The sequence below is a fragment of the Hallella bergensis DSM 17361 genome (genome assembly GCF_000160535.1).
Lineage (GTDB): Bacteria > Bacteroidota > Bacteroidia > Bacteroidales > Bacteroidaceae > Prevotella > Prevotella bergensis.
In genome coordinates, this window is sequence record NZ_GG704787.1 from 1 (window position 1) to 42,688 (window position 42,688).

The 42,688-nt window shown below is 52.4% G+C and carries 42 protein-coding genes and 1 pseudogene; 9 read left to right on the forward strand and 34 right to left on the reverse strand.

The window, feature by feature from the left end:
- Positions 1–138 precede the first annotated feature (138 nt).
- From HMPREF0645_RS12555 to HMPREF0645_RS12655, 21 genes and pseudogenes are all read right to left on the reverse strand, one after another.
- Complete coding sequence (locus tag HMPREF0645_RS12555; protein ID WP_007175434.1) at positions 139–777, reverse strand: thymidylate synthase; 639 nt, start codon at positions 775–777, stop codon at positions 139–141.
- 35 nt (positions 778–812) lie between these two features.
- A complete protein-coding gene (locus tag HMPREF0645_RS12560; RefSeq protein WP_007175435.1) occupies positions 813–1,646 on the reverse strand; it encodes a DNA adenine methylase in 834 nt (277 codons plus the stop codon).
- A gap of 53 nt (positions 1,647–1,699) precedes the next feature.
- The gene (locus tag HMPREF0645_RS12565; protein ID WP_044123702.1) at positions 1,700–1,942 is read right to left on the reverse strand and encodes a hypothetical protein; all 243 of its coding nucleotides are present in this window, start codon (positions 1,940–1,942) and stop codon (positions 1,700–1,702) included.
- Between the two features lie 186 nt (positions 1,943–2,128).
- Positions 2,129–2,413 (reverse strand): hypothetical protein, encoded by a 285-nt coding sequence (locus HMPREF0645_RS12570; protein WP_007175437.1) that lies wholly within the window; start codon positions 2,411–2,413, stop codon positions 2,129–2,131.
- On the reverse strand, positions 2,406–2,903 hold the full coding sequence (locus HMPREF0645_RS12575; protein ID WP_044123697.1) for a hypothetical protein: 498 nt from the start codon (positions 2,901–2,903) through the stop codon (positions 2,406–2,408). Before HMPREF0645_RS12575 ends, HMPREF0645_RS12570 begins: the two co-directional genes overlap by 8 nt.
- Positions 2,900–4,201, reverse strand: a complete 1,302-nt coding sequence (locus HMPREF0645_RS12580; protein WP_007175439.1) for a reverse transcriptase domain-containing protein — start codon at positions 4,199–4,201, stop codon at positions 2,900–2,902. The genes HMPREF0645_RS12575 and HMPREF0645_RS12580 overlap by 4 nt, the downstream gene beginning before the upstream one ends.
- Before the next feature lie 27 nt (positions 4,202–4,228).
- Positions 4,229–4,570: a hypothetical protein gene (locus HMPREF0645_RS12585; RefSeq protein ID WP_007175440.1), complete on the reverse strand. Its 342-nt coding sequence runs from the start codon at positions 4,568–4,570 to the stop codon at positions 4,229–4,231.
- Positions 4,571–4,693: 123 nt separating this feature from the next.
- The gene (locus HMPREF0645_RS12590) at positions 4,694–11,578 is read right to left on the reverse strand and encodes a LamG-like jellyroll fold domain-containing protein (RefSeq protein ID WP_007175441.1); all 6,885 of its coding nucleotides are present in this window, start codon (positions 11,576–11,578) and stop codon (positions 4,694–4,696) included.
- 4 nt (positions 11,579–11,582) lie between these two features.
- A complete protein-coding gene (locus tag HMPREF0645_RS12595) occupies positions 11,583–11,813 on the reverse strand; it encodes a hypothetical protein (RefSeq protein WP_007175442.1) in 231 nt (76 codons plus the stop codon).
- 98 nt (positions 11,814–11,911) lie between these two features.
- Complete coding sequence (locus tag HMPREF0645_RS14030) at positions 11,912–16,000, reverse strand: hypothetical protein (protein WP_007175443.1); 4,089 nt, start codon at positions 15,998–16,000, stop codon at positions 11,912–11,914.
- 100 nt (positions 16,001–16,100) lie between these two features.
- Entirely contained in the window at positions 16,101–16,565 is a 465-nt protein-coding gene (locus tag HMPREF0645_RS12605; RefSeq protein ID WP_007175444.1) for a hypothetical protein, read from the reverse strand.
- A 1-nt stretch (position 16,566) separates the two neighbouring features.
- Positions 16,567–20,949: a hypothetical protein gene (locus HMPREF0645_RS12610; RefSeq protein ID WP_007175445.1), complete on the reverse strand. Its 4,383-nt coding sequence runs from the start codon at positions 20,947–20,949 to the stop codon at positions 16,567–16,569.
- A 3-nt stretch (positions 20,950–20,952) separates the two neighbouring features.
- A complete protein-coding gene (locus tag HMPREF0645_RS12615) occupies positions 20,953–21,147 on the reverse strand; it encodes a hypothetical protein (RefSeq protein ID WP_044123704.1) in 195 nt (64 codons plus the stop codon).
- A 38-nt stretch (positions 21,148–21,185) separates the two neighbouring features.
- Positions 21,186–21,665: a hypothetical protein gene (locus tag HMPREF0645_RS12620; protein ID WP_007175447.1), complete on the reverse strand. Its 480-nt coding sequence runs from the start codon at positions 21,663–21,665 to the stop codon at positions 21,186–21,188.
- Entirely contained in the window at positions 21,665–22,171 is a 507-nt protein-coding gene (locus tag HMPREF0645_RS12625) for a hypothetical protein (RefSeq protein WP_007175448.1), read from the reverse strand. Before HMPREF0645_RS12625 ends, HMPREF0645_RS12620 begins: the two co-directional genes overlap by 1 nt.
- Positions 22,168–22,446: a hypothetical protein gene (locus tag HMPREF0645_RS12630; protein WP_245544038.1), complete on the reverse strand. Its 279-nt coding sequence runs from the start codon at positions 22,444–22,446 to the stop codon at positions 22,168–22,170. The genes HMPREF0645_RS12625 and HMPREF0645_RS12630 overlap by 4 nt, the downstream gene beginning before the upstream one ends.
- On the reverse strand, positions 22,415–22,972 hold the full coding sequence (locus HMPREF0645_RS12635) for a hypothetical protein (protein WP_007175450.1): 558 nt from the start codon (positions 22,970–22,972) through the stop codon (positions 22,415–22,417). The genes HMPREF0645_RS12630 and HMPREF0645_RS12635 overlap by 32 nt, the downstream gene beginning before the upstream one ends.
- 24 nt (positions 22,973–22,996) lie before the next feature.
- A complete protein-coding gene (locus HMPREF0645_RS12640) occupies positions 22,997–23,467 on the reverse strand; it encodes an N-acetylmuramoyl-L-alanine amidase (RefSeq protein ID WP_007175451.1) in 471 nt (156 codons plus the stop codon).
- A complete protein-coding gene (locus HMPREF0645_RS12645) occupies positions 23,467–23,652 on the reverse strand; it encodes a hypothetical protein (RefSeq protein ID WP_007175452.1) in 186 nt (61 codons plus the stop codon). Before HMPREF0645_RS12645 ends, HMPREF0645_RS12640 begins: the two co-directional genes overlap by 1 nt.
- A gap of 62 nt (positions 23,653–23,714) precedes the next feature.
- Positions 23,715–24,647 (reverse strand): annotated as a pseudogene (locus HMPREF0645_RS12650) (hypothetical protein); the annotation flags it as partial.
- A 27-nt stretch (positions 24,648–24,674) separates the two neighbouring features.
- Positions 24,675–25,715 (reverse strand): head maturation protease, ClpP-related, encoded by a 1,041-nt coding sequence (locus HMPREF0645_RS12655; protein WP_007175454.1) that lies wholly within the window; start codon positions 25,713–25,715, stop codon positions 24,675–24,677.
- Positions 25,716–25,978: 263 nt separating this feature from the next.
- Here HMPREF0645_RS12655 and HMPREF0645_RS12660 point away from each other — a divergent pair, with 263 nt between their 5' ends.
- From HMPREF0645_RS12660 to HMPREF0645_RS12690, 7 genes are all read left to right on the forward strand, one after another.
- Positions 25,979–26,425, forward strand: coding sequence for a helix-turn-helix domain-containing protein (locus HMPREF0645_RS12660; protein ID WP_007175455.1), 447 nt, complete (start codon positions 25,979–25,981; stop codon positions 26,423–26,425).
- Between the two features lie 27 nt (positions 26,426–26,452).
- Positions 26,453–27,985, forward strand: a complete 1,533-nt coding sequence (locus HMPREF0645_RS12665) for a hypothetical protein (protein WP_007175456.1) — start codon at positions 26,453–26,455, stop codon at positions 27,983–27,985.
- The gene (locus HMPREF0645_RS12670; RefSeq protein WP_007175457.1) at positions 27,982–28,407 is read left to right on the forward strand and encodes a phage protein Gp36 family protein; all 426 of its coding nucleotides are present in this window, start codon (positions 27,982–27,984) and stop codon (positions 28,405–28,407) included. Before HMPREF0645_RS12665 ends, HMPREF0645_RS12670 begins: the two co-directional genes overlap by 4 nt.
- Before the next feature lies 1 nt (position 28,408).
- Entirely contained in the window at positions 28,409–29,767 is a 1,359-nt protein-coding gene (locus tag HMPREF0645_RS12675; protein ID WP_007175458.1) for a phage portal protein family protein, read from the forward strand.
- Positions 29,761–31,236 carry a phage minor head protein gene (locus HMPREF0645_RS13050; RefSeq protein WP_211205386.1) on the forward strand — a complete coding sequence of 492 codons (1,476 nt, stop codon included), beginning with the start codon at positions 29,761–29,763 and terminating at the stop codon, positions 31,234–31,236. The genes HMPREF0645_RS12675 and HMPREF0645_RS13050 overlap by 7 nt, the downstream gene beginning before the upstream one ends.
- Positions 31,237–31,343: 107 nt before the next feature.
- Complete coding sequence (locus HMPREF0645_RS12685) at positions 31,344–31,946, forward strand: phage virion morphogenesis family protein (RefSeq protein WP_007175460.1); 603 nt, start codon at positions 31,344–31,346, stop codon at positions 31,944–31,946.
- 2 nt (positions 31,947–31,948) lie between these two features.
- Complete coding sequence (locus tag HMPREF0645_RS12690; RefSeq protein ID WP_007175461.1) at positions 31,949–32,392, forward strand: hypothetical protein; 444 nt, start codon at positions 31,949–31,951, stop codon at positions 32,390–32,392.
- Here HMPREF0645_RS12690 and HMPREF0645_RS12695 read toward each other — a convergent pair.
- The 12 genes from HMPREF0645_RS12695 to HMPREF0645_RS12750 all read right to left on the reverse strand — a co-directional run bounded on the left by HMPREF0645_RS12695 (position 32,389) and on the right by HMPREF0645_RS12750 (position 39,822).
- Positions 32,389–32,664 (reverse strand): hypothetical protein, encoded by a 276-nt coding sequence (locus HMPREF0645_RS12695; protein WP_007175462.1) that lies wholly within the window; start codon positions 32,662–32,664, stop codon positions 32,389–32,391. The genes HMPREF0645_RS12690 and HMPREF0645_RS12695 overlap by 4 nt on opposite strands.
- Before the next feature lie 116 nt (positions 32,665–32,780).
- The gene (locus HMPREF0645_RS12700) at positions 32,781–33,434 is read right to left on the reverse strand and encodes a DUF3164 family protein (RefSeq protein WP_007175463.1); all 654 of its coding nucleotides are present in this window, start codon (positions 33,432–33,434) and stop codon (positions 32,781–32,783) included.
- An 11-nt stretch (positions 33,435–33,445) separates the two neighbouring features.
- Entirely contained in the window at positions 33,446–33,844 is a 399-nt protein-coding gene (locus tag HMPREF0645_RS12705; protein WP_044123700.1) for a hypothetical protein, read from the reverse strand.
- The gene (locus HMPREF0645_RS12710; protein WP_044123706.1) at positions 33,802–34,101 is read right to left on the reverse strand and encodes a hypothetical protein; all 300 of its coding nucleotides are present in this window, start codon (positions 34,099–34,101) and stop codon (positions 33,802–33,804) included. The genes HMPREF0645_RS12705 and HMPREF0645_RS12710 overlap by 43 nt, the downstream gene beginning before the upstream one ends.
- Before the next feature lie 11 nt (positions 34,102–34,112).
- On the reverse strand, positions 34,113–34,706 hold the full coding sequence (locus tag HMPREF0645_RS12715) for an RpiR family transcriptional regulator (protein WP_007175466.1): 594 nt from the start codon (positions 34,704–34,706) through the stop codon (positions 34,113–34,115).
- A 2-nt stretch (positions 34,707–34,708) separates the two neighbouring features.
- Positions 34,709–34,939 carry a hypothetical protein gene (locus HMPREF0645_RS12720; protein ID WP_044123701.1) on the reverse strand — a complete coding sequence of 77 codons (231 nt, stop codon included), beginning with the start codon at positions 34,937–34,939 and terminating at the stop codon, positions 34,709–34,711.
- Positions 34,914–35,384, reverse strand: coding sequence for a DUF4406 domain-containing protein (locus tag HMPREF0645_RS13515; protein ID WP_007175468.1), 471 nt, complete (start codon positions 35,382–35,384; stop codon positions 34,914–34,916). The genes HMPREF0645_RS12720 and HMPREF0645_RS13515 overlap by 26 nt, the downstream gene beginning before the upstream one ends.
- Positions 35,377–35,625 carry a hypothetical protein gene (locus tag HMPREF0645_RS12730; RefSeq protein WP_007175469.1) on the reverse strand — a complete coding sequence of 83 codons (249 nt, stop codon included), beginning with the start codon at positions 35,623–35,625 and terminating at the stop codon, positions 35,377–35,379. The genes HMPREF0645_RS13515 and HMPREF0645_RS12730 overlap by 8 nt, the downstream gene beginning before the upstream one ends.
- 190 nt (positions 35,626–35,815) lie before the next feature.
- The gene (locus HMPREF0645_RS12735) at positions 35,816–36,436 is read right to left on the reverse strand and encodes an ATP-binding protein (protein ID WP_007175470.1); all 621 of its coding nucleotides are present in this window, start codon (positions 36,434–36,436) and stop codon (positions 35,816–35,818) included.
- Positions 36,433–37,350 (reverse strand): AAA family ATPase, encoded by a 918-nt coding sequence (locus HMPREF0645_RS12740; protein WP_007175471.1) that lies wholly within the window; start codon positions 37,348–37,350, stop codon positions 36,433–36,435. Before HMPREF0645_RS12740 ends, HMPREF0645_RS12735 begins: the two co-directional genes overlap by 4 nt.
- Positions 37,351–37,377: 27 nt before the next feature.
- Entirely contained in the window at positions 37,378–39,432 is a 2,055-nt protein-coding gene (locus HMPREF0645_RS12745) for a DDE-type integrase/transposase/recombinase (RefSeq protein WP_044123709.1), read from the reverse strand.
- Positions 39,433–39,444: 12 nt separating this feature from the next.
- Positions 39,445–39,822: a hypothetical protein gene (locus tag HMPREF0645_RS12750; protein WP_007175473.1), complete on the reverse strand. Its 378-nt coding sequence runs from the start codon at positions 39,820–39,822 to the stop codon at positions 39,445–39,447.
- Between the two features lie 559 nt (positions 39,823–40,381).
- Between HMPREF0645_RS12750 and HMPREF0645_RS12760 the strand changes: the two genes are divergently transcribed.
- Entirely contained in the window at positions 40,382–40,948 is a 567-nt protein-coding gene (locus HMPREF0645_RS12760) for a S24 family peptidase (RefSeq protein ID WP_156777943.1), read from the forward strand.
- Between the two features lie 23 nt (positions 40,949–40,971).
- Positions 40,972–41,532 (forward strand): lipoprotein, encoded by a 561-nt coding sequence (locus tag HMPREF0645_RS12765; protein WP_007175476.1) that lies wholly within the window; start codon positions 40,972–40,974, stop codon positions 41,530–41,532.
- Between the two features lie 474 nt (positions 41,533–42,006).
- Here the strand turns inward: HMPREF0645_RS12765 and HMPREF0645_RS14280 are convergent, their stop codons facing one another.
- Complete coding sequence (locus HMPREF0645_RS14280) at positions 42,007–42,225, reverse strand: hypothetical protein (RefSeq protein WP_007175477.1); 219 nt, start codon at positions 42,223–42,225, stop codon at positions 42,007–42,009.
- Positions 42,226–42,688: the final 463 nt, after the last annotated feature.

Below are 42,688 nucleotides of genomic sequence, written 5' to 3' on the forward strand. Positions count from 1 at the left end.
TAAATCCGGCAAAACGAAATGTGATGCTCTGATAAAACGAAATGTGATTTTTTCAAGCAAAACGAAATGTAATAAAATAAAAACGCACACAGCACAAAAGAGGTCGATTTGAATCCAATCATCAAATCGACCTTTTCTCTATACATTAAGTTCAAACTTCACATTCTCATTTCCGTCAAGTAGTTCTTGTGTTCGTTCTAAATTGCTCTCATAAATGTGTACATTAGCAAGGTTGAGCGTTATAGACTTCAAAGGAAGCTCGATTTGCCGAGACATCAAATAAAGGTGATAGATGTCAGCAGGGAGCCCTAAATTGGCATCAGAACTGCGTTGATAGGCTGAAATAACTAACTCGCCTTCGTCTATTTGGAACTGCACAAGACTCAGACACGGGGCTTGATTGCTCTCGGCATTGGTTTCTCCAAGAAACAGCACATAATTTTTGCTATTTCGTTTCTCGTTGTTTATCTTCGCAATAAGTGGTGGAAGTTTCTCGAAATAAGTTGGGTAACTATTGACGAGAACGGAACCGCAATAGTCCCACCAGTTAATGCCTGCCTCGCGGTATTTTTCTACCTGTCGCTCTCCTTGCATGAATAGTTGCAGTTCGTTCTTCAGCTTTTTTCTGGCAATGCCGTGGCTTTCAAATATATCAAGCAAGTCGGCAGGTGTAAGCGTGAGTTGCTCGTTAAGGCAGTATTTAATATTGCCTTTTTTGTTATGCTGCATCTTTCCTGTGCGCATAATCTTTTCTAAGATGTCGTGATACTTGTTCATAGTCTGATAGTGTTTAATTGGTTTTTGAACGGTGTTTAACCAGCCTTTTTATAGAGCATCATGTCTGTGTAGGTGGCATTATAGTTCATGTGGGCATTGAATTCCACTTTCGTACATTTCTCAAATGGATTACCCACGGTTTTGTTTCTGCCTACCCAATCGCACAATTCCAATATGGATGACTTGTTGCTCGTGAAATATACAAACGAGTGTCCTGCGAGCACGGTCAGCACATCAAGGTAGTCGGCAAGTCTCCAATACATCTTATAAGTACCGACTTCCGTACTCAGATATGGAGGGTCTACAAAAAACACCACACCTGGTGTATTTTTGTACAGATTGAACACTTGTTTATAGTCTGACGACACAATTGTCAACCCGTCCAGATAGTCACAGCACAAAGGATAATCTGTTGAGCGCACATTATTGTACAAAGCCTCTTTGCGCATCTCATCTATACTCAGACGATACTTCATGGAGAACATAATGGAGGAAGATATTGTAATAAAGTCCAGATACCCATAACACTCCTGATGTTCTCTCAAGCACTCAAATACCTGTTCTCGTGCTTCTCCCGTGATAGGCTTATGTTTTGGTATTTTACGCACAATCTCTCTTAGTTTCGCAAGCAGCTCGTTTGTCTGCGGTATATGTTCCAGCCTTAGCCTGTACCCGTCAAAATCGTTATACACTACCTTTGAATGGGGTTTCTCGCATTTGGTAATATGCGACAGCAAGCCGCTACCGCCAAACAAATCCACGAATGTCGTTCCGTCGGGGAACTGCTCCAACACTTTTCTAAATTCCTTGGCAAACATCCGCTTTTGACCGACGAATGGAAGCGGTGCCGAATTATATTGCTTTCTCATAACGAGAGCAAAGGTCGTGAGTTTCTGCTACAAACAAGAATATCCGTAATCAATCATACTGCAAACAATTTGCAGTCGCTTTGAAAGTGCTTGATAAGGCCATACACCTTCCGTTCGCTCACGGCATATTTGTCAGAGAGCACAGCCACGATGTAGGAAACTTTCTCGCCCTCATCAAGCAATTTCCGATAGTCCGCATACAAATCTATATATTCAGCATCCTCTATCCTGACACCTGCCGTATGCAGGTTTTTCAGGAGTTCCCTGTTAATTTTTACAATCTCGACTATCTTCATATCCAATAATTTTAGTATATTTGCATCGCCAATCATTTTTAACAACAATAAGAAACCCATAGGGTGTGGCAGAGGGTATTGGCCCCCGGTCAGCATCCTATGGGTGTGTTGTTAAAATGATTGGCGTCGTATTAACAGGCCGGGGGCTTTTTTTTTAATATCCCTCCCCCGAAGGGACTCTCCTAACTATCCACTATACTTGAAATAGTTGCTTCCAAGCATTCGGACGCTCCAATAGTAGCACAAGGCCACCAAGGCGCACCACATCGCCTTTGCAGGTGCGAAGCCGCTCTTGGCAATCTTCCTGAAGCAGTTCACGAACAGGCGGAGATCAGCCGCCTTCCGGTCGTGCTCGCTGCCTCCACGGTCGTAATCATCGTCGTGTATGCAGCACGCCGCATAGAACAGTTTGGAATACGGTGGAGTGAACCAGCGGAATATGCCGCTCTGGCAACCACAGCCCTTACTCATGGCCCGCCTCCTCTCCGTATGCCGACCAGTCGATGGCATCTTTCTCCTTCCATCCTGTAGCGAGGGTAGTCTGGATATAGGTCATCGCCTTGACATAGAAGTCCGTCAATTCGTCGAGCATTTCAAACTTGCGGTACTGCGGCTGCCCGTCCGTCCCGAACTTGAACGTTACCGGCAAGATTGCCCCTGCAGTCTGCACGGCAAGGTCGTATGCCGACTTGTAGTTGAACTGGTTCTCCGCTGAAAGCCACACGGGCATGTCCTCGTAGGTGAAGCCCGACAATATCGCCTCGTCCACCTTTGCGTTGTACCATGCAAGGATGAGGCCCTTCATCTCCTCCAGCGTAGGACGGTGCCCGAACTCTTGCTCCATATAGTCCGCCGAGCCGTCCTCATGTTTCCGCACGTCCCAGCGGACGCGCCACTTTCCTTTCACGGGGTTAGTGCATTCCAGCAACTCCACCTCCGCACTTCCTTGTACTCTCATCAGCTAAAAACATATTTGGTCCTACCTTTGCCGAAGGTTTCCGTGCGGATTGTCGTCTCGAACGGGAAGCCGTCCGGCAGTTCACTAATCTGCGCGAGGATGTTCTTCATCTCCTCGCTGTTGGTAAAGAACTTCTTTGGCTCGCCGTTCTGCTCGATACTGACGATGCAGCGGTCCTCGCCCTGCTCCGTGTGGATTCCCGTCTCGTAGTCCTTGACCACGATGGGGAGATTTACCAACTCCCTGATGCTCACCACAGCACCAGGGAAACGCTTCTTGCCGTCCTCCGGCTTGTAAGCGATTTTCAAATCCTTAAAAGATTTCATTTGTTTGCCTGTTAATTTATGAAACATATTATTACAGTCGGCATGCTTGGCCATCCCATAGAGGGAGGCTATGATTTCATGCCGTCTCTTTCTTGATTTCACTTCATTAAGTTTCGAAGCAGCCTTTTTTTTGATACGCTTACGCAAACGGATATAGTCAGGACGTATCACATAGCCGAGGAAGTCTATGCCCTCTGTTATGGGGAATATGCGCTCATTGGTCTTCACTTTCAGGCCGATGCCCTCCATCTGGCGGTGCACGACCTCACGTACTTCCCAGAGTTCTCTCTTGGAAGCGGCAAGTACCACACCGTCATCGCAGTAGCGGTAGAAGTGCCGCACACCACATTCGTCCTTCAGTACATGGTCAAGGTGGACAGACAGCAGCAAGTTACCCAGCCCCTGCGAGGAGCGCAGTCCGATACTCAGTCCCCTCGGCATCATACGCACGAAGCCGTCGAGCAGGGTAATGAGCCGCCTGTCCTTGAAGACCCTCCTCACGCAGTCCATAACCGTGTCCTGGTCGATGCTCTCGTAGAACTTGCTGATGTCGAACTTGTAGCAGTAGCGTGTCGTGTCAGGCTGTTCCAGCATATCCCTGTGGATATACGCCAGCAGGTCGTGCATGCCGCGCTCCTTGATACTCGCCGAGGTAGTGCGGATAAAGTGCTTCTTCAGGTGCCTGTCCACCACGGCCATGATGGCATGTACCGCTATACGGTCCTTCATCGTCAGGATCTGGATGCGGCGTATCTTGCCGTTTTCGTTGATTTCACGCTCGCGGTAGTCCCTGACGGTGTAGGTGCCGGCCTTGATACGGTCGCTGAGTTCACGGATGACCTCCTCACGGTGCGCCAGCAGCCATTGTCCCTGCCGGCTCTCCTTCCGCCTGGTACCGCGGAGTACCTGGTCGAACGAGTCCGACATATTGGAGTATTCGACTACCTCCTCGATGATGTAACCTTCCCTGCGCATCTTTTCGTTTTACTTATTTGTTGTTTATCACTTGAAGGCGAGCCTTCCTTTCTCCGGGCCTGAGTTCTTCGAGCCTTGGTGCGGCCTACCAAACTCTACCCGACACTTGATGTTTCGGCTTTCCACTTTATATGTGCTTTTGCCGTGGCTTGTCCCCCTCGGTGCGATATCGAGGGACACGTCCCTCATCATCGTAGAACCGATTGTACAGTTTGCCAGACGCGAACCGACGTCCGCATCCGAGTTCGAAGCATCGTTATTCGCATTCGAACACGAGATACCGTTGTGCGGGTACGCATTGTTGCCACCACGAAAAACAACGCGGAACATGGGGAACTCCACCATAATGCCAGGTGCAAAGGTACTCATTTTCAATGAGGCGGCGTAATTTTACAACCAACATCGACGGGCTTACGCCCGTATCCCGATGTCCTCGTTCCTCGGACATGACGCTTTGTCGCTTCGCTCCCGCTTTCGCGCTTTCGCTTATGCCTACGCAACCTCGCTGGCCGCCTTGTACGCCCCCACGCTCTGCGCCCTCACGATCCGGCCGCGGAAGGCCAGACGCGAACCGACGCCCGCATCCGAGTACGAAGCATCGCTATACGCATTCGAACACGAGATACCGTAGAGCGGGTACGCATAGTTGCCACCACGAAAAACAACGCGGAACTGAGCACCGCTGATATAATACACGTCGGTGTAGTAAGTGGATGATGAGCCGTTTACATTGCCCACTGGGATAACATCCATGTATCTGCCGTGTGCCACGGCTGTTGTCCACCAGCCGTTGTTCGTGCTGCTTTTGACCATGCGGACAGTACCGTCAGGCATCCAGATTCGCCATTTGCAGTAATTACTGCTATCATTGGGCAGATCAACGCCGTCCATCATGTCCCACTTGTGCCCGTAGATGTCCTCATACCCCATGCAGCAGATACTGTTCACCTGCATGACGGCGGCACCTCCATATTCGTCAAGGCTGCGATACCACGCAAATTGGTGTACGCGGTTGTCAATAAGGCTGTTCGTTACACCGTTGTTCACGCTGCTCGCCTCCGTATAGCCGATGGTGTCCCGCATACCGTAACCTGCGGTAATTCCCGTAGTGCGTGTATAGGTATGCTCCCCAGCTCCGCACTGTTCCTGGGCATCTCTGCGTCCGTACCGTGCATAGAATAGGTTGGCAATGCGGGAGTGCATTAGCGCGTCTATCTGCTGCATGCCACGCTGAACACTGTAATAATGGAAGTCCGTCCACGTCATACCACCCGTCGTGCTGCCGCCGGTAACGGCCGCACGTAGTTTGGAACCGATGACCGTAGAGCCGACTACGGCACAGAGATGCTCGTCGTTCGCCACCCATTCCGGCTCCATGTCCTCTATCCGCATGCTGTTACTTAGGACTACGCAGTCGAACTCCGCCGTGTTCAGGATGGTGAAGTGCAGGTTCACGGCCGTCGCCGGCACGTCGGCAATCAGGTACATGCCCGCCTCGAACTTGTTGCCGATGGTCGGAACGACAACCGACTTCACGACCTTGCCCTCCGCGTCCACAAACACCGAGCCGATGAGGTTCGTGCCGGGAACGCTTGGGAAGCGGACACGCTTGAAACCTTCCACACCTACCTTGCACACGCTGTAAGTTGTATCGTTCGTATAGGAGTTCTGCAGCGTCTCCTTGCCGCTCGTGATTTTCTTGCCCGGCAATACGCCGCCCTGCGTCCTCCTGATGTCCTCCAGCGTCAGCACGGTTGCCTTGGGACTGTCCGGCTTGTGTGCGGCATCGTTGCTGCTGTAGCAGCTGTAGTGCTTTCCCTTCAGATAGTCGTTGATACCCTTGCTCCAGAAAAACGGCTCGTACATCATCCAGTCGCCTTCCGTACCGTCCAGCTTCGCCTCCGTGCCGTCTGCGTACTTGTTACTGTTGGCATCGTCAAGGGGGTAGTAAGTCATCTCGCCGTCGAGATTGTTCACCGTCGTATCCTGCCCGGCCATGTTCACGTTGCGCGTGGTGGCTTTCTTGGTGACCTTTGCCAGCACGCGGTGCCGTTGTTTCAGAATGGCCGTAACATGGCCGCTGGGTATGTAGGCCGTTCCGTTTCTGTAGCCCGTGCCGTTGTCAAGGTTCGTCACGTTGGCGTCGTCGGCCACTGCGTCGTCGAACTCTATCACCGTGTAGTCCGGCTGTCTGATGTTGAGCTCCGGGAATTTTTCGTGCATGGCAGCGTATTCACCGTCTTCCATATATGCCGTAAGGTGCACGGTACCCACAAGTGCGCAGTAGTCCACGGCATTACCTTCCGCATCCACGCCCTTGAGTGCCTTGTACTTGGCGAGCAGCGTACCGTCATCTTTCATGTCAATGCCCTCGATGCGTACGCGCTCCACATTTATACACCTGCCGATGATGGTTTGCCAGTCCAGATTCGGACAGACGGCAAAGCGCAGCGTCTTCACCGTGCGCCAGTTCTGCAGTGTCAGTCCGCTGTCCTTCAGTTCCGGCAGATACTCCAGCCGGAGCGTCTGTATGTTGCCACCCAGCTTGAGTGTCTGTGCCGGTGCGCCCGGTGCAATCAGCACGGCCTGTACGTCCACGCCCCGTGCGTCCAGCGTCTTCAGTCTTGTCTGCGGCGTGAAGTCCAATTCCTGGCTTGACAGCGTACCCGTCCTGGCGTTCGTCTGTCCGTAGAGATTGATGTCCGTCAGCTGGCGGCACTGGTCAATTACCATGCACCAGCCCGTCGAGCCGCTGCCGGCCGTCTGCATGTTGAGTTTCCTGAGAGCCTTGCACTTGTTCAGGTTCACGTCGCCCGTCAGGTTGTCCGCAGCCCCGCGCATGTCCAGCTCCGCAATGCGGCTTGCGCCATAGATGCGGATAGGGTCGTTTACGGTAAAGGCATTCGCAAAGGTCAGCGTCACCTTGCCGCCTTTCTCCGCACGACGGCTTGCCTGCAGGTGCGGGGCATTGTTCGTGCCGTAGCCGAAGTAGTATAGGTCGCCGGCCGTCACCGTTATGGTGTTGGCCGGAGCGTCAGCCTTACGGCTCATATACATATCGATGTTGTCAGAAAGGAAGTTGCCCGTCTCGTATTTCGCGTCGAGCAGGGAAAAACGGTTCTTGATGAACCAGTGCCGGAACGCCTGCTTGTCGCCCTTGAGCGCATAGATGTAGGGGTACTTCACCAGCTGTCCTTTCACGATCACGCCTTCCGTCTGCGGCTTGATGTACTTCAGTGCGCCGCTCTTGTTGTAGGCACGGCCACACCAGTTGCCCTGCTGCTCCTTATCAAACACCTCACTCGCACGCTCCTCCGTCAGGTAGGTTCGCATCTTTCCCGACATCCTGACTATATCGTCCTTCAGGTTGGCCAGTACCAGGCACCACAGCCAGGAGTCGTATCCCTCGAAGGCATACTTCGACTTCTCCGCGTCCCAGGTCTCACGCATCACGTCATAGAGGTATGCCAGCATGGAGTCGTTGCGGTCACCCTGCTGCGTGTCGCCGTCGTAGTAGAGGATATACCACTTCAGCAGGTCCCATGTCGCCCATATCATGTTCTTTGCCCGCTGGTCCACATTGGCGAAGAAGTCCGTGAAGAGCCACCAGCACAGCAGGAAGTCCTTGTTGATGTACTGTCCAAGCTCGCTTTTGAACTTCTGCGAGACGAAGGTGCTGATGTCATCCGGTGTCGCGCCGGACGGCACGCAGTCCCTTATCCAGCCCCACAGACGCTTGAAGGCACCCTTCTGCGCCTCCGTTGCGGTTGCCCATGTTATGTCTTTCGGGTAGTTGAACTCCAGCGCATTGTCGAACTCTGCGACCGCCTGCGCATCAAGGTCTGCCTTCCCCTGGAACAGGCACAGGGGCTGCGTATTGTTCAGGAACTCGAAGGCGACCGCTTTCTTCGGGTCAAGCCCCTCGACGCCCTTCATCCCGATGATCTCCTGCCAGTCGCTCTTGTCATGGTTGAGGTTGTACTGTCCGTAATAGGCAGGCGTGTCTTCCATGCTCTCCGCGGAGAACACGTCGATGGGGAAGCCGTCAATGGCCGTGCGCACGCTGCTGTCCGTCTGCTGCGCCGGCGTGAGGAAGCCCAGTGCCTTCATCATGTCGTTCCACAGCTTCGCACCGCCGGTGTTCTCTACCATCGAACTGTCAGAGTAGTCCGCCTTGGCGCACAGCACCTTCACTTTCTTCTGTCCGGGTCGCAGGGCTACTTTCAGTTCCTCCTGCTTCACGCCGTCCACATACATCTCCGGAGTCTCGCCCTTGGCACAGTAGATGCGGTAGTTCTTCGTCGGGTACTTCGTCGAACTCGTGCCCTGAATGCGGACATAGACATTCTTCAGGTAGACATGCCGACCGTCGGGCAGCCATAGGTGCACATCGGAGAGGAAGTCCGCCTTCTTGTTGTTCTCGGCGTTCACAGGGTCAAGTCCTCCCTTGCGCACCACCAGCATGATGCCCTTGCCCTTTTTGCGCAGTTTCTCGAACTCGATGCTCCGGCCATCATCGCCCAGCACGTCATTCTCCTCGAAGAGTGCGGCCATCTCGTCCAGTGTCCGGCGGTCTATGATATGGTTGTCCATCTCCTCATCGTCGGTCAGAGCACGGTCATAGACCCTGACGGTGCGTACCTCCACGTCCGCGCCGGAACTGTCGATGGTGATGCCCTCCGGGCTGTCCTGCATGAAGTTGTCGCTCTCACCGTAGATGTCCGCCGCGCTCCGCGTGCCGTTCACATACAGTTCCATCAGCCTGCCCTCGGAGCGTTTGCCGATGACGAAGGCTATCTTCACCCACATGTCTGATCCGTACTGTCTGCCCACGCCGACCTGCTGGGTGGTCTTCCCGCCGTCCTCGTCGGCTACTTCCTTGGTGGAACCCGTGTACATCATCGCCTTGTCGGCCGTTATCCGGAAGCCTTTCGTGCCGCTCATGCACGACACCACACCCGCGTCCTTGTCCGTGATGTTGGACACTTTCATTTCCACCTCCACCGTGCAGCCTGCGGTGGCCGCATCGGAGGTGAACGGCATAAAGGCTATCTCTGCCTTCGCGCCATTGAGCAGCTTCAGCGCATCGCCCGTCCAGCCGCTCGTGTTCCAGTCCACGCCGTCGAATGCCGTCTTCACGCTGCCGTATTCCCAGTGTGCCGGATCTGCCTCGCCGTTGCTGCGTCCTGCCGCGCTGAGCTTCAGCTTCAGCCCAAGCGTCGCTTCGCCGATGTCGATACCACTCTTCTCCACCTCGATGTCAAGGGGATATTCCGTCGCACCGCATACGAGCCTCATTTTCTGTGTGCCCTGTGCCGTGAAGCGGTTGGTGTAGGTCTGCACCGTCCTCGGAACGCTCACGTTCTGTGTGGGAGTACCGTTCATAAAAACGGTCATGCCGGCAGGTGTGCCGCCTGCATCATAGACGGCATACTCGAAAGAGAGCTGCTCGTACTGCCCGGTCTTCAGCAGCGGGGTCAGGTGGTTGTCAGTAAGGATGCGGCCGTCCCGGAAGACATGTTTCGTGCCGATCAGCGGCCGACTGCTCCCAGCCTTGAAAATATCCATGTAGATACTCTCGCTGCGCAGCGTCAGACCGCCCCCGGCTTCCATCTCCGCCACCAGCTGCACAGTATGGCGGCCTACCGCCAGAGGGCGCATCGGAATGGAGAAGCTGCCGTTGGTGGTACCGCTGCGCGTTACCGTGCGGTTCTCGTGCTGCTTGCCGTCCACGTAGAGGAATACGGTCTTCGTGCCTGTTCCCTGCACGGTATAGGGTATCACCGCACTGTCGCCTGTATCATAGCCGCCTCCGGCTGTTCCGTCCGAGAGGGCATAGTCGCTTCTCAGCGTCAGGCTCACTGCCTTCACGTTCACATAGGCCTGCTTCGCCTGAGGCTTTCCCGTGTCGGGGTCTGTCGCCGTGGCTTTTACATAGATGTCGGTCGTACCCGCCTGAAGGTATTTGCTAACATTTAAGGTGTAGGTACCCCGGCTTACATTCTCAATGGTCTGTCCGTACACAAGGATAGAGCCGCGCAGGACGCGTATCTCGATGGTAGCTTTCTGTCCGGTGGTCTGCCCGGCATCCTCGCCTCCCACATACAGGTGGTCGTAGCTGTAGGTCAGCACGCAGTCACCGCCTTCCTTGATGACATTGTGGTCTACGCCGGCACCCAGCACGATCTTGGCGGAAGACGTTTCCCCACCGCCACCTCCTCCGGCGGCCAGCGTGAACTGGGTAATGGCCACGCCGCTCTTGTTCTTCAGTGTAACGGTCTGCTTCCCGTCTTCCTCGGTCACATCGCTGTCGAAGAGGGTGCCGGCTTCTATCTCGCCGATTTTGCCGGTAATGGCACGGTTCTGCACGGGGTTCGTGCTGCCGGCATCGAGCGTCTCGTCCACCTCGGTCTCGTTGACCGTGAGACTGATGTTGCCCTGGCTGTCGGGAGTGCCCTTTTGCCCGTTCAGCGTTACGCTCTTCACTGTTCCGCCACCGCCGAAGTCGTCCCAGCTGCTCTCGCTCTCCCAGGTCGCCAGGTTGGTTCCGGCAAACTGCTTGGTTTGGTATTTCCCTTGAGACACTTCAAAGGTAACGCACCGCCCCTTGGCGCGCAGTTTGTCCTCAACAGTCTTGATAGCCGTAGCCAAAGTGTAGTAACCCTCTGCCAGCGGGTATTTCTCACTCACATTGATGGTGTTGCCGCCACCCGTTCCACAGGCTTCGGCAAGCGTTCCGTCCTGTTCGTTCCATGCGTAGAGCACGGAGCCAAGCAGGTAGAGTTTATCCTTCTGTATCTCCTTTCTGTCCTCGGTGAGGTAGAGGTCAGCGCCCTGCCAGTTGCCGTAATACTTCCCCTCGCGCTTTCCGGCAAACACCCCCTTGGAGGCTATGAAGTACACACCGGCTACCGCCGAGGCACTCTGCTGCTCAATGGTGGCGTCTGCCAGTATGCCGTCAAAGCGCGCCGTGGCTCCGTTCAGGGCTTGTACTGCCACATCTTCGTACCGGTCGATGACCTGCTGGGCGGAGTCTTTTACCGCAGCAAGGTCTTTCGCAGCCTTGTTTGCAACCTGCGCGGCCGCCTGTGCTTCCTGTGCCTTCGTGTCGGCATTGGTGGCAGCCTGTGCTGCTTTTTCCGCCGCGGTATCTGCCGCCTTCTTGGCGGCCTGCGCCTGTGCTGCCGCATCGGTTGCAGGCTTGCCCAGCAGACTTATCGGAGCGGTCACCAGTTCCTCGCCGCGCATCGCCGGCAGGGTCTTCACCCCGTCGAGGCTCTGCACCTCCTGCAGCTCGGTTACACTCTGGCTCTCGCTCTTGATTTGCGAGAGTATGTCCTGCTTCAAATCCTGTCTTTCCTGTTCTGTCAGTGCCATGTCGTTATGATTTATATTGGTTGAACTTCTTTCTTGTCTTCAGATAATCTGGCTCCGCCTGATGAGCGTATGCCTCGCACTCAAAACTGATATGTCTGTAAGCCTCGTGCCGCTTCGGGTATCTTGGCAGAAGCCACAGCCATTCCAGCACATACAGCACATAGAACGGCACATACAGCAGCTCGCGCATCTGTGCCGTGTGGATAGCCTCGTGGTTCAGGTCAGTGTCCGTCATACGGTACCCTTGACCATCACCACGCCGAAAAGATTGATGGCCTTGAACCCCTTCGGGGGCAGCAGCCGGTTGTAAACAGTCTTCATGCTTATATCTTTTTAATTTTGCCTGTTGATGATTCTCGCCGTATATTGGGTGGTGAAACCGTCTATCTGCACAGTGCGCTCCGGATCATACACCAGCAGCAACTCCACAGTGTCTCCTTGTCCCATTGTCATATCTCCCCACTGTTCGCCATTCCAAGTGGTAAGCAGCGGATAGTCCTCTTTGTTCCAGGGTGTCTCCTGCTTGCTGTTCTTGGTCTTGTTCCGGCCGAATATCACGAAGTCTCCTGCTCCCAAGTCAGAAGAAACAGTCAGTCGGAAGGCAAACGGCGTGTTCGGGCCTATGCCCAGAGTAGAACGCATTGCAGGAAGACGAGGAAGTGCTATGCCGGAGTTGCCTGCTGTACACGCCACAATCAGGCGGTTGCTGTCCTTTATCTCCACATCATAGATGGTATTGGCTTTGTCCACCTTCACCTTATCAAAGCGGAATCCGTCCACGAAGCCATTCAGTGCACCGCTTCCTTTCCCTGCGAAGGCGAAGTTGCCGCTCATGGAATTCTCTATGTCGAAGATGATGCCATATTTAGGTAGAAAACCCCATTTCTTGCCGTTGCTGTCAGTATAGTCTGTTGCCGTGTCAACAAGCCTTGCGAGCATAGGCTGTCCAAGACTATGCCACGTTCCGAAAATCGCCTGTCGGTCTTTGGCGTTGAAGCCTATCATCGTGTCATACAGGAACAAACCATACCTGTCATCCACAACTTTGTAGCTACCGTCCGGCTGCAATACACGGCTTGACACACCGATATGGTTCCCGCTGATGGCAAAGCCGCCAATGTATCCTGTCTCAGCATTGACCTCGCCGCCGAACTTTCCGTTCTTTGCCTCAATACTGCCATCGGGGAGTATCCTGAAGTTCCCATTCGCAGTTACCAGTCCTTCCAACTTGATATTGTCGGCAAGCAGCTTGATGACGGTCCTCGTGTGTCCTTCGGCATCGGTCTCTTCCACCGCTACACCGATGAGCGCCAGTTTCCCGTCGGGACCTTGTGCATAGACACCGCTACCTTCAGCCTTTACCATGATGCCACTCTCGGCAAGCACACGACCGTCCTTATCGAAGTTCTGTGCTGCGATTTTCACAAGTTTCTCGCTCTGTTCAAAGAGCGTCCGGTACTTGTAGGTCAGGCTCTCAATCTTATCCGTGCTCAAGATGAGCATGTAGAGGTAGATGTCGCCTGTGAAGCTCAGTTTGAAATCTCCCGTACCGTTCCAAAGCCCGTTGCAGGTGTACTGCTTGTAGCCGTTGGTAGGTGCAAGCACTTCTTCGACCTCCAGCGAGTTGAAGTTCTCAAAGCCGGTCTTATCGACATTCTCGAATCTCACTTTCAATGTGCCCTCGCTGGCGCAGCGGTAGAAGAAGCTCAGGTATACGGGCAGGGCTTCTTTCTTACCGTTGCTATTCGTGTTCATAGGTGGCACGCTCTTCAGGCTCGCGTTCTTCTGTGTGATGTACTTGTTCCTGATACGCACCACGACACGCCCGTCATCTTTCGTAACGCTGGCACCGTCGCCTTTCTTCGTGAGCACCTTGTCGTTGGCCCATATCCATTTATTGCCCACCAGCCAGAACACCGTCTCGTTCTCGGTCAGCCACTTGGACAGCCCCTCATCAAAGCTCGGATTGTTCAGATAGCCCTTGTCGGTGGCAAAGTCCTGACGCAGCGCGCTCACGCTGCTTGCTATCTTGCCCTCGGTTATCTCGAACTTTGTCTTGATGTCCTCACCCGTAACAAGCAGGAAGGTTCCGCGCAGATAGGCATTGTCGCTGTACAGACCGTTTCCATGGGGTTGGTTGTCTGATGGAAACATGTCATCCTTTATACCGTCCAGATTGCCCAGTCTTGCACGCAGGCTTCCCTTGAAGTTCTTGCCCTTCACGCCGTCCATCACATCCACCCTCGGCTGGCCGTCCTCGGTCGCCGATATGAGTATCAGGTTTTGGCGCAGCGCGTTCTCGGTGTTGCCCATCTGCACGCACTCGTCGGCAGCCTCCGGCAAAGAAGCGTCGAACTCGCTTTCCTCCACCAGTACGGAGTTTCCTTCCACGGCAGCCACCTCCACCCAGTAGCTTTTCAGCCGCCCTCCGGTAAAGGTCGCACAGCGCATCAGGTCATGAGCCTCGAAGGTATTCTCCTGCTCGAAGGTGATACGCCAGTAGCCGTCCGTCTTCTCCACGCTTTTTATCTTGCCGTTGGCGGCACTTACCACCAACTGTCCGCCTACGCTGCGCACGCGTTCTATCAGCATTTCAAGGACAACCATTATCTGACGCACGGTCAGCTTGTCGAGCGTCAGGTTCGCCAACCCGTCCTTGTCTATCCACAGCTGCCAGCCCTCACCGGCCATACCGTCCCTGAACCTGGCACTGCGCAGCAGCTCGCGCACCACCAGTGTCAACAGCTCCGCATTACCCTTGCCGTCAAGGCGGCCGCCCTGGGTTCCGGACTCGAAGTCCCCAAGGTCCAGTCCCTCGTCAAAGATGATTTTCTTCTTGGCGCGGTCCTCGCTGTTCTTGCTCAGGAACTCCTTGTGCGTCCGCCTGGCACTGTACAGGTTGGTATCTGTCGGCTGTGTCGTATCCCAGCTGCGGATAACGTCGGGGACATTGATACCGCCGACAAGCGTTCCAGCATAGTTCTTCGCGTCTGCGATGGCACTGTCCACCCTGGCCATCGTACCCGTCGAGAGGGCATCGCTTATCTCGAGGTCCATCTGCCCCGGCTCATTGACCTTCCGAATGATTTTCGTAATACGGCTCGACCGGTAGCCTTGCCCGGGGAAATACTCGCTGCTCTCCAGCCGTATGCGCCGCCCTATGAAGAGTTCCGTGCCGGTCTCCTCAATCCAGACATGATCCGTCGGCGCCTTGTACCGGCTCACATCCAGGGCGTGCTTAATGTTGTACTCGTCAACCGCGGTACGGAATTCTTTCTCCGCCAATCCGTAGTACTCGTCCGGCATGCGGATGTTCCACAGGATATACTTGTCCCCAGGTTTCGGAACCAGCGTGCCGCCGGGCAGCTGCGTATCGTCGTTGTAAGGCCATATTGTGATGATTTCAAACTCCTGCGTCTTGCTGTCATAGTTCACCTCGAAGTAATGGTCATTGTCGGCGCCCACCCCGGCAAGCTCGCTGCCCTCCTGAAAGGATACATGTTTCACCAGTCCCCCAATCTCATAGTCGTTGGGGTCGAAGTTCAGGTCGTTGTCTCTGAAGTAGTAAATCGTAAAGGGCTTGCCGTCCTTGTCCTTGACCTCTTTCGAGCGCACGCCGGCCACGACGCCGACACGCCGGGGATAGATGTCCGCAAAGGCTTTCTGCTCGTAGTGGTGGATAATGCCATACCGCTCCACGTTGACATCAACGTACTTAACACCATCGGGCAGCATCAGCCGGCTGTGTCCGTATTTCGCCGCATCAATGTTGCGCGAGCTGCCTATGGGGAACAGGCGTGTATAGAACTTCGCATTGTCGGCCTTGTCGCGGTCAAGGGCCGTCAGTCCCTTGTCATACCCGAGCGTGATTTCCTCACCGTGCTCGCAGCGGCACAGGTTTACAGTCTCTCCCTCTATCCACCATTCCACGCCTACGGCTTCCGCCAGCTCCTTCAGCCCGTCATTGCAGTACTTGCCGGTATAGTCAATGGTCACGTTGTCTGTGCCCTCCACGGTGCCGGCCTTGAAGTTGGTCGTGCCGTCCATGCCGTCATTGATGTTCTTCACGATCAGACGCACATGGTCTATGGGACGGGCAGTCAGCGTGAACACGGCCTCGTTTCCGCCATCGGTATTGTTCAGGATGAGGAAACGCTTGATAAGGCTCTCAATCCCGTACAGGCGGAGGCTGTATTCCCACTCGACGGTACTCTTCTCTGCGGGTACGTACTTCTCCACCGCCCGGTAACGCTCGCCGCCATAGTCGATGTAGTCGTTAACATCGACGGGAATGAACTCGTACAGCGTGAAGGAGAGATTCAGCAGATTGTCCCCCTGTATCTCCTTTTCCTGTGTGCTGCTGCCATCGGGCTCTATGCGCGCCTTTACATTGCCGTAGCTGTCATATAGCGTCAGTATCATTTTTATATCGTTTGAATGGTGTTTGAACAATCGTGCAAATGAGCGCAAACAAGCTCGCTTGATTTGCCGAATGCAGCCGATTATCAGTTTACTAATGATGTTATATTATCGGTTCAGGTTCACGAAACTTGACCTTGTAGCGGCCGGCCTGTACGCCCTCCTTCCACAGGTAGGTCAGCGACCTGTATGAACTGCAGTCCAAATAGAAGACCCTGAGCGTAAGGTTCAGTTCCGTAAAGGTTATCGTCAGCCAGCCGTCCTTGCCTGTTTTCAGGAAGCGGATAAAGGCCATGTAGCTGGCCAGCCACTGCTCCCGTGTCCGGGCATACTGGGCGAAATGAAGCGTCACGTCGCGCTCGGCATTGGCGGGCAACAGTGTCCGGGAGTATTTCTTTCCGTCATGCTCCCGTATGTCCACGCCCACATGTTCCTTTGCCTTACTCGGTGTCAGAATGGCGTTCAGGTTTTCCCTGCCGCCTTTCTTCTCCTCGGTGAGGAACACGCCGTACTCCTTCCAGATGTCCGTGCCGTTGATCAGTACAAGTCCGCCTAATATCTTATCCATACTATTTCACTTTTACGCCATCGCGAGTTATTTTTTTCATTTCTTCCTTTATATCTTTCAGAGATTGGGCACTGCTGCCCGTATTGTCCTCGATTTTCTTCAGGTGTCCCTGGGCGTCACTCATCCTGACGGCTATGTCCTCCACGCGGTCATCGATGCTTGCCCAGTGCATCTGGCCGCTGACGAACAGTCCCTCCAGCTTTGTTCCCTGGTCCTGGCTCATCGTCATGAAGGCACCGCTTTTGCCTGACTGTGTCGTGCCTCCGGTCTTGTCGGTCTCCTTGATGATACCTTCGTTCCTCAGCTGCTCGATGTCGTTCCTGGCACTCTTCACATAGTCCTCGTACTCCTGCTTCAGTATGTCAAGCCATTTCCGGTACTCGGCATCGGTTATCTCACCGCTTGTCTTCGCCTTGTTCAGTTTGGCAAGATTTTCGTACCATGTTTCCAGATTCTTCTGGAACTTCGCGCCGACGAGGTTGTTCACCGCCATCTTGTTAACCATCTCCTGCCAATTCTCGGCTATTTCATCAAAGACCTTCTCTGAGCCGTTGGCAAGTCCATAGAGGGAATTTAAGAAGCTGTCAAAGACATTGTCCTTGGTCGTGGTGGTCAGGTTCTCATAGAGGGCGTCCGTAATCTCCTTCAGCTTGCCGGCCTGCTCGATATACTTGTCCAGCTTCTCGGCCACCCGACCGCCGTAGCCGCCCTTGCCGGTATCCTGCAGCAGCTTCCACATGTCCACATTGGAGCGCAGCATCTTCATCTCCTCCGGGCTGAGGTTCCAGATGTCCCCGTTCCACTTCCTGCCCATCTGGGCACTCAGGCGGTCTATCTGTTCCTGGCTGTAACCGCGCCAGTAGTAGTTGAAACTGTGGTGCGCGGAATGGTAACCGGCCTGCGCCTGGGCAATGCCCTTGTAGTTGTCGATTGTCTCGCGTTGCAGCTTCTCCGCATCATCAGATATGCGGATGGCGATGGCTCCCCGGGCAGTCTTCATCTCATCAGTCAGGTCTTCGATGGCCTGCTCCAGCAGCTCGTTCCGCTTGGTCAGCCGGTCGATGGCCTCCGCGACTTCCTCCTCGTTGGAATTGGTGAACCAGTCGCTCGGCCCCTTGATACTCAAGGCTCCAAAGGACAGGATATTGCCGATACGCCCCAGTACAGTGTCAAGCAGACCGCCTATGCCGTTCACTACAATGCTTTCCAATACCTTGAACAGATTCTCCGGCAGGTCGAAAATGGCATCTATCAGGTTGCCGATGGCGTCCAGTATGCCCACCACGAGGTCATCAATCCATCTGAGGGAGATAATTTCCTTAATGGCGTCAAGGATGCCCGTCACGAAGTTCTTGATGCCGTGTACCAGGTCGAGTATCAGTTTGGGTATCTGGGCCACGATACCGATGATACCGCCAAGCCCGCTTGACAATACGCCCGACAGGCTTCCGCCGATACTCCCCAGCGCACTGCCCATCGTGCCCGACAGCGTGGTGCCTATCGTCTTCGCCATGCCTTCCCCCATCTGCGGAAGTATGGAATCCAGCGTACCTTTCAGCTGGTCTATCTGCCCCACGGACTGCTGAATGCCGCCAAAGCCCTCCACGCCCTGCCAGCCCTTGGCATTGCTTAATGCTGTTGTCAGTCCGCTCGTGAAATTCGCCACCTCATCGGAGGTCCGGTTCAGGGCCGCACCGAAATCCTCCATACTCTCATGTGCCTTGGCTGTGGCATCGCCCAGTTCCTGCGCCTTGGTCTCAAGTTCCCTGTACTGCTCTTCAGTAATCTCTCCAGAGGCGAGTTTCTTCTTGCCTTCGTCTCTTGTCTTCACGGCGGCTTCCTCAGCCTTCACGGCGCGGTCGTAGGCGGCCACGCTGTCCGTGAACTGCTTGATGGCCTCGTCCAGCTTCTGCCATGTCACGCTCTGGTCTGTACCGACATACCGGCGCATCTCCTGTATCAGGTCCGTCACCTTCTGCTGGGTCTCCGCATCGGCGTTCCTGTAGTCGTCCGTTTCGACGTACGCGCGCAGCTGCTCCATCATCGGCGTCATCATCTCCTTGGTCAGGTTGCCCACGCCGCTGAAGAGAGCGCTCCAGTCTATGCCACGGCTGATCTCCTCGAACGACATGCCGGCCTCGCGTTGCTGCTGTTCCTTGCGGAGTTGGGCTTTCTTCCACTTCTTCGTACTGTCGCTCACTTCGGAAGCGTCCACCTCGGCTATCTTCTGCGCTGTCTCCTTGGCGATGGCCAGCTTCTTCTGCTGGAACGAACCGTATTCCCTCAGGTATTCGCTCATCGCCTGAATCTCGTCCCTGCGCTGTTCCAGCTGTTTCTTCGCCTCTTCCTTGGCAATCTCTTTCTCGCCGTCCTTTTTCTTCATGGAGGCAAGGGCACGGGCTGAGGCAAGTGCTTCGGTCTGTTCACCGGTGAGATGTCCCTTTTGTGCATCGCGCCATTTCTTTTCCTGGGCGGCGAGTTCCTCCATTTCCTTCTTATAGTTTTCCTGGATTTGTCGGCGTTTCTTTTCAGAGCCTTCCTTGAGCAGGTCTATCTCTGTCTGGCGGTTCTTCTGCTGCAGGGCAAGGAGTTCCTTTACGTTACGCTCTTCCTCGTTCCTGGTGTCCTTCGCGGTCTTGGTCTTGCCTGTGGTTTTCTTCGGTTTGTCTGGGGCGGAGTGCCCACCGATATTTGCACTCTTGCCAATGGATGCAGCCTGTTTTTCCAAATCGGCAGCCTGTTTGAGATAGCTGTCGCGTTCTGCCTCCAGTTCCTTGGTTCGCTTGTTGTATGCTTCCTTGTTGTACCGCTCTACGGCCGCATGACCATCGTACATGCCGTTGCTCTCTGACTGCATCAAGTAATGTCCCATACGGGCAAACCAGCCCATATCGCTTTCCGCATTGCCCGGTTTGGTCGCCTTGTGCTTGGCAACCTTCTCGTCGGCTTCCACGGCCTTGTTCACGAGTGCCTGCGCCTTGGCCTGTAGGAAAAGCATCTGTATGTACTGCTCGGCTTTCTGGGTAAGTACATCGTACCATTGGGCCACGGTGTCATAATAGCCGAAAGCCTCGCCGTACTTGCGGTTCATCTCCTCACACTTCTTCTTCTCCTCTTCCTTGGAGCCGGTGAAGTTCTTCAGGCTCTCCCGGGTGGTGTCTATCTCAAAGCGGGTCTTGATCATCTCTGCCCGTCCCTGTGATTCAATCTCGACACGCTCCTGCGCCTTCCTTGCCGCTTCTTCCTGTGCGTCGGAGTACTTGTTCCAAGCCACGATGAGTCCTGTAATGACAACGGACAGACCGAGTGTCAGCGTGGCCATGAGTGCCGTTGCCGCGGCATTGGAAATACCCAGTGAGGTGGCAAGGCGGTAGTTGGCAGCCGTCAGCAGGTTCTTGACTTTCGTGACGGTTACCAGCCGGAATGCGCTGTCCTTGTTCAGGGCATTGAACAGCTGCTGCAGCCCCATCGTGATGGCCATGACGCTCTGTACCCGTGCCTGCACCTTCATCAGGTTTTCATTCTCGGAAGCGAAAAGGGACATCACGCCCGTGGCGGTGGTGAATGCGCCCGACAAACCGTTCACGCCGGATATGAAGCCCTGAAGGTTCGCGTCGTCATTGGAGAGGATACTGGTCTGCTGGCGCAGGTCTCCGAGAGTGTCTGAAAGTAGGGCAGCTTTCTCTGCCATCTGTCGGTACTCCTCGGTATTCTGCTCACCATTCAGACGCATTTTTGCCATGTCGTTCTGAAGCTCGCGCAACTGACGCGACAGGCGTTTGTTGCTTTCCCTGTTCTGTTCCTGTGTCTCTGTCAGGCTGTTGAGAATTACCTTTTCTTCCTCAAGGGCTTTCTTGGCGGCGTTCAATTCTGCCAGGGCTGCACCCTGCGCATTGCCCGGGGCTGCGTTGTCGTAGGCTTTCTGAAGGGAACGGACATCGGCTTCGACCTGTTTAATGACCGCCTTCTGTTCCGTTATCTTCTCTGTCAGGCTTTTGTTAGCCGCAGCCGCCTGTTCCTCAGAAATGGTTATCTTGCGGTATTCCTGCTCCAGTTGCGCCACGCCCTGTTTGGCCTGCTGGTGCTCCTGCTCCAGTTGCTGCAGTGCCCCGGTTTCCTCTGCAAGCACTTTCTTGCACGCGCTGATCTCGACCAGCAGTTCCTGCTGACCGGTTCCCGGCTTCATGGTCTGCAGCTTCCGCTGCAGCTTGTCCAGGTCAGAGTTCACGCCGTCAATGACCTTGCGCTGCTCATCAATCTTGGTATTGATGATCAGGGAGGCACGGCGGGCTGCGCCAAGCAGCTGCTCGACGCTCATCTTGCTCTTGTCGAGCCCCGCCGTCAGGTTGTCCCGCATCAGAAATTCTATCTCTACCGGTTTCATTCGCTATTGTTTTAAGTTGCTTTGAAAAAACGCCACTATATCGCTGGCTTCACTTTCAGGGCTTTGTGTGCTACCGTTGGCTTGCTTGCCATCTACATAGCGGGGAGCGTCGCTCAGCATCATGATTAGCGTCTGGAAGTTCACGCCGTTCAGGATATAGTCCACGCTCCATCCTGTGGCACTCGCTATCTGCCATATAAACCCAAAGGGGCTATGGGAGCCTTCCCAACGGCTCTTTAACTCCCCCTCTTTCCTTGGCTCAGTCTCAGCTTCATCGGATTCGTCATCTCTGCTGATCTGATAATAGGTATAAAAGACTGCGTGCCCATCAGCAATACGAATTGGCTGAAGGCTGCCTTCTGGTACTCCCACTTCATATAGTGCCGCACCAACCACGACAGCAGCCATACCGGCAGCCACCAGCGTTCCATCGTCAGGGCGATGATACGGCTCAAAGTCTTGCCATGCCGGGCAAGGAACTGCATCTGTTCCTTATGGTCCATAGCTTCCAGTTCGGCCGCCGTCGTGTCCATAGACAGGTAGGCATGCGCAATCTTTATCTGTCGGGCCAGCGTCGGGCGCTTCATCGTCAGCCGGAATCGCAGCGGCTCTTTCCTGAAAGGTATCCTTAAATCCTTGAGAGGGAGGGAAACGCCCGCATCAAGCAAGGCTTCCGCTCCCTCTCTCTGGATTTTCCTGATTACTTGCTCGTCCATCAGCCTTCACCCAGAGTGTCATTGATTTCGTAAGGAGCACCGCCATCCTCGGGCTTGTTCACCTTCAGCTGGCATTCTACCTTCGAAACTTCAGTCAACGTCAGCTTACCGCCGAGGTTGGCCAGGATGGTTCCGTTGGGAATGGTCATGGTCTGACCGCTCACGAAGTCAATGGTCCACTTGCCACTGAGGTCCACGAGAGAGGTCGGTGCTTTCCAGCCGGTCACCTTCTTGTTGCCCTCGGTGCCGGTCTCAACCAGCGTTCCGCCCAGCACGGCTTTCAGGTTCGCATAGTCCAGCTGGATAAGGTTGAAGGTCGGGCTCACCTTGCCGTTGCTCTGCATCAGCGTCAGCACGGGTGCGTCGGGCACCTGCTCGGCTTCCACGTCCACACTCTCCGGCTTCGTGCCGCCCCAGTCCCAGCTGTTCTTTTCGATGTAACCGATGAGGGCTTCGCCAAATTTCACGGCTGCGATGCCGTAGATGAATTTCTTGTTCTTGCTCATTTTCTAAGTTTTATAAAAGTGAATACTATTCCGATTATCCCGGACAGAAGCCCGGCACAAAAATACTTGAGCCGCATGAGGAAGCCGTTACCGGTACTTTCCTTCGCCTCCTCCTTATGCTCAGCCTTGCTGTCGCTCGCAATTTTGAGTTGCCGTTTCAGCGTGCTGATGGTCTTGGCATATCTGGCGCACACCAGTTCCAGGCTGTCGCATCCAGCTTCAATCACTATCCGTTCCGGCTCATCAGCCGTCGGCGCCTTGTGGCTCACCTTCACGCTCGCCTGACCTTTCCTCGCCGTGTAGCCCGCCCCTTGGGGCAACAGGCGAAGACTGTCCAGGTTCAGTGTCAGGCTTACCGTCGACATCGGCACCTTCACGGGCATCTGGCTCGTTTCGGTGATGCTCACCGCCTCGCTGTCCCTTGCCTCGAGAGTGCTTTGCACGACTTGGCTTTCCCTCGTCAACCTCTTCGTCGAGCGACAGCTCGCCACTGACAGGACAATTAGCGCGATGGGGGCAAACCTGAATAGCCTCGATAGCGCGGGAGAGGCGGTTGAGCGCACGCCGTGTCCGGCTGTTCTCGACTCCCAGAGCCTCAATCTGTTCTTTGGTCTCTTCATATTTCTTCTGTGTTTCAACCAGCAGCATCGAGATGTCCTCGTACATCGTCTTGTAGGTGTCGTGCACCTCCTTGGCGGTCTTGGCCTCCCGCGCCTTGCGGTTCGCAATCCACGCAATGGCGGCACCGATACCGCCAGACGGGATTGCCCATTGCAGAATCTGTAATATCGTGTCTGCCATTGCTTGTATATTGTGAATTGTAAATTATGAATTATGAACTCCTATCTCGCGCAGCCACTTGCTTACGTCAAACGAAGGGCACGCCTTGCGCGGATTCAGGTCGTGGTGCCCCACAATGCGTATCTGCGGGAAACGCTCGTGGAAGTCGCGCACATAGCGTTTCAGGGCTTCCTTCTGCGCCGCCGTCCGCGTGTCCTTGGGCTTCATGGCTTTGTCGCAGCCGCCCACATACACGATGTGCCGGCTCACGCTGTTGTAGCCCGCAGCGCCGTTGGTAACCTCCCACGGATCCACCTGAGCGTCCTCGTTGTTGTCCACCAGCCGCTCCACGCTGCCGTCAAGGTGGAAGAGGTCCGTGTAGCCCACCTGCTTCCAGCCACGCCCACCCTTGCTTACCGGGTCGGTGTGCCAGTGGCGTATCTCCGCGGAGCTTACCTCACGGTCTTCCGGCGTGGCGGTGCAGTGGATGACGAGATATTGCATTGGCTTGCTCATTATCCTATGTGTTCTGAGTATTCTGCCAAGCCACGGCTAACAACATCTGCAGCACGCTCGGTCTCAAATTCCAATACGGTACCGGCTTCGTAGCGGATAGTGGTGTCAAACTTGTCAAGGAAGTCCTGGACTACCTTGATAGATACCTTTTTCTCTTCATTCTTTTCGTTCTTTTCCTTTTCCATTTTTATTCTATTTTATGGTTTATACTAAATCTCTGCTGTCCACATGGTTATCCGTGTGCAAGGAACTTTGGTGAGGAACGCTTGTCCAGCACGATGAATTCCTCACCGAAGGCAATGTTAGTGTCTGCCTTCATAAGCATCTTGAAGAAGTACAATTCACTCATATTGCTCACAGGACCAATCTTGATGACATGTTCGTCGTCTTGGAGGTTCACGGCTGCAAACAGATTGCTCGTCATTGCGTCAGGGCTGCACAGCGTGGCCACGATAAGGTCATCAGGCCATGCCGCGAGGGTCTCAATCTTGATGTCCTTGTACATCTTCAGGTTGCGCGTGGTTTCGTCACGGTTCTTGTACTCGCGGGCCGTCAGCTCGTCATCGTACTTGTTGAAGTCCGTAGGGCTCATCAGGAAGCGGAGGTTCGGGTTTTCAATCATCGCTACAGGAATTTTTGCACGCACTGCCTTCAGGCGGCCAACCATTGTCGTTTCATCCGAACTTACGACGACAACGTTCTGGTCCTTTGCAGCCTGTGTCAGGATGCCGTTGAAGAGATGATCGTCGTCATTACCTTGTACGCCGTTGATGTAGTGGTTCCCTAACTCGAACTGTACCTGTTTTGACAGGGCGTCGAGAAGCTGGTTCTGTACGGCAGGTGGAAGCTCTGCAAAAACGAGGTCGCCCTTAGGCTGGAACTGACGCCATACGCTCTCGAATGTGCGCGGGTTGAAAACCGTGAACGCCATGAAGTCCACAGGGTTCAGGCTCTGCTCCGAATAATCGAAGCCACCCTTCGAGTCGCTTACCTGGGGATCTTCCTTCTGCTGCTGCAACATCTTGCTTGTGCGCAGACGGGGAATGGATACTTTCTTCGACACATTCGGGATAATGTGGATAAGTCCCTTGCCCACAATCTCGTTGTTGGTCGTCGCAACGGTAAGGAGCTGCTCCAGCACCTCGCCATTGTAGTTGGTGTTTTTAATATTGATTGCCATTGTTTATGAAATAATTATTTACAGGTTTTACTTTCCGTGATATTTGTCGCGGATCTCACGCTGGCGCTTCTCCCAGGGACTCTCATCACCGGGATTGCCACCCTGCAGGATGTCCCTTACCATTTTCTTTGTTGGCAAGGCTGCCAAAGCCTTCTTGCCGTCATCGGGGTGCTCTTTCAGCAGGTTCTCATAGACGGGGCGTGTCTCCGCATTGATGCGACCGTCTTTCTCTGCGGCATCGAGCAGGGCCTTGCGCGCTGCTGCCGCCGCTGCCTCTGCCGCATCCTCAAAGTCCTTCAATTTTGCCTTCAGCGTGTCATTCTCCTTACCGATACTGTCAGCGCGCCCGGCAGTGGTTTCCAACTGGTCGAGGCGTGCCAGCACGTCGGCCTCCGTCGCGCAGTCCTTGAACTGCGGACGTTTTTTCAATTCTTCAAAGTTCATGTCCGAAATGTTTAGTGGCTCATTGAGCCGGTTATTAAATATTGCATATATCTGTTCTGGCGTACTGTCCTCCGGCACAGGGTCTGCATCGTAAATGCCGTCAATCAGCCCAAGGCTAAGGGCTTCGTCTGCCGTCAGCCAATGGTCAGTACCGTCGAAATAGGCAGCCTTTACCGCCGCCGCATCCTTGCCCAGTCGCTCGGCATACATCTGGCACAGCGTGTCTTCCAGACTCTCCATCTGCTCAAGCACCTCCTTCAGGTCTTTCTTGTTGCCGTAGCAACCGCCACTCACGCTATGAAGCATTAGCCGGGCATAGCGGCTCATATATACCGGCTTCCCGCAAAGGGCTATGACGCTCGCCATAGACGCTGCCACACCATCTACATAGAGGGTGATGTTCGCCTTGCTTGCACGCAGGGCGTTGAAAATGGCTATGCCAGTATAGACCTCGCCGCCGACACTGTTGATACGGATATCAATATTCTTGTATGCCGATTCCGCTGCCATGAGTTCACGGGTAATCTGTCCGCTCGTCACCGCTCCATAATTGTCGCCTATGTCTCCATACAGCAGGATGCAGCAGGTGTCTTCGCCGGGGATGATGTTGAAAAATCTATTCATTTGTCGTTGTCGTATTATTGTGGGTTCGCTTTACGATGCAATGATTGTGCAAGCGAGAGCAGAGCGGAACCACTTCCAGCTTTGCCGAGCGCAGCCAATTATCGCTTTTCAATGCAAAGGTGGGGGATTTTTCACAAGTTTGCAAATCGCCTTTTTATCATACAATACTTATAATCAACTTATTACGATACAAAGCTTTATCATACGGACACGATTTGCAAACACCACAAAAACAAGCCACCTTTGCATTATATTTTTCAAATATGGCAAAGGAATTAAGCAACACACAGAAGAAGGAATGGGCAAAAACGCTCTATCTCAAGGAGAATCTCACACAGCAGGAGATAGCCGACCGCGTGGGGGTGTCCCGCGCTACCGTCAATCGTTGGATAGCCGATGGAAAATGGGAGGAACAGAAGGTCGGACTCACGCTCACCCGTGAGGAGCAAGTAGCAAATCTATATCGGCAGGTAGCCGAGATAAACCGGAAGATAGCTGAGAAGCCAGAAGGAGCGCGCTTCGCAAGTAATGCCGAGGCGGACATCCTCGGCAAGTTGTCTGCCGCTATCCGGAAGATGGAGACCGATGTCGGCATTGCTGATGTTATCAGCGTGCAGACAAAGTTTATCGAATTCCTGCGCCCCATAGACCTCGACAAGGCAAAGGAACTCACACAATTATCAGACGCATTTATTAAGTCGCTCCTGTAAACATTAACATTCAACCCACCCATATATATGAAGCAAGCTGACAGAAACGCGCTGCTCGACTGGGAGAAGTACCGCCAGGACATCATGCGTGCCACACCTGTTGATAAGGAGATGAGCGTTGCCGAGCGTGAACGCCACCGCCTTTATCTGGAGGCGCATCCCATAGAGTGGATAGAATACTTCTTCCCCAACTATGCCAAGTATGAGTTTGCCGACTTTCAGAAACGCGCTATCCGCCGTATGATTGCAAACGATGAATGGTACGAGGTTCTCTCGTGGTCACGAGAGTTGGCAAAGTCCACCATTACGATGTTCGTCGTCATGTACCTCGTACTCACGCGACGCAAGCAGAATGTTATCCTTACCTCCAACAGCAAGGACAACGCCATCCGGCTATTGACACCGTACAGGGGAAACCTTGAAGCCAACGGGCGAATCATTGCCTATTATGGCAGACAGCAGTCCATAGGGGCGTGGACCGAGGACGAGTTCATTACCAAGCAAGGGGTTGCATTCCGGGCAATCGGTGCCGGGCAATCGCCTCGTGGCTCCCGTAACGAGGCCATACGCCCCGATGTGCTGCTCGTTGATGACTTCGATACTGATGAGGACACTAAGAACCCCGACATCATTCAGAAGCGGTGGGAATGGTGGGAACAGGCACTTTATCCTACACGCTCCACCTCCGAGCCTACGCTCATAGTCTTTTGTGGTAACATTATCGCAAGGGACTGCTGCATAACCCGCGCTGGGGAGATTGCCGACCATTGGGACATTATCAACATACGCGACAGGAACGGCAAGAGTACATGGCCGCAAAAGAATACGGAGGAGCACATCGACCGTACCCTCTCAAAGATTTCCACGCTGTCGCAGCAGCATGAGTATTTCAACAATCCTATTTCGGAGGGGGAGATATTCAAGCAGGTGGTATATGGCAAGGTGCCGCCGCTCTCCAAGTTCAAGTTCCTCGTCATTTACGGCGACCCTGCACCGGGAGAATCGAAAGGAAAGAAGGGCAAGTCCTTCAAGGCGGTCATGCTCCTTGGAAAGAGCGACAGTAAACTCTATGTCATCAAGGCACGCCTCGCACAGGCACTCAATGCCGAGTTTATCGACTGGTATGTGCAGCTGCTCGAATATGTGGCAGGGCGCAGTACCGTATATTGCTGGATGGAGAACAATAAACTTCAGGATCCGTTCTTCCAGCAAGTGTTCCGCCCGCTCGTCCGGAAGGTGCGTAAGGAGAAAAACATCACGCTCTATATTCAAGGTGATGAGGAGAAAAAGACAGACAAGGCAACGCGTATCGAGGCAAACCTTGAACCAATGAACCGCGAGGGTAACCTGATTCTCAACGAGGCTGAACGCGACAATCCGCACATGAAGGAACTGGAGGACCAGTTCAAGCTCTTCACACTCTCACTCAAATACCCTGCCGATGGTCCTGATGCCGTTGAGGGCGGAAACCGTAAGATTGACGAGACGGCACAGCGGGCTGACCGCCCACTCACACAGTCGCGAAGAAGTGTAAGAAACAGAAACAAATATAGATTATGAGCCAGTTTGTTGATATAAAGGACTATGACGCAAGCGTACACCGCGAAATCCTCGATGCGCTTGTAAGGGACGATGGGACACTCGTTGAGATTTGCGAGGACAGGGCCATCGCCGAGATGCGGGGCTACCTCTCCAAACGTTACGACTGCAACGCCATCTTCTCAGCATCGGGCGAAGAGCGCAACCAGCTTATACTGATGATGGTCATTGACATTGCCGTGTACCACATATTCTGCATACACAACCCTCAGAAACTCTCACAGGTACGCAAGGACCGCTATGAGAGGGCGGTGGAATGGATGAAGGCTGTGGCAAACGAGGAGGTTTCCATCGACGGCGCACCGCTACTGCCAGAGGAGGACAGGGCGAGAAAATCGGCACTGATGTTCAAGAGCAATCCAAAACGAATAAACAGATTATAATATGAGCAGAAAGAATAAAGAACAAAATGCAAAAGGGCGTATCACCGTCAGTGGAAACGTGCCACGTCCGGGACAGCGGCAGCCCGCCATCATCCGTATCACGCAGCCCAAGCGGTTCAATATCGACACGGCCGACTTTATGAGCGCGGTCAAGGCTGCCGAGAATGTTGATTATGCCCAGCGCTCAAAACTCTATGACCTCTATACGGGCATTCTGCTCGACACCCACCTGTCGAGCGTCATGGAAAAACGCAAGAACGCCGTGCTGTGCTCTGCTATAGAGTTTCAGCGAAACGGAAAGCCCGATGACCATATCAATGAGCAAATACTATCACCGTGGTTCTATCGTTGCGTGGCCGACATTCTCGACGCGCGCTTCTGGGGCTTCTCGCTGATGCAGTTCTTCAAGAATGGGGAATGGATAGACTACGACCTCATTCCAAGGAAGCATGTGGAGCCGGTGCGGAAACTGATTCTAAAATACCAGACCGACATTCAGGGCACCTCATGGGACGAATTTACCGACCTGCTCTTCGTCGGGAGCGGTACCGATCTCGGACTGCTTGCCAAGGCTGCGCCCTGGGTTATCTATAAGCGTAACACCACCGCCGACTGGGCACAATTCTCCGAGGTGTTCGGCATGCCTATTCAGGAGTACATCTATGACACCGACGACGAGGAGTCAAGAACCCGTGCATTGCAGGATGCCAACTCCATAGGCTCCCTCGCCACTTTCATTCACGGCAAGGATACCGAGCTGCAACTGCGTGAGGCCGGCAACAAGACAGGCTCTGCCGATGTGTATGAGCGGCTCGTAGAACGGTGCAACAGTGAGATTTCAAAACTGATTCTCGGAAACACCCTCACCACGGAATCGTCAGAGAAGGGTACACAGGCGCTTGGCACGGTGCACAAGAAGGTGGAGGACAATGTGGCGAAGGCTGACCGCGAATATGTCCTCAGCGTGCTCAACTATGATATGACCGACATCTTCTTCCACATGGGCATTGACACCTCAGGGGGCAAGTTCTGCTTCCCTGAAAAGAAAGACATTGATCCCAATACCGAGATGAGCGTCCTTACACAGCTGCATACGACATTCTCGCTCCCTATCGATGACGATTACCTCTATGAGAAATTCGGCATAGAAAAACCAAAGGACTACGACCGGCAGAAACAGCGTCAGGAGGAAGATAGAAAAGTCAGGCAACAGGCAATGATGCAGCCAAATAAAGAAGATGAGGGGGACACGGATGAGAGTCAAAGTTCAAATCACAAATCTCAAAGTTCAAAGTTAAAGGACCGCCTCCGCTCTTTTTTCGCGAAAGCCCCGCAGGACGGGGCTCGTTTAGACTGGTAGTCAATCATATATACTTCGATGCGGACAACGCACCGGCTTCCAGTCTGCAATTCGATGAAGAATTGCTGGTAAAGGCACTCGGTAATATCTACCGCAAGAAGTTCAATATAAAGACGGAGATAGAGCCGCTGCTATATGGAGCCGTGAGCGGCATATTCCATCAGGCTGCCGATGAGGGTTTCCAGCCACGCACGGTGACCGACCCCGATCATGACTTCTACGAGCAACTGCGGCACTCTGGAGATGTGTTCTCGGCTTTCAAGGTACATCGGGCACAGAACGATATGGCGGCGCGACTGCTCGACTCAAACGGTGTTCTAAAACCGTTCAACCAGTGGCTGAAGGAGGTTATGCCCATTGCCTCGCACCAGTGTGGGGCATGGCTCAAGACGGAGTACGACACGGCCGTCATAAGGGCGCACCAGGCTGCCGACTGGCAGCAGTTCCGCCGCGAGGCCGACGTGCTGCCCAATCTCAGGTGGATGCCCTCGACGAGCGTCCACCCCGGAGAGGACCATCGGCGATACTGGGGGACCGTCCGCCCCATCGACGACGATTTCTGGAACCATCACCGGCCGGGCGACCGCTGGAACTGCAAGTGCAGTCTCTCCAACACCGATGCCCCCGCTACTCCCATACCTGCCGATAGTCCGGAACATCATAGTGGTGGCAATAACCCTCAGTCAGGACTTAAAGGTAATCCAGGTACAACGGCACAGATTTTCTCCGATGATCATCCATATTTCCCAGACTCTTGTGAGCATTGTCCTTTCTATACGCCGACAATATCCGATAGGTTACGTAATACATTCCAAAACAGGAAGAAACACTGTAATACCTGCCAATATGTAAACAAACGCATTGAAAAAACAGCCAACGACAAAAAGGAACTCATCAAGAAGCGCAGGGAAGAGTACAGGAGATTACTCAAAGACGACAGTTACACATCTGTAAAATTCGACAAGAAAACTGGTGGGCTGAGCGCAAATCATATAGGGCACATTACCCACGAAGGACCGAGAGCCGAGCGTTTCTTCGGAGGGCTAACATCGACCGACCTCGAAAACGAATGCCAAACTCTATTATTCAAGATGGGACATAAAGTGCTTTTCATGGATGAACTGAAAAGAAAAAATGGGCAGCAGCTGCCAGCACTTGATATGGAGTTGGATGGTGTACTTATGGATATACGCTCTGTAACGGGAAATGGATGGTACTCAAATATCTTTGGAAAGAAGAATGACCAGTTAAGGCGTTTCAATAGCAGAGAGGACATATCTGCAAGTGCAGATTCTCTTTGTTTGTATTTTCATAACGCACACCTCTTCGACAGGGAAAAAATGGAGAGATCTATCAACTTCTTCAAATATCAAAGAGACAATAAGGGAGAGCCTGTCGAAAGGTATATCAAGCATGTGTATTGTGTAGTTAAAGGGCAAAAAGATATTTTGATATTTGATATAGAATAAAAAAGCCGGGTTTCTCATGGAACACCCCGGCGCATTGGGAAACATACAGAAATTACTTCCTATGAATCCACTGCAAATATACAACTTATTTTTGAAAAAACAATTTTATGGACGCAAAAGATTACATAAAACTCATAGAACAGCATAAAAAGGAACTGGGAGAACTCATGCGCAGGAAACTTCCTGTCATTGTCGGGCGTATGGCAAAGGATCATTATCAGGACAATTTCCGCAAGGGAGGTTTTGTCAATAATGGGTTGAAAAAGTGGCCCGTTACCAAACGGCAATACTCTGGCTCCAGTTCCGCTTCGGCAGCATACGGCCCGCTTCTCTCTGGGCGTAACCACCTCTTCGGCTCTATCAAATATGTGCCAGCAGACTACCGAGTCAAGGTCGCCAACGAGGTGCCATACGCTGCCATACACAATGAGGGTGGCACCGTCAATCCGACGGTAACACCCAAGATGCGCCGCTTTGCCTGGGCGATGTATCACAAAGTTACGGGCAGGGAGAAAAACAAGAGGAAAACAAAGAAAGCCGGTACGAAGGAAAATGCTGCCGCAGGGTTCTGGAAAGCCCTTGCTCTGACTAAAAAGCAGAAGTTAAGCATCAAGATCCCCAAGCGCAGATTTCTCGGAGAAAGTGCGGAACTCACCAGAAAAATCAATGAAAAAACAGAACAAGAAATTACGAAAATTCTAATAATATAATTATGGAGCAGATTTTTATTTCAATCCTCGAACTCATCAGTCGTGAAATGCCGGAACTGTCGCTCGTAGATGAGGACTACGGACAACTGGAAACCGATGAGGATACTTACCCCGTAACTTTCCCCTGTGTCCTCGTAGGTAATATGGAGGCGGACTGGAACGATATTGGCATGGGAACGCAGAAAGGAATAGTATCGCTTACAGCACGCCTGGCTATTGACTGTTACGATGATACACATATAGGGTCAAGTACTACGGAAAAAACCGCTGAGCGACTCCTTATGGCAAACCGTCTCTACACCGTACTCCAGGACTCCCTGCACTCGCAGGATATGGGACCGATGTGCCGTACAAAGAGCCGATGCTACTCCATGCCGGGAATGATTAAGGTTTATGAGTATGTCTTTCAGTTTGAGTTGCATGACGCTTCGGCGGCAGAGGATTAGACGGCCGTGTCCTGGAACAGTTCAAGCTGCTTCGCTGTCAGGTGGGGCTTGCGCACTTTCGGAACAGGCCGCACATCTATGTCCTTCAACTCTGAGCATTTTTTCCGGATAATGGCCATGATGCGCTCCTCGCTGATGAAGAACTCCTGGGTAGAAAGCAGACGCAGCGCATCGTCGAAACGGAGACGTTGTACCTCTGTCCAATAGTAGTAACGACGGCACAAAGCCTCGTCACGCAATGCGATTAAATTACTATTCCTGCCTTTTTTCATACTCCACACACACAATTGACAGGCAAATATAACAAATTTAATTGATATTAAACGCAAAAAGTCGCTAAATCATTCATTTAGCGACTTTTACGTTAATCCTGTAAACAGGTTTCAGGCTACATCCGGCAGAAACTCGGCTCTATTCGGCTCCACACATTCGTTTCAGGGTTACGCTTCTGGAAGTAGTAGTTCACTGCATTCTTCTGCACCACATTTGCCTCCTTGAACAGGGCCATAATCTCGCCGTACTCACTGTCGAACTTGTCCTCCAGTTCGTAGAGCTTCGATATGCTCTTATAGTCCAGGTCGCCCGCCTTGTTGCGCTCCAGCAGCGTCATCGCCATCTGGTACATCGGGTCGTCCGCTCCCTTCTCGCTCTTTTTCATATAGCGCTTTAGGTAGTCAATCAGTCGCTCCGCCGCAAGGTCGGCACGCTCGTCAAAGCCTTTTACCTTGTTGCTCGCTATCTCCAGGCGAAAGTCGCCGTCAGTGATGGTGTAGCTGCGCTGGTCGCTCTTGCGCACCTGGCCGTAGTCCTTCATGATGGCTACGAAGCCTTCTATCTCCTGCGACAGCCAGTCGTGGAAGCCCCTCACATCGGTTACCACCTGCATCAGGCGCTGCTCCACCTCGTGCATCATCTCCGCACGCAGTCCCTCGTAGGTCTCACGCCGCTCGATGCGGTTCAGCTTCTCCTCGTTCTGCAACTCAGCAAGCAGCTTTGCCCGCTCTTCCTTACTCAAATCCTTGATGTTTACTTTTGTTTCCATTGTTCGTTGTTTTATTGGTTTGACTTCTTTCTGATTATCATTCTCAATTTTGTATTCAGGGCGTTCAGTTCCTCCGTGTCCAGTTCCCTGAACTGCTTGCCGGCTATCCGCCTGTCCTGGCAGAAGGCATTCACACGGTTCCAATTGGTGGTGTCAATGCCGTAAAGCTGCATCTGATGCAGTGCCCCGCTCCGTGCCTTACGCAAACCTTCCCGCAGACTGCGCCGACGCTCGTCATAGCCTGCAACATCTTCCAGCTGACGGCACATTGCGTCATATTCCGTGGAAGCCATCAGATGCAAGTGTTTTGTACGCCCATTCGTGAATTGCTCCACAAGCGTTTCTTTGTCCGCGTCTGGCAGCCGTTTCAGTAAACCGTAGAAACGCGCATAGTTCCGTTCCGCTCCCATAACTTCTCCTCCTTCCAGTCTTTATAGTTCTTCCTTGCGTTGGCAACAGCCTCAGGCAAAGTTCCCTTTATGTCGCCAACACCGAATAAAGGCACACCGTTCACGCTGGCGAACAGTTCACCATTGAACTCCATAACCTGCACAACTTCCCGTGCTTCTGCGTCAAGGGCAGCCTGGCGGGCAGCCTCAATGCGTTCCGCATGCTGCTCGTGCCACACTTGAATACGTCTCTTGATTTCTTCTAAAAAATTAATCATAATCATTGCTGTTAAATTGATGTAAAACTTATACCCATTGATATTGCCCTGCGCTCCATCACTTCCGAACGATGGGTAGCCGCTGTTATGAATGCCTCATTGGAAGCACGGGCTATCTCATAGCCTTTCTTGCGCAAACCATTACGGAGGCATATTTTCTCTTTCGGTGCCTGCACTACACGGAGCTTTGTCTTTTGCTCCAGACCGAATAATACCCTGCGCTTCTCTGCCTTGATGGTATTCTTTCGCTGTTCACCGATGCGACGGTGCATGGCGTCAAAGGCTTCTGCCGACATTTTGTCCTTCTGCCGCTCGCCTTTCTTAAAACGGTAAGCCTTGCCGTAAATCAACAGGTTCTTCGTTCCGACATTGCCACCATTGGCTTTGTTCCTTTTGGCAGCGTGTTCGGAAGCATTTCGCTGCATGGCTTTTGTAAAGTCTGGATGTTTCACCAATCCCATATCCCGTGCAATCCTCACTACTGTTCTGTGCGAGATACCAAGGTGTTCTGCCACTTCCGCGTTTTTGGTCTTACAGAAGTTATTGCGCATCCATTGCTGTTCTGCCTCAGATAGGATTATCTTGCTGTATTTATTTCTTTCCATTGCTATTCTTCTGCTTTCCACTCGACGGTTATCACGGCGTCGAGCCTGCCGCTGCCCTTGCATATCGGACATTCCTTCTTATAGCGTTCCTGCCACTCGTCCTCCTGCCAGTGGTAGCCGTTCCCTTGACAGTAAGGACAACTGTGCCCACGGCTCTCGATGCGGTCTGTCATACGCCCGCCCGGACTCATACGCCTCGGAGTGATTTCAATCATCCGTCTTTCCTTGCTCATAGCGATCTTGTTTTGATAGTCTTATTCTTTCGGGCAGTACCACGGTATAGTTGCAATATCGGCAGCACCGTCCTTCCGTTCTCACAGGATAGGGATTATTACCCATCCCCTCTATCTCTTTGCCGCAGATGCAGCAGGTTTTCCTTTCCTCTTCCTCAAAGACTGGCTGTATGCCGCAGCTCGTCGCCACGTCCAGTTCCAATTTCGCACCCTTACTCACCCACCAGTCCTTCAGCATGTAGATGTAATCGCATTGCAGCAGCAGTCCGATGTCCACTTTCATGTGCTTGCGCCAGTCGCCCGGTTGAGGCAGACCGTTGTTGAACGGGTTGATGGGGTGATAGCCCTTTGCTTTCAGGCGCTCCTCGGCTGCCTTGAAGGCTGCCTTGCGCTCGTCCATGTCATAGTGCGCTATCGCACCACTGATGTAAATTTTCTTATTCATTTTTATAGTCCTCCATTTCTTCAATTTCATATTCCCAATTACAGGCATCTCCTTCATTGATGTTGTCCCCAAGCCACTCAAACGCTGTGTCCACTTGCTCGTCCTGTCCTACAAGGTTACAATGTACGCATCCTCTATCTGCCAAGGCATTTAGAGCGTTAAAGACCTTCTCGCTGACTTCAACATCACATAAACCTACTGTATAGGTTACAGTTACTGTTAAATCCTTTATCTTTTTCATAATATGTTTTTTATATTTCTAATTGTACATTAAAATGATACTCTTTGCACAATCGCCGTATCTGTATGATTGTGAAAGGCATGCCGTCGTGCGCAAAGTATATCGTGCGTTCTCGCGTCTGTACCCTCACACCTTTCTTTCTAAGCCTGTATAGCAGGTTGTCCCTTATATTTGCCATAATTGCCTCCTTTTACATATTGCCATCGCCCCAATACGCTTTTGCCCGTTCCTCCCAGATGGTGTAATACCCCTTATTGCCGAAGTACCGTCCTTTGCTGATGGCACGGTAACCTTCCACCCATATCTTCAGAGTCGCATCATACATCACGCTCACTGCCGTGCGGCCGGCCGGCTTGTTACCGTCAGCCTGGCTGATGAAGATGAGCAGTTTGTCCCTATGTCGACCTTTGAAGTCCTGGTAGTCCTTGAAACTCATCTGTGTGTATTGGAAACTGTCTATCACTACAATATCGGGGCTCTTGCGCCTGCTCAGTCGTGTGTCCAGTTCCTCCATGCCCTCACAGAGCAGTACGAACCGTCTCGCCACATCCTGCATGCCGGCTTTCACGAGGGCGTTCTTCATCGTCAGCGAGAAGCCCTCCTCCAGACTGTCATAGGCGACCTTGCCGAACTTGGCCAGTTCCTTGCATAACTTCATCGTAAAACTCGTCTTTCCACTGCCGCTGCGCCCCCAGATAAACCATACTCCGTTCTTCTCCGGCTCACCGAAGGCTTCTGCCCATACTCCATCAAAGGGGTAGGTATCTTTCTTCATTCTTAACATATCGGTTACACTCATCGCCCTGTTCATTTTTTCACTGTTTTATCACCGTTCAAATGCTGCCTGGCTGCTGTTTGGATAGCCATCAGCTTCACCCTGTGTATGCTTTTTTTTACCCTGCGAAGGTCGAACTCGTATGCTTCCGAGTCTCTCACCACCTCCGAAATCCTGCCCTTATCCGTTACGCCGTTGGCCACGCAGACGGCGTGCACATCGTGTGCATCTGTCCGCTCCAGTTCAAAGAACTTGCGCCCGATACGGCTATGTATCTCGTTGTAGCCGCACTTGTTATAACGAAGCCCCATAGCCATGCGGCGCTTGATGTAGCTCGTTGAGAGGAACACCATACCGCATTTGTCCTCCAGCCGGTTGTACAGGTCAATGAAGTAGTGGAACACCCGTTCCGGCAGTTTGTCCGCCTCGTCGAAGAGCAGCAGCGGAGCCTCCATCTGTATGAGGTCATCGATGATGCGGTCCAGCAATTCACGCACGCTGTAGCCCTCGGTCCTCTGCCCGATACGCCGGGCAATCTCACGAATGAAGTCGCTCTTCTTCATGTCCTCCGAGCAGAGAATATAAAAGACTTCACTGTGCTCCGTGGCGTAGAGTTTCGCCGTGGTGGTCTTCCCACATCCGGCTTCGCCTACCACCCATGTTACATTCTTCACCGTCTGTGCGTCCTGCATTGCGAACACCATCTCCTGAAAGGCTTTGGTTTCCACCACCTGCCAGTCTGCACCTGTACTGGTACCCAGTTGCGTGCCGAGGTTGCGCCACATATCGTCGCTGATGTTCTCCCACTTGCCCTGCAGCACGCTGCTCACCGTGGCACTGCTCGTACCCGTCAGGCTCTGCGCTGCCTTGTTCTGGCTTGGGAACTTGGCCACATACTGCCGCAGCCCTTCCTGTATCCGCTTTTTCTCAATCGTTGTTAATTTGCTCATAATATTGTCATTTAATCAGTTTGACTTTTATAATTTCCCCGCCGTCTGTTTGAAATCCACTACGACAGCCTCCGTTTCTGTCCAATCTTCAAGGCTCAGCTGTTTGGTCTTTCTGCCCAACTTGTACTCCTCTGGCTGTCGGCTGTAGATGCCTGTGCGCCGTTCTATCTGCCTGCGCTCGGCGGCCGTCATGCCTTTTGGCTTCGGACTGCGCAGTCCGTGTTGCTCAGGCAGTACGCCGTGGTTTTTCTCTATTTCCCGTCCTGCCACCGTGCGCTTTATGCGGTCTGCGGTGTTGGCTGCCTGTTCCTGACGAATGAAGGCGGCCTCGCCCTCTGTCTGCTCCTGTATGGCACGGTGTACCACCAGGTAAGGCTCTGCCACACGCTCGAAGCGCAGACTGCCGTCGGTTTCTTTCTTATAGAGCCGTATACTGTCGAAATCGTAAGGGTCGTATTTCACCACGAAACGCTCGTAGGTGTGCCGTCTGCGCCACTCGTGGTCGGGCACGCCCGGTGCGCCCATCACCTCGTACTGCCGCTTCTTTCCCTTGATCGTTACCACGACACCTTGGTCGGTGAAGGTGCTCATGCGCTTGGCTGTTACCCAGAACATGTCCACCATATCGTGTGCCGTAACCTCCTGCGTTTCCTCGTTCACGCTGCCTTCATAGGCTTCTATCCGGCTCGTGCCGTAGGCGGGGTGCCGCATCTCGTTCCATTCCTTCGTGGCAAGGGTGTAGGCGTCCTTCAGTTCAGCAAGCGTGTAGAGACTGTCCTTGTTTTCCTCTATGAACTCAAGGTTCGGACGGCTGCTCATCTTCTTGGCGGTGATGTTCTGTCCTGTGAAGCGCCAGTCCTTGTGCAGTACCTGCTGCTGGAACCTGCCGAATACCGCCTCTATCGTCTTTGACTCGCCGTTGTAAGGCTGCGTGGTCCTGTGTATATGGCAGAGCTTTTTGAATAGTCCATCAGCGTCCAGCCTCTTGTGTCCGCCCTGGTTGTCGTGCACGATCTCGTAGGGCTTGTGCCCGGCCGTCTGTATGGCCATGCGGTAGGCATGGTATTGCGCCTCGTAATCCTCCGAGTCACTGATATGCCAACCAAGCATTACCTCGCTCATGGCGTCTATCACCACATACACCTGCGTAGTCCGCACCTTGCCGTCCTCGTCCCGGTAATACAGGTTCAGTTTCGTACCGTCGCCGTACCACAGCGCATCGCGCTTCGTCGGCAATGCAGTGCGGTGCTTGCGGCCGAATTTCTGGCGGGCTGCCTGCTCGCCGTAAACGGCATCATACCACAAGGGCATGATTGCCGCACTGTTCAGCCACCGCTTCATGCCGCTAAGACTTTTCAGAGGCTTCCAGCCGTTGGTTTCGGCACGCCTGTTCGCTTCTTCAAAAAGTTGCGTGTCGGTATAGACTGGCACCCTGCAACGCTTTAGCGCTATCAGCAACTGCCCGAACTCGTCGGTAATCTTCTGCGTGTTCCTGTTGCCTATCTTGCCGCTGATAAGGCTCGGATAACCGCCGACCTTGAAAGCTTTGATCTTCGCCTTCAGCCTCGCGGCGTTCTGGGGCAGCGTGTGCCCGTACTCTTCACGCATAGCCTCCGAACTCTGATAGATAACCTCCCAGGCTCCGGTCATGCTTCCGTTCAGGCTCTGGCGTATGGCCCTGCGCTGCGACATCATACGCAGCAGTTCCTTCAGCACGCTGGCATTGATGGTGTACTCCTCGATCAGCTTCTCCGTCAGGTGTTCCGCCACACCGTTCTTTTCGTAGGTGAACGCCTCATACCACTTGCGTGCCTCGCCGTCAAGCCGTATGCGGTCTTTCGTCATCGCTTCCTTCATCTTCTCTTCCGGATCGCCGTACTTCGCCACGAACCGCTCCTTGTATTTTGCAGGGAGGGAGCTCCATGCGTAGAGTGCCTGACCGCCCTCGCCACCTCCACGGTGAACGCTGGCAATGTTGCCGCGCCAGACATTGGAGAGCAAGGTAGAAGGCTTGATGACAGCCTCCTTCCCTCCTGTCAGTTCCGCGTAGGTTACGCACAGTATTTTGTTGAAGTACTCCATCCCGATTTCCATTTACAGGCTCATCGCCATCTGTTCAACCTCGTCGGTCAGTGCCATAAACTCCGGTATGCCCAAGCCCTGCTCGCATCGGCGCTCCAAACCATCCACAAACACATGGCTGCTCCCGTCCTTGCGGTCATACACCAACTGCACGCGCTTGCCGAAGTGCAATGTCATCGTCCGTGCCGCTTCCTCATGCGTCGTTTCCACCTCTTCGGGCTTCCAATTGGCCACGCCACCCAACTGCTGCAAGGCCGTGAAGCGTATCTTTCGCGCCAGGTCGCTGTCGCTTTTGAAGTTCAGCGCCTTCCATACCATAGGGTTCGTGCACTTGAACACCTTCCTGAGGTGTGCCTTTGCTTTCTCGCTTACAAAAATCTTCTTTTCCATATTTTTGTTTTTATAATTGTTGTTTTATAGTGCGGACACAGGGAGTCGAACCCTGCGGGAGCGACCCAGCAGTCCGTGCTGCCCGCTTTGGTGTCCTACAACTTGCTACTTTCTGATTTCATAGCATGTCGCCTAAGGGAGGCGAAAATCATGTTCCGTACGGAAAAGCAGGTCCAATACGATTCGTCACGGAAGCAGGCGTCAGAAGTCCCTCCCGCACTCCTCATCTCTTTTATTACCTCGCCTAATGCATCAACCAGCATGTCTAACTTTTCAGTACTCACTTTGTCTAAAAGATTCTTGTTCATATTCTTTAATCCTTAAAATTTGCAAACCACACCCTTTTTTATTATCTTTGGACGCTGTTTATATCATTAACACGCTGCAAAGATACAAAATATTTCGCCACATGCAAACAAAAGAACAAAAAATATCACCGATAAAACAGAGAATTTTGCAATTCTCTGCAACTTTAGGGGTGAGCAAACGCAATTTTTACTCCAAAATTGGGGTCTCAAGGGGTACCCTTGAGAGCAACACAGGAATTACAGAGGATATAATGGCGAAATTTATCGCCACCTATCCAGAGGTAAATATAAGTTGGCTTATTACGGGCGAAGGCGATATGCTGAAGTCTATATGGGAAGAACCACAAATCGAGGTGAAACCGATACATCAGCCACGGAGCACAGAAAAGAAAGAGGAAACACAGGTTGTTTACCTCTACGACTTTGAAGCATCAGCAGGGTTACGGGCTCTTTTCGACAATAACCGGCAGAATATCATCGACACCATCAAGATACCCAATCTGCCCAAGTGCGATGGCGCAATCCATATCGTCGGAGACTCCATGTACCCGCTTCTTAAGTCGGGCGACATTATATTATATAGGCAGATGCCACTCGACATCAACAACCTGCTCTACGGCGAAATGTATCTTCTTTCGTATGATATTGACGGCGATGACTACATCGTGGTAAAGTATATCCGCAAGTCCGAAAAAGGTGAACCATTTATCACACTCGGATCAGAGAACCCCGCACATGCACCGCGCGATATAGACTTTCGGCGAATTACAGCCCTTGCACTCGTCAAAGCCTCTGTGCGCATCAATTGCATGATATAGCAAATCCTTTTAATTATACAAGTATGAAAAAACTCTTTTTCCTGTTTGCTATTATTGCAACACTGACATCTTGCCAAAAGACAAAAGATGATTTAGCAGTAGATTTTATAAAAAAAAGTCTTAGGCTTATGAACAACGCTGGAGAAGAAGCAACTATCGTTTCATACGGTCCTTTGGTACCTGCACAATTGAAATTTGAAGAAACCGAGAAGGGGATGCAGTTGAAAGATGAAATAGACAAGATAAATAAGGAAGTGAGCGAGGATCTTAAATTCTTAAAGCAGTGGGCAGGTATTGCTAATATAGAAACCGATTTAGACAAAGTGCAAAGTAAAATAAAATTAGCACACCAACTTGAGGATTCTTTACAAGCAGAAAGTTTACATTTCACTTATGATACTTCAATGGTTATGAAACCGGTTGTCATAAAAAGGAATGAAGGAGGAATACAGATTACAGATACTGCCTATTATTTCTTTGATAAAACAGTCACACAACTTAAAGGCATAAAAGGAAAGAAAAATGGCACATACCAATATTTCGATTTCAAAACAACATATCAAAGATTGACAGCACCTAAATGAGCAAATAACAATAGACGAATCACCCTTATAATAGCATGATATGCCCTTAAAATAGACCGCACGCACACTTTTTACGGGAGGACTTAGCTAAACACGCCCCGAAAGCCTTGTAAATACAAGGTTTACCTAATTATTTGTGCGTTCCAATACTGGTATTATACCCCCTGTAATGTGGAATAGATGAGGGGGGCAAACGGCAAAAATCGGTGTCAATCCGTTTTTTCTCGCCATTATTAGGGGGGTAAATGTGGGCAAAACTATATAAAAAGTGCAAACCCAAATGCAAACCCTATCGACACATTTCGTTTTACACTGCAAACCCTATCGCAAACCCAAGTGTAAACCCAAAGCCATTTTTACTCATAAAATCACCCTATATTCAACCTCTTGAAACATAAAAACGGTTTCCGACTGTTCAAATACCAGTCGGAAACCGTTCAACTATTGTTCTATCAGCGTTTTAGCCGTTCAAACTTATCTCTTTTTTATCGCTTTTGACCGTATAAGTTCACCCGCCATAATACACGCCTTTTTATTCAAGACAACGCCGCCTTTGCTCAATCCGGCACGCTCCAGAGAGCACTGCTTTATCCCTATCTCATCTGCTGTCAGAACACTGTATATGGCCGGAATTGAGCCGAAGTAATAGTTCTTCCGCCCCTGTATCAAATGCACGTGTATAACCTTTGTCATTTTTCTATCCTTTAAGTTTCATTTTCGGCTGCAAATATACAAAATAATTACTATATACGATATTTTAAGCATATAAAAATAAAATTCACCCACCAAAAAGAGGCTTCTGCCCCCATGTCTTTTTAGGTTACCGTTATCATTTTCCCGACATCATGAAGATGATAGCACCCCATTTTAGCCCTCTTTTTTGCGCTCTGTGCCCTTGCAAACTCGCTGTGCCAATATCTTATCCTTTTGTGCTCGAAAAAGCCCTCAAATCGCCCTCTTTTGCGTTCCGTGTAACATTATCCCTTCAAACACTGTTCAAACAGCCCCCGAATGTAACGCAAATGTAAAGCCGATGTAACATTTCGTTTTGTCGCCGCACATCATCATCTATCAACCTAACCATCTGATTTACAAAGCATATCACGCATTTACGCTTCATCTCGTTTTCTCACATTTCGTTTTACCCCCCTTATGT

Coding starts and splice junctions, on each gene's coding strand:
- HMPREF0645_RS12690 (WP_007175461.1), top strand. CDS start 31,949: ATGGAGCAGATTTTTATTTCAATCCTCGAACTCATCAGTCGTGAAATG.
- HMPREF0645_RS12645 (WP_007175452.1), bottom strand. CDS start 23,652: ATGGAAAAGGAAAAGAACGAAAAGAATGAAGAGAAAAAGGTATCTATC.
- HMPREF0645_RS12735 (WP_007175470.1), bottom strand. CDS start 36,436: ATGAACAGGGCGATGAGTGTAACCGATATGTTAAGAATGAAGAAAGAT.
- HMPREF0645_RS12635 (WP_007175450.1), bottom strand. CDS start 22,972: ATGGCAGACACGATATTACAGATTCTGCAATGGGCAATCCCGTCTGGC.
- HMPREF0645_RS14280 (WP_007175477.1), bottom strand. CDS start 42,225: ATGACAAAGGTTATACACGTGCATTTGATACAGGGGCGGAAGAACTAT.
- HMPREF0645_RS12665 (WP_007175456.1), top strand. CDS start 26,453: ATGAAGCAAGCTGACAGAAACGCGCTGCTCGACTGGGAGAAGTACCGC.
- HMPREF0645_RS12765 (WP_007175476.1), top strand. CDS start 40,972: ATGAAAAAACTCTTTTTCCTGTTTGCTATTATTGCAACACTGACATCT.
- HMPREF0645_RS12640 (WP_007175451.1), bottom strand. CDS start 23,467: ATGAGCAAGCCAATGCAATATCTCGTCATCCACTGCACCGCCACGCCG.
- HMPREF0645_RS12730 (WP_007175469.1), bottom strand. CDS start 35,625: ATGAAAAAGATAAAGGATTTAACAGTAACTGTAACCTATACAGTAGGT.
- HMPREF0645_RS12595 (WP_007175442.1), bottom strand. CDS start 11,813: ATGACGGACACTGACCTGAACCACGAGGCTATCCACACGGCACAGATG.
- HMPREF0645_RS12675 (WP_007175458.1), top strand. CDS start 28,409: ATGAGCAGAAAGAATAAAGAACAAAATGCAAAAGGGCGTATCACCGTC.
- HMPREF0645_RS12695 (WP_007175462.1), bottom strand. CDS start 32,664: ATGAAAAAAGGCAGGAATAGTAATTTAATCGCATTGCGTGACGAGGCT.
- HMPREF0645_RS12760 (WP_156777943.1), top strand. CDS start 40,382: ATGGCGAAATTTATCGCCACCTATCCAGAGGTAAATATAAGTTGGCTT.
- HMPREF0645_RS12560 (WP_007175435.1), bottom strand. CDS start 1,646: ATGAGAAAGCAATATAATTCGGCACCGCTTCCATTCGTCGGTCAAAAG.
- HMPREF0645_RS12565 (WP_044123702.1), bottom strand. CDS start 1,942: ATGAAGATAGTCGAGATTGTAAAAATTAACAGGGAACTCCTGAAAAAC.
- HMPREF0645_RS12605 (WP_007175444.1), bottom strand. CDS start 16,565: ATGGATAAGATATTAGGCGGACTTGTACTGATCAACGGCACGGACATC.
- HMPREF0645_RS12685 (WP_007175460.1), top strand. CDS start 31,344: ATGGACGCAAAAGATTACATAAAACTCATAGAACAGCATAAAAAGGAA.
- HMPREF0645_RS12590 (WP_007175441.1), bottom strand. CDS start 11,578: ATGGCACTGACAGAACAGGAAAGACAGGATTTGAAGCAGGACATACTC.
- HMPREF0645_RS12745 (WP_044123709.1), bottom strand. CDS start 39,432: ATGGAGTACTTCAACAAAATACTGTGCGTAACCTACGCGGAACTGACA.
- HMPREF0645_RS12580 (WP_007175439.1), bottom strand. CDS start 4,201: ATGCGCAGGGAAGGTTACATCATCGAGGAGGTAGTCGAATACTCCAAT.
- HMPREF0645_RS12750 (WP_007175473.1), bottom strand. CDS start 39,822: ATGGAAAAGAAGATTTTTGTAAGCGAGAAAGCAAAGGCACACCTCAGG.
- HMPREF0645_RS12620 (WP_007175447.1), bottom strand. CDS start 21,665: ATGGACGAGCAAGTAATCAGGAAAATCCAGAGAGAGGGAGCGGAAGCC.
- HMPREF0645_RS12705 (WP_044123700.1), bottom strand. CDS start 33,844: ATGGGAGCGGAACGGAACTATGCGCGTTTCTACGGTTTACTGAAACGG.
- HMPREF0645_RS12720 (WP_044123701.1), bottom strand. CDS start 34,939: ATGAGCAAGGAAAGACGGATGATTGAAATCACTCCGAGGCGTATGAGT.
- HMPREF0645_RS12555 (WP_007175434.1), bottom strand. CDS start 777: ATGAACAAGTATCACGACATCTTAGAAAAGATTATGCGCACAGGAAAG.
- HMPREF0645_RS12570 (WP_007175437.1), bottom strand. CDS start 2,413: ATGAGTAAGGGCTGTGGTTGCCAGAGCGGCATATTCCGCTGGTTCACT.
- HMPREF0645_RS12585 (WP_007175440.1), bottom strand. CDS start 4,570: ATGAGTACCTTTGCACCTGGCATTATGGTGGAGTTCCCCATGTTCCGC.
- HMPREF0645_RS14030 (WP_007175443.1), bottom strand. CDS start 16,000: ATGATACTGACGCTATATGACAGCTACGGCAATGTAAAGGCGCGCATA.
- HMPREF0645_RS12625 (WP_007175448.1), bottom strand. CDS start 22,171: ATGAGCAAGAACAAGAAATTCATCTACGGCATCGCAGCCGTGAAATTT.
- HMPREF0645_RS12670 (WP_007175457.1), top strand. CDS start 27,982: ATGAGCCAGTTTGTTGATATAAAGGACTATGACGCAAGCGTACACCGC.
- HMPREF0645_RS12715 (WP_007175466.1), bottom strand. CDS start 34,706: ATGGAAAGAAATAAATACAGCAAGATAATCCTATCTGAGGCAGAACAG.
- HMPREF0645_RS12660 (WP_007175455.1), top strand. CDS start 25,979: ATGGCAAAGGAATTAAGCAACACACAGAAGAAGGAATGGGCAAAAACG.
- HMPREF0645_RS12740 (WP_007175471.1), bottom strand. CDS start 37,350: ATGAGCAAATTAACAACGATTGAGAAAAAGCGGATACAGGAAGGGCTG.
- HMPREF0645_RS12655 (WP_007175454.1), bottom strand. CDS start 25,715: ATGAATAGATTTTTCAACATCATCCCCGGCGAAGACACCTGCTGCATC.
- HMPREF0645_RS12710 (WP_044123706.1), bottom strand. CDS start 34,101: ATGATTAATTTTTTAGAAGAAATCAAGAGACGTATTCAAGTGTGGCAC.
- HMPREF0645_RS13515 (WP_007175468.1), bottom strand. CDS start 35,384: ATGAATAAGAAAATTTACATCAGTGGTGCGATAGCGCACTATGACATG.
- HMPREF0645_RS12700 (WP_007175463.1), bottom strand. CDS start 33,434: ATGGAAACAAAAGTAAACATCAAGGATTTGAGTAAGGAAGAGCGGGCA.
- HMPREF0645_RS12610 (WP_007175445.1), bottom strand. CDS start 20,949: ATGAAACCGGTAGAGATAGAATTTCTGATGCGGGACAACCTGACGGCG.